Source organism: Candidatus Gorgyraea atricola (assembly GCA_030765235.1).
In the GTDB taxonomy this organism is placed as follows: Bacteria; Omnitrophota; Gorgyraeia; order Gorgyraeales; family Gorgyraeaceae; genus Gorgyraea; species Gorgyraea atricola.
This window is the reverse complement of the sequence record JAVCCW010000028.1, coordinates 57672-115342: the sequence shown is the minus strand read 5'-3', so window position 1 is coordinate 115342 and position 57671 is coordinate 57672. Positions and strand designations below refer to the sequence as shown.

At 42.5% G+C, this 57671-nt stretch carries 57 protein-coding genes (2 of these 57 cut by a window edge); 1 reads left to right on the top strand and 56 read right to left on the bottom strand.

Annotated elements, in window-relative coordinates; all coding sequences use genetic code 11:
* The 55 genes from P9L93_05670 to P9L93_05400 form a co-directional block, all read right to left on the bottom strand.
* Positions 1-1081, bottom strand: the 5' portion of a protein-coding gene (locus tag P9L93_05670; GenBank protein ID MDP8230574.1) for a hypothetical protein. The gene continues 815 nt to the left of window position 1, outside the view; the window shows 1081 of its 1896 coding nt (coding positions 1-1081); its start codon is at positions 1079-1081; its stop codon lies beyond the left edge, outside the window.
* A 62-nt stretch (positions 1082-1143) separates the two neighbouring features.
* Positions 1144-2493, bottom strand: coding sequence for a hypothetical protein (locus P9L93_05665; protein ID MDP8230573.1), 1350 nt, complete (start codon positions 2491-2493; stop codon positions 1144-1146).
* Positions 2494-2587: 94 nt separating this feature from the next.
* Positions 2588-3577 carry an NAD(P)H-dependent glycerol-3-phosphate dehydrogenase gene (locus P9L93_05660; GenBank protein MDP8230572.1) on the bottom strand — a complete coding sequence of 330 codons (990 nt, stop codon included), beginning with the start codon at positions 3575-3577 and terminating at the stop codon, positions 2588-2590.
* 112 nt (positions 3578-3689) lie between these two features.
* On the bottom strand, positions 3690-4055 hold the full coding sequence (locus P9L93_05655) for a hypothetical protein (protein MDP8230571.1): 366 nt from the start codon (positions 4053-4055) through the stop codon (positions 3690-3692).
* A 155-nt stretch (positions 4056-4210) separates the two neighbouring features.
* Entirely contained in the window at positions 4211-4690 is a 480-nt protein-coding gene (gene lspA / locus P9L93_05650; GenBank protein MDP8230570.1) for a signal peptidase II, read from the bottom strand.
* A complete protein-coding gene (locus P9L93_05645) occupies positions 4660-5031 on the bottom strand; it encodes a TraR/DksA family transcriptional regulator (protein ID MDP8230569.1) in 372 nt (123 codons plus the stop codon). Before P9L93_05645 ends, lspA begins: the two co-directional genes overlap by 31 nt.
* A gap of 188 nt (positions 5032-5219) precedes the next feature.
* Positions 5220-7937 (bottom strand): isoleucine--tRNA ligase, encoded by a 2718-nt coding sequence (ileS, locus tag P9L93_05640; protein MDP8230568.1) that lies wholly within the window; start codon positions 7935-7937, stop codon positions 5220-5222.
* 2 nt (positions 7938-7939) lie between these two features.
* A complete protein-coding gene (mtnP, locus tag P9L93_05635; protein ID MDP8230567.1) occupies positions 7940-8791 on the bottom strand; it encodes an S-methyl-5'-thioadenosine phosphorylase in 852 nt (283 codons plus the stop codon).
* Positions 8792-8851: 60 nt separating this feature from the next.
* On the bottom strand, positions 8852-9622 hold the full coding sequence (gene proC / locus P9L93_05630; GenBank protein ID MDP8230566.1) for a pyrroline-5-carboxylate reductase: 771 nt from the start codon (positions 9620-9622) through the stop codon (positions 8852-8854).
* A gap of 13 nt (positions 9623-9635) precedes the next feature.
* Complete coding sequence (gene ftsA / locus P9L93_05625) at positions 9636-10889, bottom strand: cell division protein FtsA (GenBank protein MDP8230565.1); 1254 nt, start codon at positions 10887-10889, stop codon at positions 9636-9638.
* Positions 10890-10892: 3 nt separating this feature from the next.
* Complete coding sequence (locus P9L93_05620) at positions 10893-11723, bottom strand: cell division protein FtsQ/DivIB (protein MDP8230564.1); 831 nt, start codon at positions 11721-11723, stop codon at positions 10893-10895.
* Positions 11717-12670, bottom strand: a complete 954-nt coding sequence (locus tag P9L93_05615; GenBank protein MDP8230563.1) for a D-alanine--D-alanine ligase — start codon at positions 12668-12670, stop codon at positions 11717-11719. The genes P9L93_05620 and P9L93_05615 overlap by 7 nt, the downstream gene beginning before the upstream one ends.
* Complete coding sequence (gene murB, locus P9L93_05610) at positions 12667-13551, bottom strand: UDP-N-acetylmuramate dehydrogenase (GenBank protein MDP8230562.1); 885 nt, start codon at positions 13549-13551, stop codon at positions 12667-12669. The genes P9L93_05615 and murB overlap by 4 nt, the downstream gene beginning before the upstream one ends.
* Before the next feature lie 67 nt (positions 13552-13618).
* The gene (gene murC, locus P9L93_05605) at positions 13619-14980 is read right to left on the bottom strand and encodes a UDP-N-acetylmuramate--L-alanine ligase (protein ID MDP8230561.1); all 1362 of its coding nucleotides are present in this window, start codon (positions 14978-14980) and stop codon (positions 13619-13621) included.
* Entirely contained in the window at positions 14977-16023 is a 1047-nt protein-coding gene (gene murG, locus P9L93_05600) for an undecaprenyldiphospho-muramoylpentapeptide beta-N-acetylglucosaminyltransferase (protein ID MDP8230560.1), read from the bottom strand. The genes murC and murG overlap by 4 nt, the downstream gene beginning before the upstream one ends.
* Before the next feature lie 81 nt (positions 16024-16104).
* On the bottom strand, positions 16105-17184 hold the full coding sequence (gene ftsW, locus P9L93_05595; protein ID MDP8230559.1) for a putative lipid II flippase FtsW: 1080 nt from the start codon (positions 17182-17184) through the stop codon (positions 16105-16107).
* Positions 17181-18422: a UDP-N-acetylmuramoyl-L-alanine--D-glutamate ligase gene (gene murD / locus P9L93_05590; protein ID MDP8230558.1), complete on the bottom strand. Its 1242-nt coding sequence runs from the start codon at positions 18420-18422 to the stop codon at positions 17181-17183. Before murD ends, ftsW begins: the two co-directional genes overlap by 4 nt.
* A 48-nt stretch (positions 18423-18470) precedes the next feature.
* Entirely contained in the window at positions 18471-19601 is a 1131-nt protein-coding gene (gene mraY, locus P9L93_05585) for a phospho-N-acetylmuramoyl-pentapeptide-transferase (protein ID MDP8230557.1), read from the bottom strand.
* Positions 19602-19614: 13 nt separating this feature from the next.
* On the bottom strand, positions 19615-21009 hold the full coding sequence (murF, locus tag P9L93_05580; GenBank protein ID MDP8230556.1) for a UDP-N-acetylmuramoyl-tripeptide--D-alanyl-D-alanine ligase: 1395 nt from the start codon (positions 21007-21009) through the stop codon (positions 19615-19617).
* 88 nt (positions 21010-21097) lie between these two features.
* Positions 21098-22591: a UDP-N-acetylmuramoyl-L-alanyl-D-glutamate--2,6-diaminopimelate ligase gene (locus P9L93_05575; protein ID MDP8230555.1), complete on the bottom strand. Its 1494-nt coding sequence runs from the start codon at positions 22589-22591 to the stop codon at positions 21098-21100.
* 62 nt (positions 22592-22653) lie between these two features.
* A complete protein-coding gene (locus P9L93_05570) occupies positions 22654-24276 on the bottom strand; it encodes a penicillin-binding transpeptidase domain-containing protein (GenBank protein MDP8230554.1) in 1623 nt (540 codons plus the stop codon).
* Positions 24277-24355: 79 nt separating this feature from the next.
* A complete protein-coding gene (locus tag P9L93_05565; protein MDP8230553.1) occupies positions 24356-24736 on the bottom strand; it encodes a hypothetical protein in 381 nt (126 codons plus the stop codon).
* Positions 24733-25629, bottom strand: coding sequence for a 16S rRNA (cytosine(1402)-N(4))-methyltransferase RsmH (gene rsmH / locus P9L93_05560; protein MDP8230552.1), 897 nt, complete (start codon positions 25627-25629; stop codon positions 24733-24735). The genes P9L93_05565 and rsmH overlap by 4 nt, the downstream gene beginning before the upstream one ends.
* Before the next feature lie 168 nt (positions 25630-25797).
* Positions 25798-26238 carry a division/cell wall cluster transcriptional repressor MraZ gene (gene mraZ / locus P9L93_05555; GenBank protein ID MDP8230551.1) on the bottom strand — a complete coding sequence of 147 codons (441 nt, stop codon included), beginning with the start codon at positions 26236-26238 and terminating at the stop codon, positions 25798-25800.
* A gap of 160 nt (positions 26239-26398) precedes the next feature.
* The gene (locus tag P9L93_05550; GenBank protein MDP8230550.1) at positions 26399-27337 is read right to left on the bottom strand and encodes a bifunctional riboflavin kinase/FAD synthetase; all 939 of its coding nucleotides are present in this window, start codon (positions 27335-27337) and stop codon (positions 26399-26401) included.
* Positions 27318-27968 (bottom strand): tRNA pseudouridine(55) synthase TruB, encoded by a 651-nt coding sequence (truB, locus tag P9L93_05545; protein ID MDP8230549.1) that lies wholly within the window; start codon positions 27966-27968, stop codon positions 27318-27320. Before truB ends, P9L93_05550 begins: the two co-directional genes overlap by 20 nt.
* Positions 27969-28102: 134 nt before the next feature.
* The gene (locus P9L93_05540) at positions 28103-29062 is read right to left on the bottom strand and encodes a bifunctional oligoribonuclease/PAP phosphatase NrnA (GenBank protein ID MDP8230548.1); all 960 of its coding nucleotides are present in this window, start codon (positions 29060-29062) and stop codon (positions 28103-28105) included.
* Positions 29043-29396, bottom strand: coding sequence for a 30S ribosome-binding factor RbfA (rbfA, locus tag P9L93_05535; protein MDP8230547.1), 354 nt, complete (start codon positions 29394-29396; stop codon positions 29043-29045). Before rbfA ends, P9L93_05540 begins: the two co-directional genes overlap by 20 nt.
* Before the next feature lie 12 nt (positions 29397-29408).
* Complete coding sequence (locus P9L93_05530) at positions 29409-30113, bottom strand: hypothetical protein (protein ID MDP8230546.1); 705 nt, start codon at positions 30111-30113, stop codon at positions 29409-29411.
* Entirely contained in the window at positions 30110-31231 is a 1122-nt protein-coding gene (locus P9L93_05525) for a glycosyltransferase (protein ID MDP8230545.1), read from the bottom strand. The genes P9L93_05530 and P9L93_05525 overlap by 4 nt, the downstream gene beginning before the upstream one ends.
* Position 31232: 1 nt before the next feature.
* Complete coding sequence (locus P9L93_05520; protein ID MDP8230544.1) at positions 31233-31400, bottom strand: DUF5989 family protein; 168 nt, start codon at positions 31398-31400, stop codon at positions 31233-31235.
* Positions 31373-31927 (bottom strand): D-glycero-beta-D-manno-heptose 1,7-bisphosphate 7-phosphatase, encoded by a 555-nt coding sequence (gene gmhB / locus P9L93_05515; GenBank protein MDP8230543.1) that lies wholly within the window; start codon positions 31925-31927, stop codon positions 31373-31375. Before gmhB ends, P9L93_05520 begins: the two co-directional genes overlap by 28 nt.
* 149 nt (positions 31928-32076) lie before the next feature.
* On the bottom strand, positions 32077-33120 hold the full coding sequence (locus P9L93_05510; GenBank protein ID MDP8230542.1) for a GDP-mannose 4,6-dehydratase: 1044 nt from the start codon (positions 33118-33120) through the stop codon (positions 32077-32079).
* A 17-nt stretch (positions 33121-33137) separates the two neighbouring features.
* The gene (locus P9L93_05505; protein ID MDP8230541.1) at positions 33138-34022 is read right to left on the bottom strand and encodes a class I SAM-dependent methyltransferase; all 885 of its coding nucleotides are present in this window, start codon (positions 34020-34022) and stop codon (positions 33138-33140) included.
* Positions 34023-35147, bottom strand: coding sequence for a UDP-N-acetylglucosamine 2-epimerase (non-hydrolyzing) (gene wecB, locus P9L93_05500; protein ID MDP8230540.1), 1125 nt, complete (start codon positions 35145-35147; stop codon positions 34023-34025). It lies immediately after the preceding gene.
* Between the two features lie 14 nt (positions 35148-35161).
* On the bottom strand, positions 35162-36214 hold the full coding sequence (locus tag P9L93_05495; protein ID MDP8230539.1) for a glycosyltransferase family 2 protein: 1053 nt from the start codon (positions 36212-36214) through the stop codon (positions 35162-35164).
* Positions 36215-36266: 52 nt separating this feature from the next.
* Positions 36267-37472: an MFS transporter gene (locus P9L93_05490; GenBank protein ID MDP8230538.1), complete on the bottom strand. Its 1206-nt coding sequence runs from the start codon at positions 37470-37472 to the stop codon at positions 36267-36269.
* A gap of 26 nt (positions 37473-37498) precedes the next feature.
* On the bottom strand, positions 37499-38146 hold the full coding sequence (locus P9L93_05485; GenBank protein ID MDP8230537.1) for a DUF2490 domain-containing protein: 648 nt from the start codon (positions 38144-38146) through the stop codon (positions 37499-37501).
* A complete protein-coding gene (locus tag P9L93_05480) occupies positions 38146-38898 on the bottom strand; it encodes a phosphocholine cytidylyltransferase family protein (GenBank protein MDP8230536.1) in 753 nt (250 codons plus the stop codon). The genes P9L93_05485 and P9L93_05480 overlap by 1 nt, the downstream gene beginning before the upstream one ends.
* Positions 38895-40010: a CDP-glycerol glycerophosphotransferase family protein gene (locus P9L93_05475; protein ID MDP8230535.1), complete on the bottom strand. Its 1116-nt coding sequence runs from the start codon at positions 40008-40010 to the stop codon at positions 38895-38897. The genes P9L93_05480 and P9L93_05475 overlap by 4 nt, the downstream gene beginning before the upstream one ends.
* Complete coding sequence (locus P9L93_05470; protein MDP8230534.1) at positions 39991-40584, bottom strand: class I SAM-dependent methyltransferase; 594 nt, start codon at positions 40582-40584, stop codon at positions 39991-39993. The genes P9L93_05475 and P9L93_05470 overlap by 20 nt, the downstream gene beginning before the upstream one ends.
* 10 nt (positions 40585-40594) lie before the next feature.
* Positions 40595-41629 carry a methyltransferase domain-containing protein gene (locus tag P9L93_05465; GenBank protein ID MDP8230533.1) on the bottom strand — a complete coding sequence of 345 codons (1035 nt, stop codon included), beginning with the start codon at positions 41627-41629 and terminating at the stop codon, positions 40595-40597.
* Entirely contained in the window at positions 41626-42402 is a 777-nt protein-coding gene (locus P9L93_05460; protein ID MDP8230532.1) for a glycosyltransferase family 2 protein, read from the bottom strand. The genes P9L93_05465 and P9L93_05460 overlap by 4 nt, the downstream gene beginning before the upstream one ends.
* On the bottom strand, positions 42392-43414 hold the full coding sequence (locus tag P9L93_05455; protein MDP8230531.1) for a glycosyltransferase family 2 protein: 1023 nt from the start codon (positions 43412-43414) through the stop codon (positions 42392-42394). Before P9L93_05455 ends, P9L93_05460 begins: the two co-directional genes overlap by 11 nt.
* Positions 43411-44916, bottom strand: coding sequence for a glycosyltransferase family 39 protein (locus tag P9L93_05450; GenBank protein ID MDP8230530.1), 1506 nt, complete (start codon positions 44914-44916; stop codon positions 43411-43413). The genes P9L93_05455 and P9L93_05450 overlap by 4 nt, the downstream gene beginning before the upstream one ends.
* Positions 44913-45767 (bottom strand): glycosyltransferase, encoded by an 855-nt coding sequence (locus P9L93_05445; protein ID MDP8230529.1) that lies wholly within the window; start codon positions 45765-45767, stop codon positions 44913-44915. Before P9L93_05445 ends, P9L93_05450 begins: the two co-directional genes overlap by 4 nt.
* Positions 45768-45769: 2 nt before the next feature.
* The gene (locus P9L93_05440) at positions 45770-46108 is read right to left on the bottom strand and encodes a hypothetical protein (protein ID MDP8230528.1); all 339 of its coding nucleotides are present in this window, start codon (positions 46106-46108) and stop codon (positions 45770-45772) included.
* Between the two features lie 13 nt (positions 46109-46121).
* Complete coding sequence (locus P9L93_05435) at positions 46122-46775, bottom strand: hypothetical protein (protein ID MDP8230527.1); 654 nt, start codon at positions 46773-46775, stop codon at positions 46122-46124.
* A complete protein-coding gene (locus P9L93_05430; GenBank protein MDP8230526.1) occupies positions 46772-47878 on the bottom strand; it encodes a DegT/DnrJ/EryC1/StrS family aminotransferase in 1107 nt (368 codons plus the stop codon). Before P9L93_05430 ends, P9L93_05435 begins: the two co-directional genes overlap by 4 nt.
* Positions 47875-48954, bottom strand: a complete 1080-nt coding sequence (locus P9L93_05425) for a glycosyltransferase family 9 protein (protein ID MDP8230525.1) — start codon at positions 48952-48954, stop codon at positions 47875-47877. The genes P9L93_05430 and P9L93_05425 overlap by 4 nt, the downstream gene beginning before the upstream one ends.
* A gap of 49 nt (positions 48955-49003) precedes the next feature.
* Positions 49004-50425, bottom strand: a complete 1422-nt coding sequence (locus P9L93_05420; protein ID MDP8230524.1) for a radical SAM protein — start codon at positions 50423-50425, stop codon at positions 49004-49006.
* On the bottom strand, positions 50407-51153 hold the full coding sequence (locus P9L93_05415) for a polyprenol monophosphomannose synthase (protein MDP8230523.1): 747 nt from the start codon (positions 51151-51153) through the stop codon (positions 50407-50409). Before P9L93_05415 ends, P9L93_05420 begins: the two co-directional genes overlap by 19 nt.
* Positions 51153-52280 carry a DegT/DnrJ/EryC1/StrS family aminotransferase gene (locus tag P9L93_05410; GenBank protein ID MDP8230522.1) on the bottom strand — a complete coding sequence of 376 codons (1128 nt, stop codon included), beginning with the start codon at positions 52278-52280 and terminating at the stop codon, positions 51153-51155. The genes P9L93_05415 and P9L93_05410 overlap by 1 nt, the downstream gene beginning before the upstream one ends.
* Before the next feature lie 20 nt (positions 52281-52300).
* Positions 52301-52708, bottom strand: a complete 408-nt coding sequence (locus P9L93_05405; protein MDP8230521.1) for a hypothetical protein — start codon at positions 52706-52708, stop codon at positions 52301-52303.
* Positions 52705-53832: an SGNH/GDSL hydrolase family protein gene (locus tag P9L93_05400; GenBank protein ID MDP8230520.1), complete on the bottom strand. Its 1128-nt coding sequence runs from the start codon at positions 53830-53832 to the stop codon at positions 52705-52707. Before P9L93_05400 ends, P9L93_05405 begins: the two co-directional genes overlap by 4 nt.
* A 114-nt stretch (positions 53833-53946) precedes the next feature.
* Here P9L93_05400 and P9L93_05395 point away from each other — a divergent pair, with 114 nt between their 5' ends.
* Positions 53947-55068 (top strand): diguanylate cyclase, encoded by a 1122-nt coding sequence (locus P9L93_05395; GenBank protein ID MDP8230519.1) that lies wholly within the window; start codon positions 53947-53949, stop codon positions 55066-55068.
* Positions 55069-55243: 175 nt separating this feature from the next.
* On the opposite strand, the gene smc is transcribed toward P9L93_05395, so the two are convergent.
* A protein-coding gene (smc, locus tag P9L93_05390; GenBank protein MDP8230518.1) for a chromosome segregation protein SMC crosses the window boundary here: on the bottom strand, positions 55244-57671 show its 3' portion. It continues 1154 nt past the right edge of the window; the window shows 2428 of its 3582 coding nt (coding positions 1155-3582); its start codon lies off the right edge, out of view; its stop codon occupies positions 55244-55246.

Sequence of the window (57671 nt, the reverse complement as noted above, 5' to 3'; positions counted from 1 at the left end):
CATCATCATATATACCTTCTTCTCCATTATTATATATAACTTCAAAATAAGGCAAATCAGAATCTTTTCCTTGGACGCTTCTATTTCCAGATATTATGTCTTCTGTATTCTTAGCTTTCATGTTAAATCTTTGGATAAGACGGATAAGCCTGGGATCAGGTTCTAAAGCCATAACTGCATCTATTGTAATTTTAGAAAATTCCGCTATATCTTCACGCGATGATATATCATTAAGAGCCATATTCATTAAGACGCTTGGAATGTCAACTAACATATCTAGCCTCTTTGCAAATTTATTTTTATCACGATCCATTGATAGCTCAAAGTAAGGTTTCCCTTCTTTATCTTTTCTTATATACCACGTTGCAAAGCCGACTTTTAGGTCACCATAACTAAGCGTGTATACATAACGATGTATTATTCTTTTCCTCTTCTCCATAGCGATATTTAGCTTGAATTCCATATCGTGGATAGTTATATTGCCTTCGTGTATGCCAGGTTCGATTTCTTGGAATTCTCCAAGCTTATATTCTGGTCCAATAATACTGCTTTTTTGAGGCAAAATATAAGGCTCGCCTTTCCATGCGACAATAGCGGATTCTATACATTTAGTGTTATAACCCAGATCGGTCAAAGCTCTCTGCTTAGCTAGAATGTCCCACTCTTTAATCTCCAGCTCATCACTAACCTTTAATTTATCACTCTGAAAAGTCAATACAATAAGACCTTCGGGACTTAGATATTTCTCTGCCTTCTCTATAGAACCTATATCGCTTATTATTACAATATTTGCTTTGTTCTCTATTTTTACATTATAATAATCTTTCAATAAACTATGTATAGTGCTGAAAGAGTCGTCCCATGGTAAAGTCAAATCTTTTACAGCGATATCGTCTTTATCAAGAAATTTACTTATGATAAATGAAGCAAGATTTATAGTAAGGACGGGATTGATAAACTTTTGCACGCAGGCACTATCCAGAGGCACCCTCAACGAATAGGCAGGATTCGCGCATAGTAATAGCACTGCTAGAATGAAATTGATTATTCGTAAATTGTAGGCTTTTTTAAACATCATCATAATCTAGACAAAAATTGCCTGCCATCAAGACAGCTTCCCGAACAAATCCAGGGCAGGTTCCTTTACAAATTGGTAGACGTCTCCGGATTCAGATTTGATAATAAACTATTTGAGCCTATAGACGGTTTAGAAATTTCTTCATATAACTTACTTGCTGCTTTATCAAAAATTTCTGGCGTTGAATTTTTTGGCAAGAGAATCGTGACACGGTTTATCTTATTAAAATCTATATCTTTACGTACTTCAGTATAGGGACAAAAGCTATCAATAAAGTTCTCCGTCATATTGCTTATTTTAACCTCCGGTTCCACAATATCGGATGTTTGCTTTACTGTTACCACTGTTTCAACTTCACCTATGCGCAAAGCAGGATCGGTAATATTTATTGTTCCCCCACTCTTCATATTAATAATTTTTGTAGGAATAAAACTTGGGCCGGCAAAAAGCCTTTTTGAACAAGATAAAATACGTATACCGTCACTGTTCCCAAACTTAAATCCAAATGTTTGCATCATTCTTGTAGCAATGGGTGTTTTCCCAGCTCCTGATTCTCCAAGAAACAATACAGCATCCCCTTTTGATGAAAAAACAATATCACCTATACTTAATATATATTCAAAAAAATCCAAAGGCTCAATGTGTTTCCCGAATTTTTCAATACCCTTTTCTATGGTGATTTCTGACTTAAGGATATCAGAATAAATATTGTTCAGCTGTTCAATAAAAATTTCGGGTCGGATTTTTTTGAAAATTTTTCTAAAGTAGTCGCCCTTAGCAATGCGAAGTATTATTTCTTCTGATAAGATTACTTCAAATTCTTTCAAATTTTTTCTTTGCTCTTTTACACGTTGCCTTAAATTATTAAATAACTTTTCTATATCCTCCTCAGAAATTTTATGGACCATGTCTTCTTGTATAATTTCCTGGACTTCCCCTGATGATTCTTCACCATTTTTTATTCTTTGCAGGTATTCAGTTTTTAAGTCTTTTTCACTTTTATGAGAAATTTCGTTTTTTTGTATAGCTTCCTCGATCCAATGTACACCTCCAGAGATTGAATCGGCTCTCACAAAATCTATAACAGCTCTTCTCACTCTATTTGACCAAGATTCATGTGAAGATTCTATTGAATCACCAATAGCGCCCCAGCCAGCTTTAAACATTCGGTTGACAGATTCCCTTAAGGAACTAGCATCTTTTTTTATCTTGTTAAACTTTGTGTTGTCTATAAGGTCTAGTTCTATTCTCATGGTATTCATAAACTCCACAACAATGCCATAGATACGCTTGGCTTCTATGCGTTCTTTGATCCTCTCTGGATCCACAGGCACCCTCAAGGCAGAAACCTCTCCTGCTACGAAAAATATTATAATCATGGGTATTATTATAAAATATTTATTAAACTTCCTCATAATCCAGACAAAAAAATGACCTTTTTGGCTCTTATATTAATGCTATATATTCTTATGTAATTATAGCATATAAAGGAAGGGTTTTCAAGGGGATTTACTCTGCTTTGGGGTCGCGGAGCATTAGTTCGTTTACGGCTTTTAGGGCGGGTTTTTGTTCGAATATTACTGAATAGACTTGCTGGGTGATGGGGAGCTCGATTTTGTGGAGTTTGCCCAGGCCAAGGGCTGCCTTGGAGGTCCAGGCGCCTTCGATTTCCATTACGGTTTTCTTTAGGAGATCCTGGGGTTTTTTGCCTTTTCCTATGTCTTCGCCAAAGTTGCGGTTACGACCTTGTTTGCTTACGCAGGTTGTGACTAAATCGCCCAGGCCGCTCAGACCGCTAAAAGTTTCCTGATTTGCACCCATGGCTTTACCAAGACGGGTCATCTCTATAAGGCCCCTTGTGAGTATGGCTGCTTTTGTGTTGGCGCCAAAACCAAGGCCGTCTGAGATGCCAGCTGCTATGGCAATGATGTTCTTGAGTGCGCCGCCGAGCTCTACACCTGTGACATCTTTATTTGTATAGACCCGGAAGGTCTCTGTCCTGAAAATATCTCTTACTTTTTGCGCCAGTGCTTCGTCCTCAGATGCGACTGTGACAGCTGTTGGTATGCCTCTGGCTACTTCAGGTGCTATGCTCGGACCTGAGAGGACTGCCAGGTCTTTTTCTCCTAAAACACTAGTTATGGCCTCGCTCATTCTCTTAAGGGTCTTTTGCTCAAGGCCCTTTGTCACGCTGACAAGGATGGCCTTTGATTCTTTTAAAGTGATTATATTTTTTGTCAGGATTTCTCTTAGAAAGCGCGATGGTATGGCCAGGATTATCAGATTTGCATCTTCACATGCTGTGGTCAGATCAGAGCTAAGCTGGATACCCTTAGGAACCTTAACGCCAGGCAGAAATTTCCTGTTTTCTCCATGCTTTTTTATGGCGTCGATATTATCTTTAAACGCGCCCCACAGGGAAACATCAAGGCCTTTATTCTTCAAAAGTATGGCAAGGGCTGTACCCCAGCCACCATCTCCTAGTACAGTTATTTTCATAATGGCTAAAGTTTAGCATACGGTAACGCGCTAGTCAATAAACAAAAACCCAACCCTTTGTTTACAAAGGGCTGGGTAACCAAGGAGGAAACAGTGTAGAATCACGGCTGCGTTAAATATTCTTTTTCGCGTTCATGAAATCTATTTCTAGAGAATGTTTGAATGCCACTGAATATACATCATTCTCTACAACAGCATAAAACTTACCCACCACATCACACACAAAGCTATCTTTCTTAGTCTTTGAGTCGCGTTTCTTAAAGATAAAGATGTGGCGTTTATTCTGATTCTGGCATGTCTTGTTCTGCCACTCCAGTAACTCCTTCTGAGTGGAAAATTTGTTGCAGCTATTGACTATGTACATGGAATGGCGCTGTGTTGTGGTCTTAACACCCTTTCTCTCTACAGTCTCAGAGATAAAGAGGTCTTTTCTTTTCTTATCTCCTGAAGTTAGGTTCTTAAAAATTAGCTCTCTCATCTTCGACCTCTTTCACTCAAAACTTTTTAAATCTTTTTAACTTGCTACACAAAAAAATGCCCTGTTTCTATTCAATATAAAGTATACCACACTATCCTAGAATTTCAAGCCACAGGCTACTTAAGAGCACTCTGTAGGCCAGGTTTAAACCTGGCCTACAGAGTGCTCTTCCTGAAGGATAGGAGTAAAAGTATGGTGCCTATGGTTATGCAAGTGTCTGCTATATTGAAAACGGGCCATATTCTAACATCAATGAAATCAATAACATAGCCACATTTGAGCCTGTCTATTAGATTACCCAGGGCGCCTGAGAGGATCAGGATGAGGCCGATATCAAAGGCCTTGTTTGAGAAAAAATTGGCCTTTTTGATGGAGCTTAAAATAAGTCCTGCTATAAAGACCACTGCTATGATCGATATTGCGATAAATATTGGAGTGCTGTTTTTGAAAAGCCCGAATGCCGCGCCTGTATTTTTTACAAAGGTGACGTGCAGGATGTTCTTTATGATAGGCATGGACTGGCCTATTGCGAGATTGGCGACAATTAGAGTCTTTGAAATTTGGTCAATGGCGAGAATTGCAAAAATAAAAACAGCGGAGATCGCTATTTGTCGTTCTCTTCTTTTGACTGGCATTGTATGCAATATTTTGCCTGTGGCACGGCCTTTAGTCGTATGGAGGGTATTTTTTTATTGCAAGATACGCACTTTCCGTACTTGCCTTCTTTTATGCGTTTCAGGGCATCATCGATATCATAGATCACTTCCTGCTCGCCGCTGGCGATATTCAAGCTGAGTTCCCTGTCGTAGCTGTCACTGGCCATGTCAGCCATATGATGACTGTAACCAGAAAGATCTCCGGATGCCTCTTTCTGAGACTTAAAACTCTCCCTGGCTATATCTTTGATCTCGTTTATTATCTCTTCTCTTTTTTGTAAAAGTAACTTTTTATACTGTGCTGCCTGTCTTTTTAGCATAATGCGTTAGCTCCCTTCTTTAATGAGCACACAACTTATGGAACGAAGTGAACATAAGTTGCTGTGCGAATTAAACCCCCACACCAATTTCTAAGCATACCAAAAGATGTCTGCTTAAATTGGTGTGGGGGTCAAATTCGGACACTTGGGTTAAAGAAATTTCCCTGAAATTTCTGTAACCCAAGTCCTCATTTGACAACATCCCTGCATCTCTTGCAAAGCGTTGGATGAGCGCTGTCGCTGCCTACGGAATCATTCCAGTTCCAGCAGCGACTGCATTTTTTGCCATCTGCCTTGCCGACCTCGATCTTCCTCTCTTCGGCCTTTTTCAATTCTACCTGCGACACTATAAAAAGCGATGGTAAGTCATTTATGTATTTTGAGAGCAGATTATACTCTAAATCATCCTTTATGTAAAGTATTATCTTTGCATCCAAAGGACTACCTATGACCTTGGCTATGCGCTTTTCTTCGAGTTCCTTCAAGACGCTTTCCCTGAGCTGCCTTAGTTTTTGCCAATTTTTCTCTAAGCTGACGTCCACTGCCTTCTCATCTACTTCTGGCCAATCTGAGAGATGCACTGAGCCTGTGGTCTTAAAATGCCGCCATATCTCCTCTGCAGTAAACGGGATAAGCGGGGCGAGTTCCCTTACCAGCGTATCAAGGATCTGGTAGAGTGCTGTCTGGGCAGAACGCCGCGCTTTTGAGGCACGGCCAAAGGTATACAGCCTGTCTTTTAAGATATCAAGATAGAAACTCGACATGTCCATGATACAAAATCTATATAGAGAGCTGGTGACCTCGTGGTATGAAAATCTCTCAAATGCATCTGTTGTGTCCTTCAATACAGAATTTAGCCGCGAGAGCGCCCATCTGTCTATCTCAAGCATGTCCTTTTTGCCAATGGCGTCCTTCTCGTAGTTAAAATCAGAGATGTTGCCGAGTAAAAATTTTGCTGTGTTTCTGAATTTTCTGTATGTCTCTACTGTGCGCTGCAGGATCTCCTCTGATATCTTCACGTCGTCAAAATAAGATGAAGAACTCACCCAGAGTCTTAGTACATCCGCGCCTTTCTTTGAAATAATCTCTTGTGGCGCAATGACATTCCCTGCTGACTTGGACATCTTTTTACCTTCTCCGTCGACAACAAAACCATGCGTGAGCACGTTTTTAAATGGTGCCGCGCCTACCACACCCATGCCAACTAATAGAGAAGTCTGGAACCAGCCTCTGTGCTGGTCGCTACCTTCTAAATAGAGGTCAGATGGAAAGCCCAAATCTTTGCGAAGCTTCAGGACAGCCTGGTGACTTGCACCTGACTCGAACCAGACATCCAATATATCTGTCTCTTTTTTAAATTTACTGCCTTTGCACTTTGGGCATTTAAAACCTTTTGGTAGAAGGTCCTTTTCGTCCTTCAAAAACCAGATATCAGAGCCTTGTTTTTCAAAAAGCTCTTCTATATACTTCATGACCTTTTGATCTATGATCTCGGAATCGCACGACAAGCAATACAAAATAGGTATTGGTACGCCCCAGTAACGCTGGCGCGAAAGACACCAGTCAGGCCTGAGTTCTACCATGCTGGAGATACGTTTTTCGCCCAGGCTGGGCACCCATTTGATCTTTTTAATCTCGCTGAGCGTTTTTGAGCGGAGATTGTTTTTATCGATTTTGACAAACCATTGTTTTGTCGCGCGAAATAACAGGGGCTGTTTGCATCGCCAGCAATGCGGGTATGAATGTGTAGTCTTTTCAGAATATAAAAGAGTTTTTTTGTCGCTGAGTATCTTAAGAACGATTTCGTTCGCGTCAAAGACATTCTTGCCTATTATAGAATCAGGTATCTCGTAATCCTTTAGCTTTACAAATCTTCCTTTATCGTCGATAGGCATGATAACCGGGAGATCATATTTTAGGCCCACGTTATAATCATCCTGGCCATGGCCAGGCGCTATGTGCACGCAACCTGTACCATCCTCGTTTGAGACAAATTCTGCCAGAACGACTTTTGAATCGCGATTTAAAAACGGGTGCTTTGTAACAAGGCCTTCAAGTGTTTTACCTTTAAAGGTTTTTACTATGTCTCCCTTTAGGCCTGTCTTTTCTTTAACAGTATCAAGAAGATCTTTTGCGAAAATCAGAACTTCATCTTTGTCAGTTTTAAATTCTACGTAATCGAGATCAGGATGCACGGCAACAGCAACATTGGAAAGCAGCGTCCACGGAGTAGTAGTCCAAACCAAAAACCCTTGTCCCTTCACCGCAAACTTAACATAAATAGACGGCGACAGATGATTCTCATATTCCACCTCTGCTTCTGCAAGAGCGGTCTCGCATCTGGCACACCAGTTGATCGGCTTAAGGCCGCGATAGACATAGCCATCTTTTGCGAGCTTGTTGAAGCTGGCTGCTACTTCCTTTTCATACTCAGGTTTTAAGGTAAGGTACGGATTATCCCAGTCCCCGAATATGCCGAGGCGTTTGAATTCTTCTTTCTGTAGACCCACGAACTTCATCGCGAATTTATGCGCCATCTTCCTGAACTCTACCTGGTCCACGTCGTGCTTTGTCTTATTTAGTTCCTTAAATAGCTGGTGCTCAATAGGCATGCCGTGACAATCCCAGCCAGGGACATAGGGCGCTCGGAAACCACGCATTGTCTTGTATTTTATAACAATATCTTTCAGGGTCTTATTCAGGGCATGGCCTATATGGATATTGCCATTCGCGTATGGCGGGCCGTCGTGCAGTATGTACTTTGGCGCGGACTTTCGCTTTTTGATTATCTTTGCGTATATGTCCTGCTTCTCCCATTCCGCAAGAATGATCGGCTCTTTCTGAGGCAGGCTCCCCCTCATTGGAAAATCAGTCTTTGGTAGATTTAGCGTCTTTTTGTAATCCATGATTATATGTACTTTCCGATTATTATGTCCAGGTCCTTTTTTGCGCGGTCTGGGATTAGTTTTTTGTCAGTTATAATAGCGTACTTCAGAGCGTTTTTGCAAGCACAATCTCTTTTTGTTTTCGCAAGCTCGGGCACGACTTTCTTTATCAGCTTCTTTGCTGTCTCGACGTTCTTGGTGAGATTCGCTATCACCATGTCAATGGTGACTATCTCATCGTGCCAGCAGTCATAGTCAGTGACAAAGGCGACTGTTGCATAACATATCTCTGCCTCGCGGCTAAGCCTTGCCTCAGGCATATTTGTCATGCCGATTATGTCCATGCCCCAGGCTTTATAAAGGTGCGATTCTGCCTTTGTGGAGAACGCTGGGCCCTCCATATTAAGGTATGTACCTTTATTATGTAGGGAGAGGTCCAGGGCCTTGCCTGCATTGAAGATCGTTTTCTTTAAATCTACGCAGACCGGCTCTGCAAAGCTTATGTGAGCGGCTATGCCTGAACCAAAGAACGTTGTCTTGCGCGCCTGATTGGTCCTGTCAACGAATTGATCTGGGAGCACGATGTCCAGCGGCTTTAGCTCCTCTTTGAAGCTGCCGACTGCTGAAATCGATATGATCTGCTCAACGCCGAGCTTTTTCATGCCGTATATGTTTGCCCTGTAGTTTAATTCTGTAGGCAATATTCTGTGACCCCTGCCATGCCTTGGCAAAAACGCAACCTCTGCCCCGTCCAGAGTGCCAACAATATAGCTGTCAGACGGCTCTCCAAAAGGCGTTTTTACCTTGATCTCTTTTTTATTCTTTAATCCATCTATCTGATATAGTCCGCTGCCACCTATAATGCCTATTTTCATGTCCTTCCTCCCAGTAATCTGTAATCTGTAGGCCAGGTTTAAACCTGGCCTACAGATTGCTTATCTTGATAGCTGATGGGACCTGGTGGTCGCTGCTTTGACTGCTTGCTTTATAATACGATCCAAGCCCTTTTGCTTAAATATTTTGAGTGCTGCTTCTGTTGTACCGCCTTTTGAGGCTACCTTTTTTACAAAGTCCTGCATGGATGTGTTAGTGGCGCTGGCGCATGCTGCTGCTCCCATGAAGGTGGCCTTTGCCAGCTGCCTGGCGATGTCTTTCTTTAGGCCGCACGCGCACGCGGCCTTTTCCAACAAGTCTGTGAATAGGAAATAATACGCTGGGCCGCTACCGCTTACAGCAGTAACTGCGTCCATGGAGGATTCCTTGACAGTAACGACCTCGCCGAATCTTGAAAAGACCTTGCGGACTGTGCTAAGGTCTTTCTTGCTCGCGGTCCTGCCAGTCGCGATCGCAGACATGCCTTTTCCTGCTACTAAAGGCATGTTAGGCATGACCCTGACGACCCTGGCAGTCTTCAGGATCTTTTCTATGAGTTTTGTTCCTATGCCAGCAGCTATTGAGATGACTAATTTTCCCTTTACATGCGGTCTTATCTCATTCAACACACTTTTTATGCGCTGTGGCTTCACAGCAAGGATAATAATATTTGACCGCCTGGCCACATCAATATTGCTCGCGCTCGTCAGAATGCGCCTGCGGCGCTTTAAGGCGCGCAGCCTGGCCCTGGCCGCATCACTTATAAGAATCTTTTGATCCATGCGCAATGCTATTGCGCTTCCAATATTACCCGCACCGATTATACCTATCATATGCGCTCCTTGGTTAAAAATATTCCGACAACAGCGATTGTATTTTAGATATTATCTTACCTGCGAAATTAGAATTATTTGAAATAGCGCTGGATTTTTTCTCCAGCCTCTTGGATGCGCCGAATCTAGCCAGTCCAAGGGCACACGCAAAAGTAGTATCCTGCATTTCGCTCGTATTGTAGATCCTGGCCATCTCCATAGGCATGTTAAAAACCTCTTCTACAGCCTCTATGAATCCATCCATCTTTGACGGCCCACCCACAACACGTATATAAGGTACCTTTTTTCTCTGTCTTGCGAATGGTTCTATCTTTTTATAGACCTCCTGCATGATCTCTTCTACTTTAGGAAAAAGAAGATTCGACACCTCGCGCCTTGAAAGACGGGCCCCAGCAGATAATGAATCAGAATCTACCCAGTTTCCCCCCGATCTATTTTGATCAGACTGAGCATCTTCGTAGCCAGGGCCCGATTTAGTAATAATGCCGCATTTTATTCTCAGTTTCTCCGCATCCTCAAACATCATCCTGAATCTATCCTGCAAGACCATCGTAAGGTCATTGCTGCCAAATGGAAAATAAAAACAATCTCTTAATTTTTTGTCACTGAATAAAGACGCCTCTGTATGATCCTTTCCCACATCAATGATCACCGCGCCTTCCTGTAATTCTTTATCACCAAATATCGCCAGGCTGGTAGCTGCGCCTGAGGTAATTATATCCTCCACCTCATAGCCTCCCATATTAATTGCCTTTGTAATATTCTGCAATATACTGACAAGGGATGTAACGATATTCAAGTCGACATCCAGCTTTGAACCAAAAAGTCCTACAGGCTCGGTGATCTCCATTTTATCATCGATATAAAATCGCTCTGGTATGAGATGTATCACTTCTCTATCAAGCGACATTGCTATGAGCCTTGCTGATTCAATGCATCTGGCTAAATCCTTTTCAGTGATCTCGCTCGGCCTATCTGAGATATGGACAGAGCCGCGACTTTTAAATGTCCTTATGTGCACGCCGGAGATGTTGGTAATGACTTTTCTGATCCTGCAATGCGCAGTAGCCTCTGCCTTTGAGATGGTCTCTTCTATTATATCAGAGAGTAGCCCAAGATTTGAGACCACGCCTTTTGAAAAACCCTTTGTAGGGGTTTCTGCAGATCCCAGTATCTTCTCCTTGCCATCTGAGGGTCTCGGCTCTAGTATTAGCGCCCTGATCGACGAAGCGCCTATATCTAATCCGCAAACAGGATCCTTGTACATATTTTACCTCGGGCCCACTATTGGATCTTCGAAACGCAGGTCAACATATTTAAACTTATCCATATCCATGCTGATCTGCTCGAGCACTGTCACAAGCACATCGAGTCTATTACGAAAATCCTCATTGCCTATCTTTATCTCAATATTAACATCATCAAAGAAAAATGAGAGATTGCCTGGATCAGCTATATCTACTACCTTCAGCCTGTACGCTGCCAGACCTTCGACACCATGTATCTCGCCTATAAGACCAATGGCCTTATCTATCTTCTCCTTTTCAAAGTCACTGAACTTAGCGGCCTGCGCCTTGGCAAGATTCATGCCCACGCCCCCGATTATGGGGAGCCCTGGATCTGGAAAATTCTTTACATCCGGCAGCAGGATCCCTTCCTCGTCGACAAAATAATACCTGTCTGAGCGGATCTGCGCGATCGGTTTTCGCAGATTCGCCTTTACGATCAATTTATTAGGTAAAAGTCTCCTGATCGCAATATCTTTAAACTCTGGATGGGCAGCCTCTATCTTCTGCTTCAGATCTTTTAGATCCATAAAAAATATGTTAGCGCCTACGATGTCTTCATTGGAGATGTTCGTCAGTGAAAGGTCTCGCAGATAGCCGTTTTCATCATATAGCTTTACCTCGATACCCTTTACTGTAAACTGACTGGTCTGGCCAAACATGTCTTTGAGCCTGACAAACCCAAAACCGACCGCGCCCACAATCGCTACTGCAATCAAGAATTTAAGGATGAGGATAAAGCGATTTTTGGGACGAGGTGAAAATGTAAATCTTTTCTTTCTGAAACGTGGTTTTTGTTTTTTTAGCTTTACCATAATGCGGACTCCGTAATTTTTAATACCAGTTTTTGGAAATCAATACCAGATGAGCGCGCTGCCTTTGGAAGCAGGCTCATCTCAGTAAGGCCTGGTATTGTATTAAGCTCTAACACCACAGGTACGCCCTTTTCACTCAATATCATATCGACCCTGGAAAAAAAACGCGCAGCCAGGGCCTTGTGCGCCATGAGTGCTATTTTCTGAGACTCTGCGTATTTGCGTTTTTCTATTTCCGCAGGCACCCTGTATTCAGTAAGTCCTTTTTTATATTTTGCCTCAAAATCAAAAAATCTCTTCTTTGGCACTATCTCGACTACAGGCAACGGCCTCTCGTCAAATATACCTACAGTGATCTCGCGACCTCGCACGTATTCTTCTATCAGCACGTCTTCACTATATTTAAATGCATCTTCAAGAGCTCTACGAAAATCCTTTTCTGAATCCACTATAGTAAGCCCGATGCTGGAGCCTTCATGTGAAGGCTTTATAACAAGAGGCGTGCCTAGTTCTTTAAAATATACCCTTGGGTCTAGTGCTTTGTCAAGGACGGCCTTATTTATTGCTGCATAGCGCGGCATAGGTATATTATGCCTCTTAAAAATATTTCTCGAGCCGATCTTATCTATGCCCAGCTTTGACGCACTAACCTTACTCCCTGTATAAGGTATATGCATCTCTTCGAGAAGCTCTTGTATGGCACCATCTTCGCCAAATCCTCCATGAAGCGCTATAAAAGCAATCTCTATATTATACGATTGGATCAGACGCCTCGCCTCTTCCCTGTAACCGTTCATGGCCTGAGCCTGGCCTAGTTCTACCAACTCTATAGGTACAGCATCCATGCCTTCATTGAGCAATGCCTTGCAGACTGCTTTTCCTGATTTTATTGATATATCGTGTTCAGAAGAAGGTCCGCCCATTAAGACGCCAACGCGCTTTTTCATATTATCTTTAACTCCAACTCCAGCTCTATGCCAAACTTATCTTTAACAGATCCCTTTGCTAATCTTATTAATTCCAGCACATCCTTTGCCATTGCATTGCCAGTGTTTACTATGAAATTCGCATGTACCCTTGAGATCTCTGCGCCGCCTGCCTGGGCGCCTTTTAATCCGCACTCGTCTATTAATCTTCCTGCAGGGGTCGAAGCATCTGGATTTTTAAACACACTTCCTGCTGACGGGAAACTCAGTTCTTGAATCCATTGCCTGGCTTTCATAAAAGAATCTATGCGGCTATTGACCGCTCTTGTCGTATCTTTTTCCAATCTGATCCTGGCGCCTAAAATACATTTCCCGTCAAGACCGCACGAGCGATATCCAAAATTTATTTCGTCAGGCTTCATATTTTTTCGCGTCTTATCTTTTAAGTCCACGACATCCACATCCACTATTATATCCTTTATCTCTCTATATACCCCTGCATCTCCTACGTCACGCACCCCTGCATTCATAAATACGCTCCCCCCAAAAGAACCAGGAATGCCTGAGAGGAATTCACACCCCCTAAGTCCAAACTCAGCGCATCTATTTACTACCTGCGCAAGAGGCGCTGCCGCGCCGACGCTCACTATCTCGCCAGTCTCTTGCTCTATCGAATCAAATTCCCTGCCGAGATTCATGATCAAGCCGTCAAAGCCTTTATCGTGCACCAGGAGATTTGTACCATTCCCAACCACAGTCAAAGACCTATTGTCTAAGTTTGCCAGCGAAATAACCTCCAGGACTTCGTCAAAATTCCCTGGCTCTAGCCAACAAAACGCAGGCCCGCCTATCCTAAGGCTAGTGTGTTGCGAAAGTAATCTCTTATAATTACGTTTTAACATAATACCTACCTCACCTCCGCAATCCCGGAGTAGTAGCCCAGGTTTAAACCTGGGCTACTACTGTGTGTCACAAAAGTGTAAAGTTACGGATGATTTTTTCAGGTAGCTCGTCTATATCACCCGCACCAAGGACAAATATTGCGTCCCCAGGCTTCACGACGTCCATAAGATGCTTCAGTACATTTTGCTTCTCGATAAAGTATACATTCTTATGGCCGTGCCTTTTTGCGCTCTCGCACAGGTCTAGCGCGCTTACACCCTCTATGGGCGCCTCGTGCGCTGAATATATATCTGTAATCACCAAATGATCCGCCAGATCAAAACACTCACCGAACTGTTCCTTGAGATATTTTGTCCTGGAATATCTATGTGGTTGAAACACGGCCACGATCCGTTTGCCAGAATCCTCAAGCACCTTTAATGTAGCCTTTATCTCTGTGGGATGATGGGCATAGTCATCTACCACAAGGACATCTGAATCGAGACGCGTTACTATAAATCTTCTCTCAGCGCCCTTAAATGCCTTGATCGAGTCTTTTATAAAAGAAAAATCCACGCCCAGCTCCATTGCAACGCCAATTGCCGCAATACAGTTCAGGACATTATGCCTGCCTATTAAAGGTATCTCCATTTTACCAAGCTTCTTACCCTTAAATATAAAATCAAATCTGGAGCCTTCCAGGCCCAAAAGTTCCACTTCTTCTGCGACTATATCAGCATCCTTAGAAAAACCGTATCGAACTATTCTCTTAGAACTCTCCCTGGCGATCTTTCTTAAATTATCATCATCGATGCAAATAAAGGCGCAGCCTTGATCCTCTGTATTTTCTATAAACCTTTTGTATGAGGCCAACACCTCATTCATTGAGGAATAATAATCCATATGCTCTTTGTCAATATTGGTACTCACGCTATAAAATGGCTTAAGCAAAAGAAATGAGCCATCTGATTCATCTGCCTCTGTAATAACCATCTTGCCCTGGCCGCAGCGGGCATTGCCATCAAGAAAACCCACATCAGCGCCTATAAATACTGTGGGATCCAGTCCTGCTGAAATCAAAAGATACGCTACAAGAGAAGTCGTAGTGGTCTTTCCATGCGCGCCTGAAATTGCTATTAGATCCTTGGCCTGCGCAATAATATTCACGGCCTCTATGCGACGTACTATAGGGATATTTCTGCGCCTCGCCTCCTGGATCTCGGCATTAGCATCTGTTATGCATGAAGAATAAATAACCTTGGTCGCGCCATTTACATTTTCAGCAGAATGGCCTTCTATAACTCGTATGCCTCTGGCCTGAAGTCTGTCTGTAACCCTTGTCTTTTTTATATCAGAGCCCTGCACGCTATAACCCTGAGAATGAAAAACTTCTGCAAGCCCGCTCATGCCAGCGCCGCCTATTCCTACAAAATGAAGCTTTTCCTTCATTCAATCACCGCCTTGATCAACGTATCGCACGCATCTACAGCACTACTGCTTTTTGCTCTCGCAGACATTTCCTTAAGCGTATCTTTATTCATAAATTTCATTATCGCGTCACGCAAATGTTCAGGCCTAAGCCCTTCTTCTTCAAGCAAAATGGCATCGCCCTTGTCCCCCAAGACCTTTGCATTGAGCCGCTGGTGACCATTTCCATGCGGATACGGTATCAATATTGATGGCTTACCAAGATATGATAATTCTGATACAGTCATGGCGCCTGAACGGCCGATCACAAAATCACATTCACTATAAAGCCTGGCAATATCTTCTGTAAAAGAAAAGACTTTATTGTTTATCCCTTTATCGGTATACAGGCGCCTTACTCTTTCCTCGTCCTTGTACCCTGTGATATGGATCATTTCCAGTAAAGGCTTTTTTTTCTCATCCACTAAGGCAATTGCCTCTGGTATAAGTCTATTCAATGCATGGGCGCCCTGACTGCCACCCATTGCAAGTATTGTAAAGCTGTTCTTCGTGGGCTGATTTTTTTTTAACTCTTGCCGAAGAAGATTTCCTGAAATAATGATCTTTGATTCGAATCTCTTTAAATAATTCAGGGTCTCTGGAAAGCTCACAGCGATCTTATCAACAAAACCAGCTAACATCCTATTTGCCTTTCCAGGATAGACATTCTGCTCGTGTATAATGGTCTTTTTCCCAAGCAATGCTGACAGCAAAACTATTGGCCCTGTCACATATCCGCCAAAACCCACTACTACCCCTGGCCTTAAGCGCAAAAGTAAAAATAATGCCTTTATGGTGCCAGCAAAAAGGCGGATTATAAAATTTAAAATAGCCCAAGGAGTTTTTGACTGAAGCGGAATTATAGGCAGTGTCGCGCACTCCTTTTTCAAGATCTCTTTGTCGCGCTTACGAGACGATGTTACAAAGCTCACCTCATTATAGCCGCGCAAGAGGAGCTCCTCGCCCAGCCTGATAGCTGGAAATAAATGCCCGCCAGTCCCTCCCGCAACAATCATTATTCTCATAAGCCTGACCTACTTTACCCCTCCTCCGTAGGCCAGGTTTAAACCTGGCCTACGGAGGAGGGGCCTTGCTCAAGTGTAAAGTTACTTGTTGGCGATGCTTAGTAAGAGTGCTACTCCTACCATGTTAAAGATAAGCGCGGTGCCTCCGTAACTGATAAATGGCAAAGGCAAACCCTTTGTGGGTATGGCGCCTGTTGAAACCGCTATATTTATGATCGCCTTTAACCCTATATTCATTGTAATGCCCATTGCGAGAAATTTTGAAAATAGATCACTCGCCTTTATAGCGATCTGCATACCCTGCCAGACAAGTAGACCAAAAAGAAACACTATGCCAAGCGTACCTATGAGGCCCAACTCCTCCCCTATTATGGAAAATATAAAATCTGTATGCGCCTGTGGAAGATAAAAGAGTTTTTGCCTCGAACACCCCAGCCCCAAGCCAAAAATACCGCCTGAACCAAGCGCTAAAAAAGATTGCACTATCTGGAACCCGGCATCCTCTGCCCTGCTCCACGGGTCAAGATAACCCACTATACGCTTTAATCTATAAGGGACTCTCCATATCAAAAAATAAAATATCGGCACCGCGCTAATGGCAAACGGTATGATCTGGATTATGTTCATGCCTCCTACAAAGAGCATGAGGATGGCTACTATTAAAAGCGCGACTGCGCTTCCCAGATCAGGTTGTAACAGCACTAAAAAAACCAATAGCCCTGATGCCATTAGTAACGGCATTAAACCATAATAAAAACTCCTGATACGCTCCTGCTTTCTATCCAGGGCATCAGCCAAATAAATAATCAAACAAAGTCCTGCAAGCTCAGATGGCTGGAATCCTAAAAACCCGAACCTGATCCATCTTCTTGCGCCGCCTGCCTCATGGCCGATACCAGGCAAAAGCACAAGCACAAGGATCGCTATAGACGCGCCAAGCAAAGGCCTTGCATATTTTCTCAATTTCCTATAATCAAACTTGAGCGCGATCCCTGCGAGCACTAGTCCCACTATAAAATGGAATATATGCTTCTTTAAATAATAGGCGCTGTCATAAAACTTCTCGTACGCGTGGTAGCTCGACGAGGAATAGACCATGACAATGCCAGCGCATATAAGAATCGTTGCTATTATTAAAAGGGTATTGGCTTCTTTTTTCATAATTTTAGACAAAGCTCTTTAAAAACCCTGCCGCGATCCTCATAGTTTTTAAACATATCAAAACTCGAGCACCCAGGAGAAAGCAGGATCTTATCCCCCTTGTCCGCCTTTTCGAATGCAGTGCGGACTGCTTTCTCTAAATCCTCTTCTTCGAGAATTTCCTTTGTCCCAGCAAGGCCTTTTTTAATCTGCGGTCTTGCCTCTCCTATGGCAATAATATAATTTACCTTTTTATTCACGAAGTCTTTTAACCTGCTGAAATCTCCTCCTTTATACCTGCCCCCCATGATCAGGACGATCCTCTCATTGAGAGACTTTAATGCCCATTCTACGCTCGAAACAGTAGTGGCCTTTGAATCATTGATAAAATCTACGCCATTGATCGTAGATACATACTCCAGCCTGTGCTCTATACCTTTAAATTCCGAGATGACCCTTAGCATGACATCTTCACTAACACCTTCTAAGGATGCCACAGACATGGCTGCTAGAAAATTCTCATTCTCTATATTATGTCTTTTTCTAAAATCCTTGTATTCGTCAAAAAACTCCACCCGGCACTTGGGCTGACTAGAAATCTTCTTCAATAATTTATCCCTTGCATTTAAAAATAGGACATCTGTCCCGTCCTGATTCGAAAATATCTTTAGTTTTGCTGAAACATACTCTTCCATGTCCTTGTGCCTGTCGAGATGATTCTCGGATATATTTAAAATCACGCTTGTCTTTGGCCTGAAATTCTTTATCCTTTCTAGCTGAAAAGAACTGACCTCGACCACAACAATAGAATCCTTTTTTATTCTCTTTATCTCGCCGCTTAAGGGATTACCAATGTTCCCGCACACAATCGCATCCCTGCCTGATGAGGCAAGCATCTGGCCTATGAGTGTTGTAACAGTAGTCTTTCCACTTGTGCCTGTTACAGCAATGATAGGGACAGGGCACATTGAATAGGCTAGTTCCAGCTCGCTTATTATAGGTATAGCTTTATGCTCAACCAACTTTACGCCAGGACTAACCACTATGAGATCTCTATCTTTCATAAATTGCTCAGTGTGACGACCTAGTTCAATATTGCCTTGCTTGACAATGCCCTCCTTGATAAGTTCTCCTGCAGTAGCCCTTGCAGAAGGAGTATCTTTTATCTCTGTGATAAATACAACATCACCTCGACCTGCCAAGAGCCTAGCAGCCTCTATCCCACTCCTTCCAAGTCCAACCACAACTACTCTACGCATCCACTCCCCGCTTAACTTTACATTTAAGGTCTTGCTTTAAATGTAAAGTTATCTTAGTTTTAATGTTGCAAAACTCAAAAGGACTAGGATAATCGCGATTATCCAGAACCTCACGGTTACCTTTGACTCAGCCCAGCCACACATCTCAAAATGATGATGTAAGGGCGCTATCTTAAATATCCTCTTGCCAGTAGACCTGAACGAGATTATCTGCAGTAGCACTGAAAGCGCCTCTATGACAAATATGCCTCCCACCAAAAGCAGGAGCATCTCTTTCTTTACAAAAACAGCGACTGTCCCAATGGCGCCGCCAAGCGCAAGCGCGCCTGTATCGCCCATGAATATCGACGCTGGGTGAGAATTGTACCACAAGAATCCCAGGCCCGCCCCTAATATAGCAGCGCAAAACACAGTAAGCTCGCCTGCCTCTGGAAGATAGTAAATTCCCAGGTAATTTGCAAAATCAATGTGGCCTGTCACGTAACTCATACCAGCGTACGCCACTGCAGTCAAGGCAATGCACCCTATTGCCAGTCCGTCCAGTCCATCAGTAAGATTTACTGCGTTCGAAGCAGAAGTAATAACTAATATCACAAACGGTATATAAAAAATCCCCAGGTCTATTGTCAATGCCTTGAAAAATGGCATCTCAAGCATGGTAGTAGTCTTTGGATTCACATATAGAAAAAGCCCTACAATAAATCCTGCCAGGATCTGGGCAAAAAGCTTTGTCCTTTTAGTCAGGCCTCTCTTAATGGGGACGGAGCCTCTGTAGGCCAGGTTTAAACCTGGCCTACTAGAAGGCTTGAGTTTCTTATAATCATCTAAAAATCCTATGCCGCCCAGCCAGCCAGTCACCATAAGGGCCAAAAGCACAAAACTATTTTTAACATCAGCCCATAAAATCGTGGATAGCCCTATTCCCAGTAAAATCAAAATCCCGCCCATGGTAGGAGTGCCCTGTTTATCCTTGTGCAGGTTGTAAAGATCCGGGCATTCCTTTTTTCTTACTATCTCCCCGATCTTAAGGGCCTGTAATTTCCTGATGATAGGCGGCGCGAATATAATCGTAATTAAAAACGCGGTGACACTGGCAAGCGCAGCCCTGAATGTGATGTACCTGAAGACATTGAAAACGGAAAAATGCTCTTTTAAGGAATATAATAAATAATATAACATTTTCGTTGGCCCGTTACCCGTTGGCCCGTTGGCCCGTTAAAAATAAAGTCTCCAAACCCTGCACTATCTCCTCCATCTTCATTGCGCGTGAACCCTTGATCAAAACTACATCACCTTTTTTAACTAAATTCGTCATGGTCTCGCGCGCGTCTTTAGTGAGATTAAACATCTTTATCTTTTTCTGGCTCATCCCTGCCTCCTGAGCGCCCCTGGCCACATGCTCAGCGAGCTTACCTACAGCGACTATCAGATCAATGCCTGACTCAGCAGCCTGCCTGCCAACCAGATGATGAAACCTGCCAGACAGATTCCCTAATTCAAGCATGTCTCCTGTCACAAGTATCTTTCTGCCCTTGGTGGTCATATCCTTTAATGCCTCTATTGCCGGCCTCATTGAAAGGGGGTTGGAATTATAGGAATCGTTTATTATCTTTATGTCGCCAAACCTCTTGACCTCCATCCTCATACTCGGCCCCCTGAACTCTCGCAATGCCTCTATGATCTCCTCGATCGAAAGGCCAAAATCCCAACTGGCTGCTATTGCTGCAAGGGCATTGTAAACACTGTGACGGCCCGCCACGCTCATCTCTATCTTCCATTTTCCGTTCAGCCTAAAACTAATACCGTCGGGCTCGACATTTACCTTATCTGCGACAAAATCCGCCTTTTTATCAAGACCGAACTTTACGAGTTTCTGTTTTATCTTTATCTTTTTCAAGGATTCGTCGTCGGCATTTACGATGACCTTTGCATCTTTATCTAAAGATTCCAATATCTCTATCTTGGCCTTCAAGACTGTATCCATATCCTTCAGATACTCAAGATGCGATGGGCCTATATTGGTAATGAGCGCTACGCTGGGCCTGGCTATCTCTGAAAGTCGCTTTACTTCGCCAAGATGGTTCGTCCCCATCTCCAGGACAGCTATTTTGTGCTCGGGTTTAAGTCGCATAAGCGTAAGAGGCACCCCGATATGATTATTCTCTGTCCCGAAATTTTTAAGCACGTTGAGTTTTTTATTGAGTATGGCGGCTGTCATTTCCTTTGTGGTGGTCTTTCCATTAGAGCCAGTAATGCCTATAACAGGTATCTTGAATCTCGACCTGTGGAAATGCGCTATGTCGCCAAGCGCCTTTATGCTATCAGGTACTGAGATAAACGAGGTCTCAGGCAATTTAAATTTGGCATTCACAATACAGCCATCCTGCACAAGCACGCCGCCCGCGCCCCTTGAGACCGCGTCCAATAGAAAATTATGCCCGTCAAACCTCTGGCCTTTAATAGCCAGGAAGAGCTCTCCGCCTTTTATGCGGCGGGTGTCTGTGGATATACCCATGAGTATATCGCTCTGGTTTCCTGAGAGGAGTCTTCCCTTTGTAGACATCAAGGCATCTTTGACTGTAAACATATATCCTCCTTGGTTATAGCGTGTTCAATGAAATCCCAATACTACCAATAATACCAATACTACCAATACTACCAAATAAATCCCAATTTCAAAATCCCAAACATGTTTTGGGATTTGGGATTTTGGATTTATTTGGGATTTGGTAGTATTTGGATTTTGGATTTTTATCGCTTAATATCCTCTTCACCACTTCCCTGTCATCAAAGGGAATGGTAATGTCCTTAAATATCTGATATGTCTCGTGACCTTTGCCTGCCACAAGTACAATGTCCTTGCTCTTTGCATCTTTCAAAGCCAGCTCAATCGCCCTGGCCCTATCTTTTTCAATGATGTAATTTTTTTTCCGGGCAGGAACACCCTTGATTATATCCTTTATGATCTCCAGGGGCTCCTCGCTTCTTGGATTATCGCTTGTAATAAATATCTTGTCAGAAAGCTCAGAAGATACCCTGCCTATCTCAGACCTTTTAGACCGGTCCCTGTCACCGCCACAGCCAAACACAGTAATGAGTCTATCTGGCCTTAATTCCTTTAGGGCCTTTAACGCATTCTCAATGCCATTTTCTGTATGCGCGTAATCCACAAACACTGAAAAATCCTGGCCGCAATCGATTTTCTCGAGCCTGCCAGGTAAAGACCTGATGCTTTCTATTGCCTGCGCGATTTTCTCGCGACTCATACCCATGGCAATACCACACGATGCGCTGGCCAGGATATTATATACATTGTGCCGGCCAATAAGAGGAGATTTTATATCTATGTCACCTGGCCGTACATCTGCTGGATTTTCAATACCGTATGTTATTATTCTGGCCTTGCCTTCTTTTTTAACCACCTCTATAAATTTATCTGCATGCGGATCGTCCATATTTATGATCGCATGGCCTCCTGTTTTTATCTTTGTAAATAGCTTCGTCTTTGAGGCAAGATAGTTCTTCATTCTTTTATGATAATCCATGTGCTCGGAAGTCAGATTCGTAAATACTGCTATGTCAAAATTCAATGTGTCCACGCGGCCCTGGTCCAGAGAATGCGAAGAGACCTCGAGTATGCAATTTCTTACTTTATCCTTACGCATCTCAGCTAAAAGAGAATAAAGGCTTAAGACGCCAGGGGTTGTATTGAATGCTGGTATAAGGCGATCTCCAAACCTGTAGTTTATTGTACCGATCACGCCTGTCTTTTGAGATATTGCATTGAATAGACTTTCTACTAAATATGTGACTGTGGTCTTGCCATTTGTGCCAGTAATGCCAATAAGCCGCATCTTGCTGGAGATGTCTCCATAAAAGGCTTTGGCAGCCTCAGACAGGCTATGCCTTGCATTTCCTGTATATATAAAGGTACATCCCCTTCTAAATATAGAGGTATTGCCCTTTTCCAGTATCACTGCGCAGGCGCCTCTATCTATGGCCTCATCTATAAAGTCTGTGCCTTTAAAACGCGCGCCTTGAAAGGCTATAAAGATATAACCCTCTCTTACTTCTTTTGAATTACAAGCAATGCCCTTCACTTCCAGAGAGACCTTGCCCTCGATTTTTTTAACATCACTCAGACTGTCTATGATCTTCTTAAGTCTCATCTCGGAACCATTACCCCTTCTTTTGCCTTCTCCCGTCTTCGTAGGCCAGGTTTAAACCTGGCCTACGAAGACGGGAGAAGGGGTTTGATCTTATAGTAGCGCATCAACTCGCCTGCTACTTTTTGAAACACAGGGGCGCACACAGTGCCGCCGTAGTAAGCTGGCCTGGGCTCGTCCATTATAACCACCAGGGCAAAGCGGGGTTTATCAAAAGGCAAAAAACCTATGAATGATGCCGTGAATTTTCTGTGTGAATAAGTGCCGTCTGGCTCTATCTTTTGCGCGGTTCCTGTCTTGCCCGCGGGAAAATATCCATCCACCTCGGCGCGCCTGCCTGTGCCATCCTCTACAACGCCTCTTAATATCTCTCTTAGCTCAGACGCGGTCTTTTCAGAAATAACCCTGTGCATCTTTTTTGGTTCGAACTTCTCAATCGCGCCTCCAGCCTTATCCTGCACTCTACTGACAATCCTTGGTTTCACATAATAGCCGCCATTTGCCAGAGTGGATATCGCGCACGCAAGCTGAAGCGCACTTACTGTTAATTCCTGGCCCATAGAGATACTGCAGAGCGAAAGCTTTGACCACTGCCTGGGATGTCTTATTATCCCCTCCACTTCGCCCGGGAGGTCTATGCCTGTTTTTTTTCCAAAACCAAAACGCTTGATATACCTGTATAATCTCTTATCTTCTAGCTTGATCGCTGATTTCATGGTGCCTATATTTGAAGAATATTTAATCACATCCTTAAAGGCGAGCCAGCCATGCGGTTTGTGGTCATGATAGATATGCCTGGACCATTTGAACTCTCCGTTCTCGCAAAAAAACTCATCCTCTGGTTTGACTACGCCTTCTGCCAGCACAGCGCTCGCAGTCACTATTTTAAAACTTGAACCTGGCTCAAAAAAATCACATATCGCGCGATTCCTCCTTGCCTCAACAGGATATTCCTGGATCTTATTCGGGTCATAGGTGGGTCTGTTGGCAAGCGCCAATATATCACCTGTATAAGGGTCCATCACTACGATCATAGCGCCCTGCGCATTGCGCTCCTTAAAGGCATTGTCCAGTTCTCTTTCTGCAAATGCCTGCACTATGCTGTCGATGGTCAACACTACATCATTTCCATCAGCAGGCGGGATCTCTCTATATTCATAGCCCGGCACCTCGCGTTTCTTCGCGTCCCTTATGCTATATCTCCATCCCACTGTGCCTTTGAGAAATTTATCGAATTTTAACTCAATACCCTCAAGGCCATCGTCATCCACTCCGACAAATCCTATTATGTGGCTAGCAAGACTAGCATTGGGATAAACCCTCTGGGGTTCTTTTACAAAACCCACTCCTTTAATAGATAGCCGCCTCACAGCCATCTCTTCATCTGGAGAAACCTTGCGGGCCGCCCATACGAAGCGTTTCTGGTTATTGAGTTTATTGAGTAATTTATCCGCATCAATATCCAGGGCCTCGGCAAGATCCGCGGCTGCAGATCCTTTATCTTCTACCATGAGCGGATCTATAAATATAGAATTGAGATTAATGGAACCGGCCAGTTCTTTTAGATTGCGGTCATAGATTATGCCGCGCTTGGGAAGGATACAGGAAAAGGTCTTATATTGACTCGAGGCTATTTTTGATAATGGTTTTGCAGCGCCAAGCTGGACGCAGAAGAGTCTGGCGCCCAAAAGCACAAACAAAACCAGTAAACAATAAAGAAGCTTCCTAATTCGGGGGGTAATTAGCTTGTGCACAACAATACCTTATTTAGAACACGTTCGGGCTGGCCTCAGCTTCCCGACTCACTGCAAACAGATTGGCAAAGAGACCTTTTTTCACTACCGTCTTGCGAACAAACTTCTTTGGGGAACTCTCAAGTTTGACCACCTGCCATTTGTGGGGCATACCTAACTCGACCTTCTTTGCTAAAAGTTTCTCTTCGAGGCTGACAGGTGATTTTAAATTAAGGACATTATATACCAATATCCTATTGCGGTCAACAATCTTTGAGTAAACTTGATGATTATCCTTGATCTTCAGACCCATTTGATATATAAGTACCTGCTGATTGACATACAAAAGCGCGACCAATGTCAGAGTAAATATACTTATTATAATTTTGTGTGTTTTAAAGGTATTTTTTATCATAATTTTATTGCAGCTCTTAGTTTTGCGCTTCGCGCGCGCGGGTTTTCCATGAGTTCATCACCTTTTGCCATAACAGGCTTCTTCGTAAGGATCTGAAAGACATCCTGCGCGGAAAATTCCCTAAGGGTAGTCTTCGCGATCCTATCCTCCAACGAATGAAACGATATCACGCATAACCTGCCGCCTTTTTTAAGAACGGACGGCGCATCCTTAAGCGCCTCTTCCATGGCAGAAAGTTCCTCGTTCACCTTGATTCGAAGCGCCTGGAATGTGCGAGTGGCTGGATGGATCCGCTCCCTGCGCCTTCCGTAAGGCATGCTCCGAGAAATTATCTGCGCTAATTCAGCGGTCGTCTCTATCTTCTTTTCCCTGCGCGCCCTGAGGATCGAGGCCGCTATCCTCTTATGAAAACGCTCTTCGCCGAAATGCTTTATCAAGCGCGAAAGTTCAAATTCGCTCAAATTATTTACCAGTGTAGCCGCTGTAAGATGCTGCGTCTTATCCATCCTCATATCCAAAGGGCCTGAATTCTTTATGCTGAATCCTCGTTCCGCTGACTCCATCTGGATACTGGATATGCCCAGATCAAATAAAATTCCATCTACTTCACTTGTCTTTGAATCCTGTAAGATATTCTTGAGGTCTTTGAAATTACCGTTCATGAGTCTGAAAGAACCTTCTGAAGATTTAAGCTGTTCGTCTGCTATTTTTAATGACTCTTTATCTTTATCTATTCCTATCAATAAACCGCTGGGACCTATCCTGCGCAAGATCTCTTTGGCATGACCTGCCCCGCCTATAGTAGCGTCTACGATCACATCACCGTCTGCAGGATCTAAGAAATGCATGACCTCCTGCAAGAGGACCGGCTTATGTAAAAAGTTTTCTCCCATTTTGGCTTTTTATTATCTTATATACCTCCCGACTTACATTGCAAGAGTGACTGTCGAGATTAAGAGACCGGGTCTTTCGTATGCATTCGATCGGTATATTGAAAGAACGTATGCGATTTTGTTTTGACTTTGCATGAGTATGATGAGTACGGTGAGACATGTAGCCTCCTATTCCAAGTCTATTAATTTCTCAGCTACTTCCTCAAATGAATCTTTTGACACAGAATAATAATCCTTCCATGAATCGCGAGCCCAGATCTCGATCCTGTTTGAAACGCCAACGATGTATACATCTTTTTTAATATTAGCGTAATTTTTTAAATAAGAAGGGACGAGGATCCTGCCCTGCTTATCAGGTACGAGTTCGCTTGCGCCTGAAAAATACAGCCTATTGAATCGCCTGTATTCTGATTTTGTAAATGGCATGGATTTAAATTTCTGCTCCTGTGTTTTCCATTCATCTTCTCCAAACATAAATAAACATTTGTCGAGTCCGCGGGTAATAAAAAAGCGCTCAATATAATGCTCCTTGAGCGCGTCTCTAAATTTAGAGGGGATTATGAGTCTGCCTTTTCTGTCCAACGCATGTTCAAACTCTCCGTAAAACATGACTCCCTCCACTTCACTCCACTTTACGCCACTTAGTAACTAAAGTTTACACGAGTGACGTTTTTATGTCAAGGTAAAATTTCGCTTTTTTTAACTTCTACAATATAATGGGGTTATGAGGCTAGCGGTATGCTAAATGTAGGGTCCTTCGACGCGCTCGCTATGCTCGCTTGCTCAGGATTATATCACTCTGTATCTGTTTTCGCAGTGCTTCAACGGATTTGAACCTTCTTTCATCTCTTATCTTTCTCTTAAATATTACTTCTACATCTTTACCATATATAGTTTTTTTAAAATTAAATATATGTAGTTCGATAGTAGGGTCTATATTGCTGCCCCGTACCAGTCGCTCCGCTCGGGTACGGGGTAAACCAAATGTGGGCCTGGTGCCAATATTCAAAATACCTTTGTAGATCCTGTTGGAGATCTTTGCATCTACGCTATAAACTCCGCTCGGCGGAATCGCCTCGTGATGCGGATCGATATTTGCCGTTGGAAATCCAAGCCTTCTTCCAACGCGTCTGCCTCTTACCACAGTACCAAGGACTGTGACAGGCCTGCCCAACATAAGCGATGCATTCCTTAAGTCTCCTTTTTCAATTTTCTGGCGTATCCTTGTGCTGGAAACAGAATGGCCTTTTGATCTAAGGGTCTTGACCTCGAATACCTTAAAGCCGTATCTTTTTAAGAGTCCAGCAGTACCTCTACCCTTGTAGCCAAATCTAAAATTTTCTCCCACGACAAGAATATCTATTTTAAATCTGCGCATTAAAATTTTAGTTATAAACTCTTCTCCGGAAAGTCGCGAGAGCTTTCCTGTAAATCTTATAACTCTAAGAGAATCTACGCCAAAATCTTTTATCAATGTAAGTCTGTGTTTTAACGAGATCAAAAGCGGGATCTTTGATTTAAGGATATTGCGAGGGTGCGGGTCAAATGTTATAAGAAGACTGCTAGCGTTGTTGCGAGATGCTTCTTTAGTAAGCTTTTTTAAGATCTTCTGGTGGCCACGATGAACACCGTCAAAGATGCCTATGGCAGCTACAAAGTTAGCTCGTCGCTTCGCTCCTCGTAACTTTTTATTGGATGTCTTTTTCATTGATATGGTCCAGGGGGCAAGCCTCTTGCAAGGAAAATTTTCCTGACCTGGTCCTTTTAAGCGCTGACATGTGCGCAGGATAACCTAATGACCTGCCTATATCTTCGCACAATGTCCTTACGTATGTGCCTTTTGAACACTTCACGCGAAAAATAGCCTCAGGCATATTAAATTCCACAAGTTCTATCTCGTGTATCGTTATGGGGCAGGGTTTCCTCGGAACGGTCTTGCCTTTACGCGCGAGCTGATATAATTTCTTGCCTTTATATTTTTTTGCAGAGACCATTGGCGGTATCTGCTCCATGTTTCCTTTGAAACTCTCCAGCGCCTTTTTTACAGCATCAATGTCCAAACCATTTACATCTTTTTCTTCGATAACCTTGCCAGTGCTATCCTGCGTATCTGTAGATCTTCCAAAAAAAAGTGTGGCGACATATTCCTTGTCATCCCTTAAAAATGTACCTGCCAACTTTGTGGCGCGACCTACCAGCATCACAAGCACACCCGTAGCCATTGGATCAAGCGTACCTGCATGACCAACACGCCTCATCCCAAATCTTCGCCTTACAACATCCACCACATCATGCGACGTCATACCCTTGGGTTTGTCTACGACTAAGATACCATCCATATATATCGCTGAAATACGCTGAAGCCGTTCCTCGCTTTGCTCGGAACGGACGCGGAATTACACAGAAGATTAAAACCTCGTTTCAGCGTAGTTCTGCGTCTTCCGAGTGAGTTCCGCGATTATCCACATATGTACTAAAGCAAGCTACGTGCCTTGTCTAAGACCTTCTTCTCTACTTCTTCCATCTTACCAAAGACAGTACATCCGCTTGCTGTGGCGTGACCGCCGCCATTGAAAAATGAAGCAAGCTTATTTACATCTGCCTTGCCTTTGGAGCGGAAGCTTACTTTTATCCTGTTTTCTGTGCCTGTTTCTCTGAAAAATGCCGCGATCTCTACGCCATCTATGGAACGCGCAAAATTTATTATGCCTTCTGTGCCTTCCAGCGACGCCTTTGTATTCTTGAGCATCTCCTTTGTAACCCAGAGCCACGCGATCTTTCCATCCTCTGACACCTTCAGTGTCTGAAGCGCAGAACCTAATAAACTCGTATTCTGAAGACTGCTCGTCTCGTAGATCCTGCTATATATATCATAAGGCTCCACGCCTGTATCCATCAGTTCCGCTACTATCCTGTGAGTCTTTGAAGATGTATTGGTATACTTAAACGAACCTGTATCTGTCATAATCGCCACATACATAGCTACAGCCTCATCATATTCTATCTTTAATTTAAATTCTTTAAATAGTTCAAACACCATCTCGCCCGCGCTCGATGTCTTTGCATCCACCCAGTTATGCTGGCCAAAATTCTCGTTTGAGATGTGATGGTCTATGTTTATGACTACCTTGTCCTTTGTTACACACTCTGCAACCTTTCCAAGACGGCTCATGTCCGGACAATCCAGAATAACTGCTGCTTGAAAATCAGCATTGCGAGGTAATTCTTTTAAAATGCCATCTACGCCATTCATGAATCGCAATATATGCGGTACAGGGCTTTCGTTTACGATCATGACCTTTTTCCCTAGCCTCTTCAATAAAGACGCGAGGGCAATCTGGCTCCCCACAGAATCGCCTTCAGGATTTATGTGGGCTGAAATAAAAAATGTGTCAAATTTTGTTATAATTTTTTTAATCGATTTTGCGTTCATCTCTTAACCTCTCAAATGTTTTTTCAAGTTCTAGGCTGTATTCAGCTGATTTATCGAGTCTGAATGAAAGCTCTGGCACGTATTTTAGCTTTAACTTTTCTCCGATAAGCCTGCGGATATAGCCTGCCGCACTCTCGATCCCCTCGAGACTGGCTTCTTTTTTTGATTCATCACCAAGCACGCTAAAATAGATCTTTGCATATCTCAGGTCGCCAGTAAGATCGATCCTTGTGATCGTGACAAAGCCTATGCGCGGATCCTTTAGCTCCTCCTGCAATATCATAGAGAGCTCTTTCATTAACTGCTTTCGCACCCTGTCCGTCCTCACACCCATATCCTACCCTCCCTAAATCAATCTGGAAAATGTCTCCAGGCATTTTAACGCATTTTTTTCTTTTAGAAACAATTCCATCTCTTTCTTGATCCTTCCACGATTCACTTCTCCTAAGAAACCAGCTGCTACTGCCTCTTTCATCAGGCCTTTTGTATGTGATTCTATCTTAAAATTTAATCTGGTAGAAAATCTGACAGCCCTGAATATGCGCGTAGGGTCATCCATAAAACTTTTATCGTGCATAACCCTTACAATACCTTTTTTTAGATCTCCCAAGCCGCCATAAAGATCAGCCAGCTCTCCGAAATTCCTCTTATTGATAATTATAGCCATGGCGTTTATAGTAAAATCTCTTCTGAATAGATCCTCTTTTATCGTAGCTGGCTCTACATCAGGATAGGCAGCAGGATGTTCATAGGATTCTCTTCTCGCAGTCACTATGTCTATCCTGAGATCTTTACGCGCGACGGTAGCTGTACCAAAGGCCTTATGGACAGTCAGTGCGCCCTTCAAGGTCTTATTCAAGACCTCGCTGAATTTTATGGCATCTGTCTCTACGACAAAATCCAGGTCGTAATTCGATACGTTGAGCAATAGATCCCGTACAGGGCCGCCAACCATATAAACGCGCACCCCTTCTTCATCAGCGATCTTCCCCAAGGTCTCAACAAGCATTGAAACCTTTCTTGGTAATTTTTTCACTAGATCTATTTTCATATTTTCACCACCAGATCCGCTATATCCTTTGCAGCATCAGGATATGCCAATAGATTTATCCTGGCCTTCATGTCGATTATCTTCTCAGGAGCAGCTACGAAACACTTTACATGATCCACGATCTGACCTACTGTATTTGCGCGCACTGCCACGCCATAGCCCTCAAGGACTTTACAGTTTCCTGTCTCCTGACCAGGTATTGGCTGTATTATAATCATGGGTAATTTCTTTGAAAGCGACTCTGAGACAGTTAGTCCGCCTGACTTTGTTATTATCAAATCACTCGCCTCCATGAACTCATCAACATTATTCATATAGCCAAAGGCGCTCAACTTAATCCCTGAACTCGTTCCTATCTTATTTAAATCTTCAAGCAAGGCCTTATTTTTTCCGCATATGATTATTATCTGTAAACCATTCTTTATCCCTGATTCCAGCTCAGAAATAGCATTGACTATTTCTTTTACCGGGCCTGTTCCAAATCCGCCGCCCATAATAAGGAGATTAAAACAATTTTCTTTCAGGCCCAGTTTTTCTATCAGGGTCTTGCGGCCTTTTGAAATACTAAATACAGGGTCAGTGGGGATACCGAAGATCTTTATACGGGCCTCCTCTATCCCGCGCCTTACGAGTCCTTTTTTTGTCTTTTCTAGCGCGCCTATAAAATAATCTGATCGTCTAGCCAACCAAAAAGAATGAGGCAAAAAATCCGTAATGACTGTTACAAGCCTGCCGTTAAAAAGATTTTTTTTCTTTAACGCAGAAACTACTTCCGCGGGAAGAAAATGTGTGCAGACTATAACATCTGGTTTTTTTTCAATAACAAACCTCTTGAATCTGGCTGCCTGAAGATCATGAAAAAATCTTCTTACCGGAGCACAAAAGAAATCCACTGATCTGAGATCAAAGAAATAATACAGGCACCCCCATAAAAAGGGCGCCCTGTTTATAAGAAATAGATAAACCCTGGGGTACGAAAACTTGAAAAATGCATTCGTATAGTCCAGCGTATCTACGACCTCGACATGGGCTCCAGAATCCAGCAAGGCCTTTCCTATTGCCTCTGCTGCCTTCTTGTGTCCAATTCCCGCATATGCGTGCGCAACTAATATTTTCATATCAAAATAGTGTATAAATAAACGGGGCTACAGCTGATGATTGTGTGAAAAATATCAAAAGCCCAAATAGCAAAAGCACCATCACTATCGGGATCATCCACCATAATTTTCTCTCCCACAAAAACTTAAAAAGCTCTCCTATTATCCTCGCTCTTGCTTTAATATCCATTCAACTGCCTCCTTTAAATCTCTCTTTATGAGATCAGGCTTAAGCACCCAATTCTTGACATCGTCTAAATTCTCTTTCCCTGTCAATAAAAGTATGGTCTTGCACCCCATGCCTTTCCCAGCGCCCACATCAGGGTGCGAGTCGCCTATAAAATATGTATTTTTAAAATCTATATCAAGTCCTTTCGTAGCTTTCTTTATCGTACCGGTCTTTGGCTTTCTGCATTCGCAGCCAGCATCCGGCTTATGCGTGCAATAATTGACAGACTTTATTCTGCCTCCCTGTTTTTCAATCTCGCTCAGCATATTTTTTGTGATCTCATCAAGCGAAGCCTGCGAATAGATCCCCCTGCCTACTCCTGCCTGGTTGGATATCACAAAGATCTCATAGCCTTTTTCATTTAGTTTTTTTATGGCCTCGATAGAGCCTGGCCAGAACTCAAACTCCTTCCATGACTTTATATAATCGCCACCGCCAGGATCCCTATTTATGACACCATCCCTATCTAGAAATATAGCTTTAATCATGATATGGAATATCCTTGGATGTTACATAAGGTTGCGGAATGTTTCGGAAGGTTGCGGAATGTTACACTAAAAGCGCTGAAATCCATCGCCTCTTGTAACCTTCCGTAACCTTCTCTAACATTCCGTAACATTCCGCAACCTCCGTGTTATTAAATAAAGTATTTTGTGTTACTGCCAACCCATTCGATCAGTTTTTCCAGGCCTTTCTCGGGTGTATGCTTTGGTTTCCAGGTGAGTGACTTTGAGACCTTGCCGATGTCAGAGATGTATACCTTCTGGTCACTTGGCCGCCACTCCTTGTGATCTATTTTCCTGAACTTGATGCCTGTTTTCTTTTCTATCAATGCTATAAACTCCAGGAGCGAGGTAGTGTTCCTTGGCCCGCCGCCAATATTAAACACGTCATGCATTGCCTCGCCGTGTATGAACTTGTCATAGGCCTCTACTAGATCATCCACGTACAGTAAGTCCCTTACCTGTTTTCCGTCGCCGTAGACAATGATGGGCTGGCCTGTCAGATTCGCTATGACAAACCATGCTACCCAGCCCTGATCCTCAAAACCAAACTGCCTTGTGCCATAGATACATGACATGCGAAACACTGCTGTCTTCATGCCGTAGATATGTCCGTATTCCTGCGTATAGATATCGCCTGTATATTTCGAAGCGCCATAAGGCGTATGGCCAGTCAGGTCCACAGACAGTGTCTCAGGAACACCTTTTTTAGTTTTATACCTATATCTTGTCTCTTCTTCTTCCAGTGTAATGCTGTCCACATTCTCTCCGTAGATCTTATTTGTGGAGCAATACACAAACGCAGCCTTTGGCGAGACCTGCCTGAGACATTCAAGGACATTAAGCGTGCCATAGGCGTTTATACTAAAGTCTTCTCTCGGGATCTTCATGGAAAGCGGCACGCCTGGCTGGCCCGCAGTATGTATCACTGCATCCACGCCGTCACCCAGCGCCTTCATCACGTCCTTTTCTTCTCTTATGTCCCCTTTTATCCTCTTTACGTTTTCGAGCTGGCTCAGATAGTTCCAGTTAAACTCCACGCTCTCCTTATTGTATCCGAATAGATTAGAGCGCATCAGATTATCCAGTACGATCACCTCATCACCCTTCTTTGAATAATACTCTGCTGTATGCGATCCGACTAACCCTGCCCCACCTGTCACTAATACCTTCATCATTCCTCCTTATATCTTCCCTAACTTTTCTTCTGCGCTGCGATTAAAATGGCGTTAGAAATATTAAGCCCTGTAAAACGGCAAAATAGCACATCAAATCTGTATCTTCTTTCCAATTTAGGATCTGGCTTCCCGTAATCATAATCCACTGAACGCGCCCTGACCTTGAAACCATATTTTTTCAGTAATCTCGTCAGGGTCCGCGGCGTAAAATAAAAAAGGTGTTTGTTGCCTTCTTCGTCAATCTCAGGATACATCTTTTTTATTTTCAATTTTCTTTTTAATGGCATGTGGTTGACGACCTTTCTGAGCGCATTTTTAAAAAAATGCCTCCTGCCAAGCCATGAATCATTGGGCACGGCAATGAACAAAAAACCATTATCCTTTAAAATGCGCCAGGCCTCTTTTATTACGATCGATGGGTCCGGCATATGCTCCAGCGCATGCCAGAAACAGACCGCATCAAAAAAACCATCCGGATACCTCAAGCCTTCAAGCTGCCCGAAAGAAAGTTCGATACCAAATTCCTTTTTTATAAACTCGATCGCGTATCGCGATGTCTCTGTGCCAAGACACTCCCACCTGCCTGTCTTTTTAACATGTGATAAAAATTCTCCCAGACCCGCAGCCACGTCCAGGATCCTGCCTCTCTGGATAAACCTGTTTAAAAAATCCGCTCTTCTTTTGTACATCAGTTGCGCCTCTGCATCCACCTTGCCCCAGCCAGGGATATTTACATAGCTGTGATCATAATCCGTGGAGATGGCATCCTGGGTCAGGCGCAAATTCACAAACCTCAGGCCGCAGTTTTCACACTGCACTATGTGGCCCCTTTCATCAACGACCCTGTTTTTAATGCTTTCGCAGAGATTACACTGCGAAACTGTCTCGTATTTAGTTTTCATTTAGCGAAATTCCTTATAGCTTCCTTTAGTAATAATGTCTATGATCCTTGTCCCAGCCAGGCCGTCGCCAAAAGGATTTTTTGTTTTCTTTGCAGGCCCTCTATCCTTCAGCAGTCTATCTACTTCTTTTGTTATCCTGGCTGGGTCTGTGCCCACTAAAATAGACGTGCCGGATTTAATGGCCTCTGGCCGCTCTGTGCACACCCTGGTTACAAGCACAGTCTTTCCCAATGACGGGGCCTCTTCCTGCACGCCTCCAGAGTCTGAGATAATAAATCTAGAGCGGTTCATCAGGTATACAAACTCTCTATACGGAGGAGGCTCTATTAATCTGACGTTTTCTAAACCATCGAGGATTTTAAAAACAACATCCCTGGCATTTGGATTCAGATGCATTGACCACAGCCAGTGAAAGGCGCTGTGTTTTTTTGCCAGAGACTTGATGGCCTCGCAGATATCCTTCATGCCCCCATCAAAATTTTCCCTTCTGTGTCCTGTAATAAGGGCAAATGGCTTTTGCAGGAATTCCCGGTCAACTCCATTAATAGACATCTGTCTTGAACCAATTATATTTAAGGTCCTCTCAAGCGCATCGACTATTGTATTGCCTGTAACAAATATCTTTTCAGGACGCACAGCCTCTTTTAATAAATTTTTCTTCGCATCCTGGGTCGGGCAAAAATTATATTTCGCGATAAGTGAGACAAACCGCCTGTTTACCTCCTCAGGAAAAGGATTCTGGTTGTCTCCGGAGCGTAACCCTGCCTCGATGTGTCCGACATCTATGCCGTTATAATAACAGGCGAGGGTTGCAGCAAACACCGTAGAGGTATCTCCCTGCACTAAGACAACCTCAGGACAGACCTTATGATAGACCTCTTGCATGCCGCGCAAAACCCCGGATACGATACCATCTAAACTCTGATCAGTCCTCATCAGATCAAGGTCGATATCTGGCTTGATATCAAATTCAGTCAATGCCTGATCCAAAAGATGTCGATGCTGGCCTGTAACACAAACAACGGGGTCCAGCCCAACCCCTGACTCTCTCGCAAGCTCGATAACAGGCGCCATCTTAATGACCTCCGGGCGCGTGCCAAAAACAAATAGAATTTTTTTTGCCATAATAAAAAGTGTCCTTATGTATTATTCTGCGGTTTTATCTTTTTTACACAACTTAATTCCCAATACTTAGACCATTTTATCGCATGAATATACGCATTAAAGATGCAATGAGTGAGGCCACGGACACCCTGGCGGAATTCCGTCTTCCCAATATAAGTCTTCAAGAAAAGCCTTAACGGAACAACAGTCATTTGATATCTCATTTCTTTTTCACCCGTTATCCCGCGTTCTTTTAATAATCTTTCTGCTAGTAAAGATGTATCATGATTCTCTCTTTCTACAAGCAGACTGATATCTTCACATACACAGGAATTTCTCTTCTGTCTTTGAAGCATATTCCAGTATTTCGCGTAAATCAAAAATTTATTAAAAGAAAAAATCAAACAAAAAACCAACCCGTACATCCCGTCTTTATAACCCTCTTGTTTCCAATAGGTCTTTCTGAAGTTCCGAAGTGCCTTAGTCAGTATAAACCTTCTTCTAAAAGACGTCTTTGTCTCTAAAAAGTATTCGGCTTCCCTGGTGGAAAGCATGTTTTCCTTGCTTATAGTACTGGAGATCCCTGTGTGAGAATAATGGATCAACCTGCTCTTAAGATACCCTATCTCGCCGTCTACCATTAAAAGGCCGCCTTCTTTATCTGAGCAGACCCCCTTGTCTCTTTTGTGAAACATTATATTGTAATCAGGGGACCAACCGCAGTACTGTATCCATTTACCAAGAAAATAATTTTCCAGAGGCACGTAATAAGCCGCATATCGTTCTTTTTTTTGAACTACTCTCCTGATCTCGTCCCGCAACTGAGGCGTAAATCGCTGGTCTGTCGAAAGATGAAAGAACCAATCGCAGGTCGCATAACCTATAGCCCTGTTCCATTGTTCATTCAGGTGCCTGTCTACTTTATGCTGGTATATCTTATTCGTGTATTCTCTGACGATTTCCACGGTCCTATCCTTGCTGAAGGCATCTACCACGACTATCTCATCAGCCCATTTGGCGCTTTCCAGACAATCCCGAATAATATTTTCATTGTCCTGACAGATTATTCCTATTGAGACTGTCGCCATCCCTGAATCCCTTTATTTTTTAAGGATAAATCGTCTTCGTACTCATTGGCTCTCACCTGTTATTCTTAAGCGCTAAGAAATCTATCGTCTTATCTCTAAAACTCCTAATATAGACAATAGCAACAACGACAGCCACCATAATCGAAAGGATCCCCCAGAATATAAATACATTCTCCCATTTACCTGCGGCTGATGTAACCAAAAATGGGACAATTATGCCTATTAATACCGTTCCGATATAGCCCATTCCATCTATAAATCCTGTGGAGGCTGCAACTACCTGTTTATCCACAAAACGGGTCGGAAATGTTGTTACTAAAAAAACATGGGGGCCGTACAGAAAGAAACTACCGATCAATAATACAAACGTCGCCAACAAACCTGTAGTAAAGGGTAACACAAAAAAGCTGATCGCCAGCATTATCAGACATATAATAGTAAGGATATCCCTGTTGATCTTGAGCTTATTATATATCAATGTGCCCAGAACACCTGCTATAGGAATCAAAAATACTTTCAGACCGACCTTTCCCATCTGCTCCACTGTAAAATTCCCTGTCTTAAAGAAATATAACGGTATCCACGTAATAACACCATATCTCACCATATTTAATAAACAAAGTGATATGCCACTCAGCACGATCGGAAAAGATAAAGTATTCTTTATCTGGACCTTGACTTTCTGAGGAGGCGCAATCTCCATCTTTGGTTTTGTCAATAGCAATAATATCCCCCTAGCGAATAAAAAACCGCTCGCAACCCAGAAACCTGCCTGCCAGCCCCATGTGCCGACAGCAAAAGAAGATATAAGCCATGCCACTGAATTACCTACTTGGTAGGAAGTCCCTAGTATCGTAGAGGATCTTTCTCTGTCTTTATCCTTTTGGATCAAGGCATTCGCCCTTACACAGGATGACCAACCCATTGATTGAAAAAATCCGTCAAGGACCTCTCCAAGAAATAACATTATAAAAAAACCTCCGGAAAAACCAAGGATCAGGTTCATTATGGCAGAACCAATTAACCCTATTGCGATATAAACAAAAGGATTGTGCCGCTCTGAAATCTGACCATGCAAAAATTGACCAAGCGCATACGCAAAGAAAAAACCACTCGAAACTAAACCAACAGTATATAAATCCAGATTCTTATATGTCGCCAATAACGCCGGCACTACTATGCTCAAATTTACCTTGCCAAAATAATATGTGGCATAAGATGTCCAGATGTTCCAAAATATTGCCTTATTGTTCTTCACTTTTTAAATCTCCTTTTCTAGAAATTTTAAAAACTAACCCCTACAGTAGTCCCGATTACATTCGCGCTATTCCACTCTCCACTGCTCTTTTTGGCGAGTGACATATAATATAGAGTCAGTTTTGTGCCCCATATAAAATCTGTGCTAATGCCTCCGCTGGCTCTGTTTTCGTGATAGCCATCATTGGGCTCTATATCCAAAAAGAATTCATTGGAAAGAAAAGGTGTGTAATCTCTGTCGAATAGTTTTACCTTCTTTGTCACCTTTATCCTGTCTCTATATAGCCATGATGAGGCATTTGTATTCCGCTCAAACCTTGACCTATTAGAGAGTTTAAAGCCATCCAGGTCTATCTTTAATGTCCCGTCTATGTCATACCGGTGAGTCTCGGTCCAATTCTGATTTGCCTTTGATGAAACCAGCTTATACCATCCTGCCACATCAAAATAGTCGCTTACCTTATAACTTGCGCCGACATACTGGACATAGGTATAGAAATTACCCATGTCACTTTTCATACGAAATTCCTCGAGCAGATTCAATTTTACCCTTTCGTTTATCTTTGCGCTAAAGGTATGCATGCTCCAGTACTCAGTATCATCACTTGCATGCACAAGTGAAGCGCAGCAAAAAAATGCTGCTGTAAATAATAACCAAAACTTGACCAACTTCATTACGTCTCCTTATCCTTTAATATACGCTTATAATCCTGGACCGTATCTATCTCAGCCCAGCCCTTTTCTATAATCACACAGTTGATCTTCACGCCGCAATCAGCCATGTCCTGAAATATATCTGTCAGATATGACTTTTCAAATACGCCGGCCCTCTGGAACGGCCTTCCTTTGTAAATCTCTTTTAACCTATTAAAATATTTCCTAAAAATAAGCGCACCTTTTTTTGAACATTTCATCATGCCGATAAATTCACCATGGACAGCATCTTCATCCGGCAGGATCTTGCCGATCTTGACTACATTATTATCCGCGTCAAAGATAACATTTTCCGCCTCACTGATAGGATGGTCTGTCCTGCCTTCATAATAACCTTTCCAATCTATATCCACTACTATCGATATATCCTCTTTGCTCTCAAGCAACCTTTCCACTATATCTTTAGTGTAAAAAATATCTGAATAAGCTGCTATAAATGCATTATTCATTTCTTTTTCAGCATAAAATAAAGAGTGGAGGATGTTATTGTTCTTGTAATCGTCATTGATGTAATAAACTAAATCAGGATAATTTATCATCTCTTTCTTATATCCTTTAATTAAAACTATTCTATCTATCCCAGCACCCCTCAGCGCCTCAATCTGATGCTGCAATAAGGTCCTGTCGTTTATTTCTAACATACATTTAGGTTTGTTGCTGGTTAAAGGGTTTAAACGTGACCCTATCCCAGCAGCAATAATAATGGCTTTCATATCTCCTTCTCTCTGTATTGTAAAGGCTCCTTATTAAGAAAACGATAAAGTCTTGAGATAGCATATTTAGTAGAAAAACCAATATTATAAAAATACTCCTTGGCCATAGCCAATCTTTGTCGGCTTAACCTACCGGGATCAGCAAGCTCTTTCAGTACAGCTTCCTTCAGGGATTCTCCTGTAGAGACCTCTACGACTGCACGATTCGCATACGCCGCCTGATCAAGGTTTGGATAACCTTTTCTGAATTCATCGATGTCTATCTTTATACATACGATCGGCCTATCTAATATGGAAAATTGATGCACGACTCCGCTTGCATCGCTTACAAGTAAATCACTAATGCGCATATACGGCACAATATCAAAATCTTTTATCAAGTGCATATTTATATTTTTCTTTAAAAGCTCATCTAGATATTCTTGCCATTTAATCTTATTTAATTCCTTAGAATAAAAACCATGGTGCATCTTCACGAGTAGATTTACCTCAAGCGAGGTCAACTCCTGTAAGGTTCTCCGTACATCTTCCAGGAAACTTTCCATATGGGCCCAGACCGGGGCATAGAGTACGGTAGCAAACTTTTTATTCAAATTAAGTTTTTCACGCAATCCCGTATCTGTATTGTTCAAAAGAGCATCTGTCTGAGGCATCCCTATTTCTTCAAACCTACTTTCTCCCTCTTTAAAAATTCCCAATTCTAAAAATTTGCGCTTCATATATGAGCCCATCAGGAAAAGGTGATCAAAATTCTTTGCCTCTTCGTTTATGGAAAAATTTCTGAATGAGTTACCATGGAACATCTGCACGCTTACACCGTGTCTTTTACCTACTAAATGGAAATCAGGACTTACGTATATATCGAAATAAAAGCGCTTTGCCACTTTTTCTTTTATTATAAATTTTTTGTCCACGTCAAAATACCTGTAGATATCCTGCGGCCGATCTTTACCATGAGACATCCCTGATAAAAAAACCTCAATTCTGGAATCTTGTTTAAGAACTTCATAGATTGGCGCAAACTGAACAAAATTAGTAGGAGAGATCCCCGCAAAAAGGATCCTTTTTTTTCTATCTTTCTTCTTTATGCCTCTAAAGTAATTTTGAAACATAGGTACATCCTACTCTCTTAATAAATTTGATCTTATTGTCTCTCGCCAATTCATCCACTGCTTTTTTAACTCCAGGCGCGTCCCTATAGTCATGAAAACAAATAAAACTGTTCTTTTTAACCAGAGGCATCCAATTAAGAATATCCTCCTTAACTCCTTCGTAAGAATGATCTCCGTCGACCCACAGAAAATCTATCTTTCTGTGTACGGGCCACTCCATGATCACTTCATGGGAAAATCCCCGCAATACACTGAACCTGTCCTTATATTCTTTTGTATTTTGCAGGAATTCGTTAAATATCGCATCTCCTTTTTCCTGCATCAGGTCGTCCCTCCAGGGATCGATACAAAAAAACTGCATTTTTTTGTCACCTATGCCTTCTGCTATAAAACAAGTGGACTTTCCTTTAAAACTACCTATCTCCACGATCACCGAATTTTCCCTGAGCGATCTCGCGATCTTAAATAGCAGAAAACCCTCGTTTAAACCAAGATATCCCTTGACCTTGTCAAGCTTCTTTAATCTATTAATATAAAAAATTGACTGAACTTTATCTGCTAATCGCATTCCCATATCTTACCTCCTAATAACATGTAATCTTCCAGCTTTTTGGCCTAAAAAAAAGCCTCGGCGGAATCAAAAGAAAAGACAGGCATTTTTCTAGTATTATATGCGTTTTAAAAAACTTTGCAAGTCTAAGCTTAACACTATCCTGATCCTGCAAATCCTTATTCTTGTGCCTTGTTATATAATCGTCTGCAAGCGATAAAAAATCAATCCTCACATTCTTAAAGCCGCCTTTGTATGCTGCCTTTTGCCATTCTGTTAAAGTATAAGAAGTATCTCCGTAGCCTTGTTTCTGCATTTTTTCAAATATAGGGTGCACCTTTTCAAAAAGACCTCTTGCTACTTCGTTGATCAATACTAGGCGCCCGTCTGGTTTTAAAATACGGCGCATCTCTTTGAAAACCAGGGACAACTCCTTACTGTGATGAAGGACTGCCGAACCAAATATAATATCAAATGTTTCGTCTCCAAATGGTGTCTTATGCATGTCGCAAAACATCCTGTCAAAATATGCTTCTTTAACAAAAAGATCCGCAACCTTGAGATAATTGCTTATGTCTATAGCCACGACACGACACCCTTTTTTGGCGAACTTAAAAGAGGCATAGGAAAAACACGCCCCTATTTCAAGTATGTGTTCCTTGCCTGTGAGCTTCAAACCATCAAGGGTAGAATAGACTCTGGAAGATATATTTGCAATAGCTTGAAAACTGCCTCTATTTCTAAAAAAATGTGAGCCATCACCTTCTGGCATAGAAAGAAATTTATCTTTAAATCTTTCTATTGTCTCTTCATTAATCTTATATCTTTTGCCCTTATCGTCAGTAATATACTCCTCCGCATCCATTGCCTCTCTTTCCTGCTTCACTCCCTGCGAGGGGTCCTTGATAAAATTTACTATACCGCTCTCGATCCCGTAAGAAGCCCCACAACTCTGACAAACTATACTACCGGATCTAACCTCTATCTGATCGACTTTACACTGTTGCAATGAAAATAAAGTACTTGTGCAGCTTGGACAGTTTAAAATTTCCAATAAATCCTTTTTCATCGGCAATCGCGTAACTTATGTGCGAATTTCAGTTCATAGTATTTAGCATAACTCAATATCTGATAAAGCCCGGCAAAGATCGATACCATAAAACCAATCAACCCGTCTTTGTACGCCTTTTTGCGAAAGAATGTGCGCAGGAAACGGTCGCATGTGCGGCGAAGGGCCCTGCCAAGACTCATTCCCCTTTTATCCCTGACCCATTTAGCCGCCTCCAGCGTAGTCTGCTTGTTCATCTTATTGACAAAATCCTCGAAGTTCTTGTACGAATAATGGATTATGTCATTCTTTAACCTTCCCGCAGGAGTCCCCAAGAACGCTCGGGGGTGGACCTCGGCCTCTTCCCAGTAAAATTTATCTTTTCTAAACATCTTCAACTGGCCGCTTGGATACCATCCGCCGTATTTGACCCAGTAATTCCCGATATAATTTCTGCGCGGGATAATAAAGCCTTCGAAGTTTCCGGCATTGGATATGGTTTCCTGTATTTCTTTTCTCAGTTCAGGAGTCACCCTCTCATCAGCATCCAGACTCAAGACCCAGGTATTACGCGCCTGGCTATAGGCCCAGTTCCTGTGCCTGCCCTCAATATCCATTTTCCTGTGAAAAATCCTATCTGTATAACCCTGGGCGATTTCCACTGTCCTGTCAGTACTGTCGTCGTCGACCACGACGATCTCGTCCGCCCATCTGACTGACTCAAGGCACTCTTTAATATTGGTCTCTTCGTTTCTGGTAATAATTACTGCGGATAAAGGAATTTTAGCATCCACGAATCACCTCTGCTTTATGAAAAAATTTAAAACCCCCTAAGCGCTTCCCATAATTCTCGTCATCTACGTATATCTTGTCAAACTTTTTTTTGCGCTTCAGTATCCTCCATAAACTGATCATACCAAAAAACCTCTTTGGCAGGCTATAACTATAAATATTGGAATGCCTTTCGATATCCTGCCCAGGACATCCTTTTGAAAAAATCCAGACAATATTGCCATCGCGGGCCAATTTAAGAGATCTCCTGCCTATTTCTTTCCTGTATGCAGAATCACTGTGACTAAGCACATAAAGGATCCTCTCTTGTCTGCCCCATTTAGAGTAAAATATTTCCCGATTACGATCAAAATCCTGATCAAACTTCCTAAATCTTACGAATGAGCGTCGTTCTCTGTGATATACGTAGGATGCCCTGGCGCATACACAGGAATAACCTGATCTCTGCGCCCTTTTACTAAAGTCAGCGTCTTCGAAATTTCCCATTCCGTAGGTCTCGTCAAAAATGCCCACCTTATCAATGATCTCTCGCTTGATCAACATGCAAAACCCTGTAGCCTGGGCCAGCATGCTATACTCTCCAGAGTGAGACCTCAGTTCCTCTGCAAGCGATTCTACAGACTGGCCAAACTTGGCCTTGCAGCCCAGGGTATTACTGTTAGCATTAACTATACCTATATCCTTTTTCTTCTCAGCTACATTGACCATTTCTTTAAGCCAGCCTTTTGTGACCTCTGTATCATTATTTAAAAGGCAGACATAAGGTGCGTCTGACTCTCTTATCCCTTGGTTGGTGGCCTTAATGAATCCCAGATTCTCATTATTTCTAAGTACAGTAACGCCTGTTTTTTTATCGCGTGCCAATTCATCCAGATAGGCCCTCGTAGCCTTAGCGCTTCCATTATCAATAACAACTAAACGAAACGCATAATTCGTATTTCTAAAAACACTCTCTATGCATTTTTTGGTAAACTCGAGTTGATTCCAAACTGGAATAATTATATCGCACTTCATCTTTTCTTATACACCGTCACTTTAGTAGGCCAGTCAGTTACTGTCTTGAATTTATGATAACCAGGGTCTGGCCGGTTTTCCCACATTATATCAGGATAATTTAATTCAATTCTTTGATATTGCGATTCTATTTGTCTACGATACCTGGCACTTAAACTCTTGAACGAGACCCAGTCATTTCTCACTATAATCCACTCAGGGAATGATTCCTGCGTAAAATCTTCATTGTCTACCTTGAAATCTGTATAAAACATAACCGCGCAATCACCCATGATCAATTTAACTGTATCTCCTGGCCTCGCATTCTTATTTAAAAACTTTATTATTCCTTCTACTGGCCCGTCATAATCATGGGTCAACTCATAAGCGATATCCACTATGGGTATCCATAGTTTCTTTGCAAAAGGGCTGCCTGTGTGAAATGAATTTGTAAAACATGCGACAACAAATACTAGACCAGCGACTATAATATTCAGCTTTAGCCACCCGATCATTAAAAAACTCATAAGGATACAGGATAAAGGTAAAAGATGAATAAGATACCTCAGCTGTCTTTCCTCTGCTAAAAGCAGAAAACAGATAGTAAAAATAAATACGAGCGGAAAAAACCAGAGTCGAGATCTATCCAGCGCCTTATCCAGTACAGGAAAGACCTTTTTCTTGAAAAAGGAAAATACAGCTAGACTCAAAAACAAAAATACAAGAGGAAATAGGTATTTATTTAAGACGCGGACATAGAATTCTAAATGACCTTTTGTACGCAGAAACGTCATCTGCCCGCTACACTCCATGTTTACAGAATAGAGGAAAAAAGGTACAGTGAGTATAGCAATAATAGAGAGATAGCCTAATATCCTCTTTAATTCAATATCTTTTTTGTGAAACACAAGATAGTGAAAACACATGGCTCCCAAGACAGGGAAAAAGATTGCATAATTTGAGTGAAAGAGAAGGCTGCTTGCCAGGACAAATCCCCATGCAGAAAATCGCTTCTTCTTTATCATGTCCAAATACGAGATCAAAATCCAGAGTGTAAAAAATACTGAAAGACCATACCATCTGCACTGACGCATATATAAAAAGAATGGCGCGGAAAAAAGCATAAATGCGGTCGATAGCCTGGAGAGGAGCCTATTCTGGAAAAGCCTCTGCGCGAGTAAATAACACAATATCAAGCTACCCATACCAAACACAGCGAAAGGGAGTCTCGCAGCAAAAGTACTGACTCCAAACAAGTAAAAGGATAATGCCGCAAGATAAAATTGAAACCACGGGGCGTATTTCCATCCACTATATTTGCAAGGGTCAGAGTAAATAGTCGTAATAAGATTAGTCCCGTCAAAGGTCCTGGGGATCCCAAACTCAAGTGTGTTTTTAGCTAAAACTGCGGTTGTTGCCTCATCCTGCCAGAGATAGATGTTCCCCAGATTGGTAAATAATATTACCCCTGCCAAAAGACAAAATATTATTAATACAATATCCTTTTTTGCTTTCTGTCTCATATCTTAAACCTATCTTTAATTATATCGAGCATCTCGTTGATCCTATGAGTGTAAGTATGTCTCTCGAGTGTGAGACGATAGCCGTTTTCCGCTATCTCTTCCCTTTCTTTCTTGTTTTTCAGATAATGCTCGATAAGTTTGAACAGATCCTCTGGCTTGTCAAAAAACACAAGATGTTTCCCGTCGATAAAACCGGCCTTTTCAGCGCTATTGTCCCTTAATCTCTGCATAAGAAGCATTGCCTTGCAGGCCATTATCTCATAGCTCCTCATAGTAAGGGATTCTCCGCGAATAGCAAAGTTAAAGCCTATCTTTGAAGAGCTGTAGATCTGGCTCATCTGTGAATAATCAGCTCGGTCTATGAAACTTTTCGGATACCGTTCTCTTAGCTCCTGAAGATAGAACTTTCTGGGCACCCCGCCGTCGTTTCCCACAAAACCTATATCGTAATTTCTCTCTATATCCAACCTCTTATGCACCTCAGGATCGCATGCGAAATTCATCCAGATTATTTCTACAGGAGAGACCTTTTTTAATATCTCTACTTCCTTCAGCATAGGACAAAATACCAGTTCGTACGCTTCTCTCAATATGTGTTTTTTTATTTTTTTGAACGGATTTTTTAAATGCGTATCCGAGGCAAAATAGACCCTTGGCTTAAGCCTCTCAGGGATACAATGATCATAGTGCCCGTCATCCACTCGAAAATAAAAATCATATTCAGGCCTGATATTTTCTATATCTTTAGGCCAAAAATGCCTGACCTCGTGGCCCAGGGCCTTTAACGCTCGTTCAAAATATATGCCTACTGTATCCAGACGTTCCTTGCCAAATATAATAGCTATTTTCATGTCTAATCAAAAACCTTTGCCAATTCGATCCTGCGAAAAATTTTCTTAAGTATCTCTAATCTCTTATAGGTCTTTTCTTTGCTAAGGGCTATTAACAATCTCCTTCGTGGACACAAAATTAAGCTGGTGGCCATGCGCATGAAAAGGATTAATGTGAAAAGCTTCTCCGGGACAAATACGTTACTTATCTCTTTATGTGCTGTTATCATCCTCTCTACATCTGGTCTGACCAACCCCCTTATTAAAACAGTGGAAGAGATGCCTTTTTCTGCCAGATCCAGCGATAACTCTCTTATCTTGCGCCACCCCTTTTCACAGACAAGTATATATTTTTTATCCATAATTTAAACCTTGTTATTTAACTGCGACTACATCGAAGCTCGCAGCAGTGTTTTCTCCGCGGAATATAGTGTCACGCATCTCTTGTATCTTAAATTTATTTCGCTCTAACAATTCCCTGACAGATCCTTTAGTAAAGATGTCTTTATGTAATTGATGCGGTGAGTTTCTGGGCTCTGGCGCCCCATGCGTAAGCCTATAGACCTCGTAGAGATCAAATATAGGACTGATGTTTCCCTGCTTTTTGCCCAGGTACGCGTCCGCAATCAAGTCAAAATCAGGTATGTTTTTCATCGCAAGCCTGCCTTTATCCACAAGGATCCTGTAACACTCCTTTAAAAAATCATCCTGCTGGTATCTGTAAAAATGCTCAAAACCACTTTCTATCAGTATCTCTGAAGCTGAGTTTGGCGACACTAAAAACAGGTCCTGGGGGATATTCATCAGGGCGTCTGTGCCTTCCAGCGGGACAATGTCCACATTGATATAGCCCTGGTACTTATTGCCTCCGCAGCAAAGATGTAATTTTATCGGGCCGTCTTTCCTCTTCTTCTCTATCAATTCTCTGCAATCCATGGCAAGGATTCTCTTTTTCCTATACAATATCCAGGTCAATCTGCGCTTCATCTGGCTATAGTTCTTTTTTATCTTTTCTCTTATCTTTCTCATAACAAGATCTCCTTGAGCGACTCTACAACAAACCTGATCTCCCCTTCTGATAATTCAGGATACATAGGAAGGCTCAGGATCTTTTCGCAGTACTTTTCTGAAATCGGAAAGTCACCCTTTTTATAGCCAAGGTCTTTATAGGCCTCTTGCAGGTGTATTGGTATCGAGTAATGTATAAGCGTGCGCACGCCTTTTTCCACGAGCCTATCCTTCACGCTTTCTCTATCCTTTACCCCTGCAGGATAGAGGTGGTATACGTGTTTTGCGTAATCAGCCTCAAAAGGACATCCTATATCTAGTTTGTTTTCTTTGAATAACTTTGTATAGAGACTCGCGTTTTTCCTTCTGTTCTCGTTGTATTTGTCCAGATGCCTTAATTTAACTCTGAGTATCGCTGCCTGCAGGGTATCGAGCCTTGAATTAAAACCTTTTAAGATATGTTCATACCTACCCTTTCTTCCACAATCACGCAGGAGCAGGAGCTTTTCTCTTGTCTCCTTAGAATCTGTTATGACCATGCCAGCGTCGCCAAATGCACCGAGGTTTTTGGTAGGGTAAAATGAAAAACACGCCGCATCTCCGAAACTGCCTATTTTCTTATTTTTATAAAGCGCGCCGTGAGCCTGGGCACAGTCCTCAATGACTTTAAGACCGTGCTTTTCCGCTATCCCCATCAAAGGGTCCATATCCACAGGATGGCCGTAAAGATGCACTGGCAGAATAGCCTTTGTCTTTTTGGTAATTGCCTTTTCTATTTTTGAAACATCGATGTTATAGGTCTTTTCGTCTATATCGACAAACACTGGCCTTGCGCCTGTCATAGATATGGCAAGAATCGTAGCAATGTAAGTATAAGGTATCGTGATTACCTCGTCGCCCTTTCCTATTCCACAGGCAAGAGAGGCGAGAAACAGCGCGTCTGTGCCGGAATTTACGCCTACGCCATGCGCTACGCCACAATAATCCGCGAATTCCTGTTCAAAAAGCTTCACATCTTCTCCAAGAATGAATCCTCCTGAACTTATGACTCTTTCCATGGATTTTTTTATCTCATCCTTTATGCCTTCATGCTGTTTTTTCAGGCTCAATATATCGACTTTCATGTCCCTACCTCTTGGATAAATTTTGAAAGCGCGTTAAAAACAGAGTCTACAGAAAGGTCTTCCATGCACTTCCTGTCAGTACATTCTGGCAGCCTGAAACGCCTGTAGCAAGGCCTGCAATCCGCATTGTTTGTTACAACAATATGTTTTTTAGATGCCGGATACGGGCCATAGACCTTTTCATCAGTGGGTCCGAAAATGGAAACTGTAGGCGTATCCTGACTCACGGCTATATGTAAGAGTCCCCCGTCGTTACACACAAGTACGTTACATCTTTTGATCAAACAAGCCATCTCTCTTATTTTTGCGTCTGGCCCCATGAGGGGCTTGCCTTGCATTTTTAGTTTAACATCCCTGATCAAGTCTTTTTCTTTAGGTCCTCCCAGTAAGATAGGCTTAGCCCCGCACGATGCTATCCTGTCAGCAAGCACAGCAAACTTCTCACAGCCCCATCTTTTGTAATGGGATTTTTCTTTGCCATAAGAAGCGCCTCCTCCAGGCGCAATGCCGACCAGCGTATCCTGTTCTTTAATCCCTGCCTTTTTCAAAAAGGCATCAATATATTCTTTATCCTTATCTGTTGTTGCTAAAATCAACCCCTTGTCCCTTGTCCCTTGTCCCTTGTCCCTAATAGCATCCAAGTAATATTCCGCGACAGGCCTGCCACTAAACCCATCAAACTGAATCTTATGCGTCAAAAATCTCCCGCGGCCTTTATAATTAAAACCCCTGCGCTCTCTTATGCCTATCAACCAGCATAAAAACGCATATTCCCTGCCCAGGGAAAGGTCAAACAATAGATCGAATCTTCTTTTTTTTATCTCTTTCCAGAAATCGCAAAGCTTCTTAAGACATTCCAGTTTTGACTTCTTCCAGAGCTCTCTATATTCATCTCTCTCAAATATAAAAACTTCGTCTATCCCGGGATTTGCAGCCAGTATCTCCTCTGTCCTTATATTACATATATACCCTATATAGCACCCAGAGTATTTTTCTTTAATAGTAGCGATCAAAGGGGTTGAAAACAAAACATCCCCTATTCCGAATGGATTTATTATCAGTATCCTTTTTGTCATATTAAGGTTATTTATTATACCACAAAAGTGGTGACTCGGCCTCTATATTTTATTGCAACTCAAATATCGCAAAAAATCCATCTATCTGCCCTTTTAACTGGTGCAGGGTCCTTATTGAAAATAGTCTTTTCAAGATATATCTGGGCCTGAGATAAAAACGCTTACTGGCCCTGTCTAAAAACCTTGAGAATTCAGTTGTGTCCATGTCAGGATTATTGTAATGAACCTGTTTGTGGTCCAGTATTGTACTCTTTGAAAAATCAAACACATGGCCTTCGTCTGTAAGTTTCCTATAAAGCTCCGTCCCTGGAAAAGGTGTGAATTTATTAAAATGCGCGTAGTCCAAATCCATATCGATCGCGAATCGCACGGTCCTTTCAAGGCTCTCCCATGTTTCGCCAGGCGTACCTACAATAAAATCTCCGCGCACCTCCAGTCCTGCCTCTTTTGTAAGGCGTGCTGCCTTCTTATTCATCTCAACAGTATTTCCTTTTTTAAGAAGCTTGAGCATGCGGTCATCGCCTGATTCAAAACCATACAACACCTGCCAGCACCCGGCCTTTTTCATACGCTTTAGAAGCGGCCCATCCACACAAGCTACTTTTGTCAGACACGTCCACGACAGCTTAAGCCTTCTCTTTTCAAACTCATCACAGATCTCATAAACCCTTTTTTTATTCAAAGTAAATGTATCGTCAAAAAATCTGATTTCTTTCACGTCATACTTCGCAATAACCTCTTCTATCTCCTGGAAAATATTAGGTCCGCTTCGCATCCTGCATCGCATACCAAAGATCTTTCTGTCACAAAAGGTGCACTGCGATGGGCAGCCGCGGCTCGTCATGATAACGACGTATGGCACACGACGACACGATGCAGGTGTCGGCCGGTAAAATTTAGGATGAGGCAATAGATGTCTTGCAGGCATAGGGATCAAATCAAGATCATTGATAAAATCCTGATCTGGATTCTGATGTATACCTGTTTGGTCTTTATAGATAATGCCTCGTATCTGATCAAGGGCCTCGAATCTTTTGTTTCTATAATTTTTAAACAACTCTTTGGCTGTTAATTCCCCCTCGCCGATCACCCCTATATCAAAAAGCCCGGTCTCCATGGTTTCGCAGGGAAGTGCTGTTAGCTGGGCGCCGCCTATCAGGATCTTTGTTAAAGGGAATTGTTCGCGAATAAAAGAAGCTAACTTTTTGGCCTTTACAAAGGCGGGTGTAGTAGAAGTGATACCGATTACGTCTGGGGATTCCTCAAGTATTCTCTTGTAAAGATCATCGAATGAAATACCTATGGCACAGTCTATTATCTTTGTCTCTATGTCCATCTCTTCCAGGATCGCGGCAATGTACGCAATACCAAGAGGCGGCACTATATTAAGTACCTTCTTGATACTCCTGGACCGCCCAACAGACTCTTCTTCCTGCTCAAAAGGCGGATTTATTAATAAGACTTTCGGCATGAGAACAGCAACCTCAACGTAGTAATAATATATTTCCAGCCGCGCCTGCAATAATCAGCTAGATTGATCCCTGTTTTAGAGCAACCTGCTTTTCTGGGGCGCCATACATACGGGACCTCGACCACATGATAATTTGACTTCAGGGCACGATAGATAAAATCTATAAAATACTCACCGTAGTCCCCCCTCAGCTCGATCTTTTCAAAAATTTCTCTGCGCGCCACGACAAAACCGCTGGTATAATCCCTGAATCTATGATCAAGACAGACCTGTATAAATAAATTCATAATGCGGCTCAATATGACTCCAAGAAAAGTATCTTCCGGATTTTTCTTTTCTCCCTTCCATCTGCCGCCCAGAAGAAAGCGAGAACCTACTGCAATATCGTAATCCGCATTAATAAGTGACAAAAGTACTGGCAGGTATTTCGGGGGCATTGAAAAATCGCAGTCCATCCAGCCTACCACATCACCTGTGGCAAGTTCTATGCCTCTGGCTATACTCTTAGTCAAACCCCTGTCGCTAGTCCTCTTCTCTAATTTTAAAAACTGGTATCCCCCTCCCCTGATCATCTTCTCAACGATTTCACTCGTACCATCAGGAGAATTATCATCAACGACTATTACCTCATAAACCTCTTCCAGCGCATCTCTTATGGCATCTATCAGGGGTTTTATGTTTTCTGCCTCATTGTAAGTGGGCAATATTACTGATAAGCGATTTTTCATTAAAATAACCCTTTCAGGGCGCGAGCCACTTCTTTTATCTGCGCGTCTTTTATTACCTGGCCACTCGGGAGATAAAATCCTGTCCTTGCAATTCCCTCTGTTACAGGATAAGACTCATTTTTAAAATATTCTAAGCTCTGAAAGATCGGTTGTTCGTGCATTCCTATGAAAAATGGCCGCGTTTGAATCTCGAGCTTAGCTAATTTTTTCATGATCTTATAATTAGGCCACTTCATATAGTCTTGTACGCTCAAATTTCCCTGGCCTTTTTCTTCCTGCAACACGACTCCATACATCCATACTACTCCCCTGGCCCATTTATGTTCTGTTGGGAGCTTTAGAGGTAGGTCATTTAAGAGATCAGAGTATTTTTTCGCCATTTCTCTTTTTCTTTTAATCGTCTTATCTATATTCTCGAGCTGCGCAAGGCCAAGCGCTGCCTGTATATTTGTCATCCTAAAATTATTTCCTATATGATGGTGCAGGAATCGCGGTGATTTTAAAAAGCAGAGGTTTCTGTGTCTCTGTAGCCTCTCTGCGAGTTTATCGTCGGATGTAATGACCATGCCGCCTTCGCCAGTAGTGACTAGTTTATTGGCGTAAAAGGAAAAACATGAAAGATGGCCAAAGCTGCCACATTTATGCCAGGTATTATCTTTGACACTCTGGTATTCTGCGCCGTGGACCTCAGCTGCATCTTCTATGACAACAAGATCATGCTTTTTAGCAATGTCCATTATGGGATCCATGTCACAGGGATGGCCATAGATATGCACTGGCATAATCGCTACAGTGCGCTTGGTAATCTTTTTTTCTATCTGGCTGACATCCATGCAGTAAGCCTCTGGGTCGCAGTCTACTAAAACAGGTACACAGTCATTCTTTGTTATGGCCTGAGCACACGAAATAATGGTAAAGCTGGGAAGGATTATCTCACTCCCTTTTGGGAAATTACAGACTTCGACTGCGAGCTCCAGAGCCACAGTGCCGTTACAGACTGCGACTCCGTATTTCTGACCGCAGTATTTTGCCCATGCTGTTTCAAAACGCTCAAGGTAGCTGCCTGCAGATGAGATCCAGTTTGTCTTTATGCAATCCGAAACATACTTGAGTTCGTTACCAGACATTAAGGGCTCGTTTACAGGGATCATGCTGGCCTCGAGAATCTTTCTTTTTCCTGGGGTCCGATATAAGGGCCTTGTTTTACCTCTAAAAAAACACTGTATTCGTGGAAGTGAAAGCCATGACCGCCTGAAACCAAGATAAGCACATCTCCTGGCATAAGCTCACGACTCTCTGTATATTGCTTTTTCTGAGAATAAAAATCAACGCGAACATGCCCCTTTTTGAGAATCAAGACCTCTGATGTACCCTTGAGACTACGCGGCATCTCGCGATGAATGTGAGGCTGTATCTCATTATCTTTATCATAGACAACAAAACCCACTTGCTGTTTGAATGTATCCGGCGTAATAAACTCTGTTTTGGCCGGCATATAATCCTCTTTGATTATTATTGCCAGAAGTTCTCCGTTATATTCTATGCGTTCTCTCATAACCCTGCCCCAAGGAGATAATCATATATACGCTTATACAAATTATCAGCTACTATTTTATGACCCCTGTCATTAAAATGGCAATCATCTGTAAACAGTGTATCGTTTACGCCGTCAAAGACATTGCGCGAATCAAGATAGATCGCGTTATTCTGCCTGGCTACCTCGCTGGCAGCAACCTCTAAGCCATTGCAAAGCTCCACGAATATTTTACGGTTCATCGAGGTCTCGTCTTCTAAATAATCTCTCTCCAACTTAGACAATGGATCTTTATAATCTAAGACTGGCTGAAACACAACAAATGGCTTAATATTATAACTGTTCAGCAAATGGCACATGACGTCTAAATTATTTCTGTAAAACTCCACGACCTCTGGATCAAAGGTCGTCTGCCTCTGAGTCTCACGTTTCTCCATCATCTCCATTATCTTTCTGAATATACGGATATGCCGCAGCCTATTCTTGACCAAGGCACTGGTGGAGGTGATCTTTTCTATCTTTTTGAATAGATAAGGAAATCCAGGCCTGTTGTCGCGCGTCAGATAAGTCATGGCGTCATTAAAACCATCGCAGATAATTATCATATTCGGAGAGTGCTCTAAAAGCCTCCATTGTATTAATATAAGTTCCTGCATTGAATTAAAGGCTGGGAAAGAGGCATTGATAACCTCGAATGAGGTGTCCAATTCTGCGGATTTTAAATTTAATTGTCTTTCAAGCTGGGCGGCAAATGTCTTTTCATCAGAGGTAACATGACCTCCAAAAACAGTTGAGGCGCCAACAAGGATTATCCTGTATGTGTCTGGGAGCTTTGGGCCGATCTCTCCGCCCCTGAACCCAAAAGAGTTTGTGCTTACTGTTTTATTTTTTACATTGGAAGGGCCCTTAAACATTATATACGGATATAGCTCGAGTTCGCCGCAAGCGCTATATTCGGTCATCTGCTCAGGGCTGATCGACGCGCGGCGAAGCGCATACAAGGGGACGTCATTTGTGGCGCGGATATTGTACTTATATCTATCATAATACTTTATCCCCTTATTTATAGCCACCAATGTCAGGGCAATGCCAAAAAATATAACCCAGCCTTTGTGTCTTTTTATAACTTTTCTAAGCGAAAACATAGCCTCTCCTCTCTATAAATATGCCTATATTTAACCAGATATCCCAGGCCTTGTAAAGACCAATTTTTCATTCCCTATTGAAAGCGTAAGGCTTATCTGCTATACTACTTTACTATGATGAAAAAGGACTTTAAGGAAAAGTACATGAAAGCGCAGGCAGAGTTGGAGAGGCTTTACGAGATAGGCAATGCCATGCACACAACGCTCAATCTCGAAGAGATGCTCTATATAATCCTCACAGCTGTGACTTCTCATGTAGGCCTGAGTTTTAACAGGGCCATGTTATTTCTGGTGAATGAAAAAGAGGCGCAGCTCGAGGGAAAAATGGGTATAGGACCTGACAGCCAGGAGGATGCGAGCGCGGTGTGGACGCATATAGAAAAGCATCAATTAGGATTCGACGAGCTCATAGAGACGCGCAGCCAGTTCGAACACCTGAAAAAGTCCAAATTGAATAAAACCGTGAAGGCCCTAAAGATCCCTATAACTGAAAAATCAGGCGTCATAGCATTAACAGTTATTAAAGGTAAGACCTTTGAGATAAAGAAAAAAGTAAAATCAGAATATGCCAAGGTCCTAAATCTGGAAGAATTCGTAACAGTGCCCCTAAAGGCCAGGGATAAGGTAATAGGCGTCATAGTTACAGATAATTTCTTTAATAAAAAACCTATAACCAGCAACGACGTGCGCATGCTTACGACATTTGCCAACCAGGCAGGCCTGGCAATACAAAACTCCAGGCTCTACGAAAGGGCGCTGGTTCTCTCTAATTCTGATTCTTTGACAAGGCTGTGGAACCACGGTTACTTTCAATATCTGCTGGGAGAGGAGATCAAGTATTCCTCGTCTAGAAAACAGTCATTCACCATTCTTATGATCGACATAGATGATTTTAAAAAATTTAATGATACACATGGGCACCAGGCTGGCGACGCAATACTAAGAACTATCTCTGATATATTCAAGAAGACATCGAAAAGGATAGATATCGTTGCCCGCTATGGAGGCGAAGAATTTGTAATGCTCCTTCCTGGAACAAATAAACAAGAAGCGCTTGTCCTGGCTGAACGCCTGAGGAAAACTGTCAAGGAAAGCAAGGACCTGAAAGGCATAACCATCAGCATAGGCGCTGCATCCTTCCCTGAGGATGCAAAAGAAAAAGAGCAACTTATTTCCCTGGCTGACAAGGCACTCTACAAAGCAAAACGCACGGGGAAGAACAAGGTGTGTACGTAGTAAAATCCCAAATCCCAATAAATACCAATACTACCAAATAAATCCCAATTTCCAAATCCCAAACATGGTTTTGGATTTGGGATTTTGGCCCTTCGACTTTGCTCAGGGCCAATCCTGAGCGTAGTCAAAGGATTGGATTTATTTGGGATTTGGTAGTATTTGGATTTGGGATTTATTATTTAGTCGCTGCCTCTTGTTTCCTAGAGTCAGAAAATTTCACTGAGACAACTTTAGAGACGCCTGACTGCTGCATGGTGATGCCATACATCACGTCGGCCTTATCAATGGTCTTTTTGTTGTGGGTTATTACGATGAACTGTGAGGTGTTTGTAAACATATCAAGGCTTCTTGAAAACCTGTCAACGTTTGACTCGTCAAGGGGCGCGTCTATCTCATCCAGCACGCAGAACGGGCTGGGCTTTACCTTGAATATGGCAAAGATGAGTGAGATCGCGGTGAGGGCCTTTTCTCCCCCTGAAAGCAGCGACACATTCTGAAGCCTTTTTCCTGGAGGTCTTGCCACTATCTCGATGCCAGACTCAAGCACATTATTTTCATCCAGAAGTATCAGCTCGCCGTCGCCGCCGCCGAACAGCATCTTAAAGAAATTCCTGAACTCGACCTGTATACTCTTAAATGTCTCCATAAAAAGCTCTTTTGTGATCTTGTTTATCTTGGCTATGGCCTTTAAGAGCGTGTCCTTTGCCTTTAGTAAATCATCCCGCTGGTGTGTTAAAAACGCGAATCTATCCTGGAGTTCTGTGTGTTCTTCGATGGCCACCAGATTCACTGTGCCCATAGAATCCAGCTTTTCACGCTTTTCCTCGACCTCAGAACGAAGCGCATCCCTTTCTATATCCTGCCAGTTCTCGACTATCTCGACCTCATTCAGGTCCAGCTTATACACATCCTTTATTCGCTGGGTCAGATTCTCGAGTCCATAATTTGTCTCAGCCCTTTTAAGGTCTATCTCATGTACATTCGAACGAAGACTGTTTATCTCTTTTTCTGATTGCTTAAAGATGACTTCTTGCTCTTTTATTTTTTGCATTACCGCTGAATAAACACTCTCTACGCCCTCCAGCTCCACGCCTTTTTCGCCACTTTTCTCAGATAAAGACTCTATATTTTTTTCAAGGGTCATGAGTCCATCACTTAATTCCTTTACCTTTTTAATAGAATCCTCTATCTCTGCCTTACGGGCCTGGCGGCTATTCTCTACATCCTTTAAGGAGCTATCCAGGAGATTCAATGTATTTGAAAGGCCTTCTTTTTTGCTCTCGAGAGAACCTAATTCAGTCCTCTGCTCTGCCACCTCTATGATAAGCTGTTCTTTTTCCTTTGCATAATCACTTATGAGGATCTCGCTTCTCTTGATCCTTTCCTGGTTTAGATGCGTATCGTTTTCTGACTGCTTCAGGGCCTTTACAACACTAAGCTCTTCTTCTTTTAATCTCTCTGCCTCGGAAGTCACCTCGTCTACTTCAAGAGAGACAAGTGAGATCTCATCCGCCACCCCTTTCATGTTCTCCTCTATATTGCTGCGCCTGGTCCTGGCATTGGCAAGCATGATCTCTTTTTCATTAAGGCTCGAGGTGACGACTTCTGATCTTTTTTCTAACTCTTCTTTTTCCTGTTCGCCGGTTAATTTTTCCTCTTCTATTATTTTAAATCTGGCCTCTGACGCAGCTATTATCTCAAAAAGCTCCTTTATGTTCTCTTCTCTATTTATAAGCGTAAGGCCCGCATCTCTGATATCTCCACCAGAGACAAATCCCCTGCCGATCTTTTCGCCAAGCAGCGTAACAAATGTGGATTCTTTTAGATCCGGGTTCTCTTTTAGAATGCTGGCCGCATCTTTCAAGTCTTTTACAATAAAGGTATCTTTCAAAAGATACTCTAAGATGTTTCTGCACTTATTATTTATGCGCGCGAAGTCTATTGCCCTGCCTAGTATACGGCTGTCGCTAAGCGAGGTCTCACTTTGCATCGCCCGGAAAGAATCTGGGTGCGCGAATAATGCCTTGCCGAGTGAATTCTCTTTCAGAAACTCTATTGCCTTTTCCGCAGATTCAAGATCATCGACGAGAATAGACTCCAGGTTTTCTCCGAGTGCTGACTCTATGGCGATCTCGTATCCTTTATTTACACTAAAGAGGTTCGCAAGGGCGTCTTGCACGCCTTCTATTGGCTTTTTCTTAAAAACGCCTTTGCCCATTATGGCCTTTACGCCTGAAGAAAAACCCTCATACTTTGCCTTTGCCTCATTCAGGACATCGAACCTGGATTTATTAGTGGCAAGAGTCTGATGGATCTGCGTTGATTGACTTGTCAGGCTTTCTATGCGGCTAGTCAAAGCGGATACTTTTTGAGAAACACTTTCTTTTTCGTCCTTCAAGGATAGGACTTCTGTTTCTACCTGCTCGACCTCTTTCAACACATCGCTCAGCTTTACATCCAGACTATTTTTTTCTTCCAAAATAGTATCTTTTTCTACTGTGAGTCTCTTGAGTCTCGCGTCATCTGATGCGAGGGTCGTAGAGATCTTTGCGGATTGATTTCTTAATTTAGACTCCTTTGAGGCAAGGTCTATCAGGTTTGCC

Excerpts from the sequence above, each read along its gene's own strand:
- P9L93_05665 (MDP8230573.1), bottom strand. The coding sequence starts at position 2,493 with ATGAGGAAGTTTAATAAATATTTTATAATAATACCCATGATTATAATA.
- P9L93_05660 (MDP8230572.1), bottom strand. The coding sequence starts at position 3,577 with ATGAAAATAACTGTACTAGGAGATGGTGGCTGGGGTACAGCCCTTGCC.
- P9L93_05655 (MDP8230571.1), bottom strand. The coding sequence starts at position 4,055 with ATGAGAGAGCTAATTTTTAAGAACCTAACTTCAGGAGATAAGAAAAGA.
- lspA (MDP8230570.1), bottom strand. The coding sequence starts at position 4,690 with ATGCCAGTCAAAAGAAGAGAACGACAAATAGCGATCTCCGCTGTTTTT.
- P9L93_05645 (MDP8230569.1), bottom strand. The coding sequence starts at position 5,031 with ATGCTAAAAAGACAGGCAGCACAGTATAAAAAGTTACTTTTACAAAAA.
- ileS (MDP8230568.1), bottom strand. The coding sequence starts at position 7,937 with ATGGATTACAAAAAGACGCTAAATCTACCAAAGACTGATTTTCCAATG.
- mtnP (MDP8230567.1), bottom strand. The coding sequence starts at position 8,791 with ATGAAAATAGGCATTATAGGTGGCAGCGGACTATATCAGATAGATGGA.
- proC (MDP8230566.1), bottom strand. The coding sequence starts at position 9,622 with ATGATAGGTATAATCGGTGCGGGTAATATTGGAAGCGCAATAGCATTG.
- ftsA (MDP8230565.1), bottom strand. The coding sequence starts at position 10,889 with ATGTACAAGGATCCTGTTTGCGGATTAGATATAGGCGCTTCGTCGATC.
- P9L93_05620 (MDP8230564.1), bottom strand. The coding sequence starts at position 11,723 with ATGGTAAAGCTAAAAAAACAAAAACCACGTTTCAGAAAGAAAAGATTT.
- P9L93_05615 (MDP8230563.1), bottom strand. The coding sequence starts at position 12,670 with ATGAAAAAGCGCGTTGGCGTCTTAATGGGCGGACCTTCTTCTGAACAC.
- murB (MDP8230562.1), bottom strand. The coding sequence starts at position 13,551 with ATGTTAAAACGTAATTATAAGAGATTACTTTCGCAACACACTAGCCTT.
- murC (MDP8230561.1), bottom strand. The coding sequence starts at position 14,980 with ATGAAGGAAAAGCTTCATTTTGTAGGAATAGGCGGCGCTGGCATGAGC.
- murG (MDP8230560.1), bottom strand. The coding sequence starts at position 16,023 with ATGAGAATAATGATTGTTGCGGGAGGGACTGGCGGGCATTTATTTCCA.
- ftsW (MDP8230559.1), bottom strand. The coding sequence starts at position 17,184 with ATGAAAAAAGAAGCCAATACCCTTTTAATAATAGCAACGATTCTTATA.
- murD (MDP8230558.1), bottom strand. The coding sequence starts at position 18,422 with ATGCGTAGAGTAGTTGTGGTTGGACTTGGAAGGAGTGGGATAGAGGCT.
- mraY (MDP8230557.1), bottom strand. The coding sequence starts at position 19,601 with ATGTTATATTATTTATTATATTCCTTAAAAGAGCATTTTTCCGTTTTC.
- murF (MDP8230556.1), bottom strand. The coding sequence starts at position 21,009 with ATGTTTACAGTCAAAGATGCCTTGATGTCTACAAAGGGAAGACTCCTC.
- P9L93_05575 (MDP8230555.1), bottom strand. The coding sequence starts at position 22,591 with ATGAGACTTAAGAAGATCATAGACAGTCTGAGTGATGTTAAAAAAATC.
- P9L93_05565 (MDP8230553.1), bottom strand. The coding sequence starts at position 24,736 with ATGATAAAAAATACCTTTAAAACACACAAAATTATAATAAGTATATTT.
- rsmH (MDP8230552.1), bottom strand. The coding sequence starts at position 25,629 with ATGGGAGAAAACTTTTTACATAAGCCGGTCCTCTTGCAGGAGGTCATG.
- mraZ (MDP8230551.1), bottom strand. The coding sequence starts at position 26,238 with ATGTTTTACGGAGAGTTTGAACATGCGTTGGACAGAAAAGGCAGACTC.
- P9L93_05550 (MDP8230550.1), bottom strand. The coding sequence starts at position 27,337 with ATGAAAAAGACATCCAATAAAAAGTTACGAGGAGCGAAGCGACGAGCT.
- truB (MDP8230549.1), bottom strand. The coding sequence starts at position 27,968 with ATGGATGGTATCTTAGTCGTAGACAAACCCAAGGGTATGACGTCGCAT.
- P9L93_05540 (MDP8230548.1), bottom strand. The coding sequence starts at position 29,062 with ATGAACGCAAAATCGATTAAAAAAATTATAACAAAATTTGACACATTT.
- rbfA (MDP8230547.1), bottom strand. The coding sequence starts at position 29,396 with ATGGGTGTGAGGACGGACAGGGTGCGAAAGCAGTTAATGAAAGAGCTC.
- P9L93_05530 (MDP8230546.1), bottom strand. The coding sequence starts at position 30,113 with ATGAAAATAGATCTAGTGAAAAAATTACCAAGAAAGGTTTCAATGCTT.
- P9L93_05525 (MDP8230545.1), bottom strand. The coding sequence starts at position 31,231 with ATGAAAATATTAGTTGCGCACGCATATGCGGGAATTGGACACAAGAAG.
- P9L93_05520 (MDP8230544.1), bottom strand. The coding sequence starts at position 31,400 with ATGGATATTAAAGCAAGAGCGAGGATAATAGGAGAGCTTTTTAAGTTT.
- gmhB (MDP8230543.1), bottom strand. The coding sequence starts at position 31,927 with ATGATTAAAGCTATATTTCTAGATAGGGATGGTGTCATAAATAGGGAT.
- P9L93_05510 (MDP8230542.1), bottom strand. The coding sequence starts at position 33,120 with ATGATGAAGGTATTAGTGACAGGTGGGGCAGGGTTAGTCGGATCGCAT.
- P9L93_05505 (MDP8230541.1), bottom strand. The coding sequence starts at position 34,022 with ATGAAAACTAAATACGAGACAGTTTCGCAGTGTAATCTCTGCGAAAGC.
- wecB (MDP8230540.1), bottom strand. The coding sequence starts at position 35,147 with ATGGCAAAAAAAATTCTATTTGTTTTTGGCACGCGCCCGGAGGTCATT.
- P9L93_05495 (MDP8230539.1), bottom strand. The coding sequence starts at position 36,214 with ATGGCGACAGTCTCAATAGGAATAATCTGTCAGGACAATGAAAATATT.
- P9L93_05485 (MDP8230537.1), bottom strand. The coding sequence starts at position 38,146 with ATGAAGTTGGTCAAGTTTTGGTTATTATTTACAGCAGCATTTTTTTGC.
- P9L93_05480 (MDP8230536.1), bottom strand. The coding sequence starts at position 38,898 with ATGAAAGCCATTATTATTGCTGCTGGGATAGGGTCACGTTTAAACCCT.
- P9L93_05475 (MDP8230535.1), bottom strand. The coding sequence starts at position 40,010 with ATGTTTCAAAATTACTTTAGAGGCATAAAGAAGAAAGATAGAAAAAAA.
- P9L93_05470 (MDP8230534.1), bottom strand. The coding sequence starts at position 40,584 with ATGGGAATGCGATTAGCAGATAAAGTTCAGTCAATTTTTTATATTAAT.
- P9L93_05465 (MDP8230533.1), bottom strand. The coding sequence starts at position 41,629 with ATGAAAAAGGATTTATTGGAAATTTTAAACTGTCCAAGCTGCACAAGT.
- P9L93_05455 (MDP8230531.1), bottom strand. The coding sequence starts at position 43,414 with ATGAAGTGCGATATAATTATTCCAGTTTGGAATCAACTCGAGTTTACC.
- P9L93_05450 (MDP8230530.1), bottom strand. The coding sequence starts at position 44,916 with ATGAGACAGAAAGCAAAAAAGGATATTGTATTAATAATATTTTGTCTT.
- P9L93_05445 (MDP8230529.1), bottom strand. The coding sequence starts at position 45,767 with ATGAAAATAGCTATTATATTTGGCAAGGAACGTCTGGATACAGTAGGC.
- P9L93_05440 (MDP8230528.1), bottom strand. The coding sequence starts at position 46,108 with ATGGATAAAAAATATATACTTGTCTGTGAAAAGGGGTGGCGCAAGATA.
- P9L93_05435 (MDP8230527.1), bottom strand. The coding sequence starts at position 46,775 with ATGAGAAAGATAAGAGAAAAGATAAAAAAGAACTATAGCCAGATGAAG.
- P9L93_05430 (MDP8230526.1), bottom strand. The coding sequence starts at position 47,878 with ATGAAAGTCGATATATTGAGCCTGAAAAAACAGCATGAAGGCATAAAG.
- P9L93_05425 (MDP8230525.1), bottom strand. The coding sequence starts at position 48,954 with ATGACAAAAAGGATACTGATAATAAATCCATTCGGAATAGGGGATGTT.
- P9L93_05420 (MDP8230524.1), bottom strand. The coding sequence starts at position 50,425 with ATGCCGAAAGTCTTATTAATAAATCCGCCTTTTGAGCAGGAAGAAGAG.
- P9L93_05415 (MDP8230523.1), bottom strand. The coding sequence starts at position 51,153 with ATGAAAAATCGCTTATCAGTAATATTGCCCACTTACAATGAGGCAGAA.
- P9L93_05410 (MDP8230522.1), bottom strand. The coding sequence starts at position 52,280 with ATGTCTGGTAACGAACTCAAGTATGTTTCGGATTGCATAAAGACAAAC.
- P9L93_05405 (MDP8230521.1), bottom strand. The coding sequence starts at position 52,708 with ATGAGAGAACGCATAGAATATAACGGAGAACTTCTGGCAATAATAATC.
- P9L93_05400 (MDP8230520.1), bottom strand. The coding sequence starts at position 53,832 with ATGTTTTCGCTTAGAAAAGTTATAAAAAGACACAAAGGCTGGGTTATA.
- P9L93_05395 (MDP8230519.1), top strand. The coding sequence starts at position 53,947 with ATGATGAAAAAGGACTTTAAGGAAAAGTACATGAAAGCGCAGGCAGAG.